33 protein-coding genes are annotated in these 42,403 nt (G+C 59.5%); 17 read left to right on the top strand and 16 right to left on the bottom strand.

What is annotated here, in order from left to right; genetic code table 11:
- Positions 1-55: 55 nt before the first annotated feature.
- On the top strand, positions 56-526 hold the full coding sequence (locus tag FVQ81_10595) for an IS110 family transposase (protein MBW7996994.1): 471 nt from the start codon (positions 56-58) through the stop codon (positions 524-526).
- A 107-nt stretch (positions 527-633) separates the two neighbouring features.
- On the opposite strand, the gene FVQ81_10590 is transcribed toward FVQ81_10595, so the two are convergent.
- A complete protein-coding gene (locus tag FVQ81_10590; protein ID MBW7996993.1) occupies positions 634-3,216 on the bottom strand; it encodes a DUF4962 domain-containing protein in 2,583 nt (860 codons plus the stop codon).
- Between the two features lie 336 nt (positions 3,217-3,552).
- Here FVQ81_10590 and FVQ81_10585 point away from each other — a divergent pair, with 336 nt between their 5' ends.
- From FVQ81_10585 to FVQ81_10560, 6 genes are all read left to right on the top strand, one after another.
- Positions 3,553-4,212: a cyclase family protein gene (locus FVQ81_10585; GenBank protein MBW7996992.1), complete on the top strand. Its 660-nt coding sequence runs from the start codon at positions 3,553-3,555 to the stop codon at positions 4,210-4,212.
- A gap of 302 nt (positions 4,213-4,514) precedes the next feature.
- A complete protein-coding gene (locus FVQ81_10580; protein MBW7996991.1) occupies positions 4,515-6,173 on the top strand; it encodes a hypothetical protein in 1,659 nt (552 codons plus the stop codon).
- A 1,019-nt stretch (positions 6,174-7,192) separates the two neighbouring features.
- Positions 7,193-8,824 carry a hypothetical protein gene (locus FVQ81_10575; protein MBW7996990.1) on the top strand — a complete coding sequence of 544 codons (1,632 nt, stop codon included), beginning with the start codon at positions 7,193-7,195 and terminating at the stop codon, positions 8,822-8,824.
- Between the two features lie 781 nt (positions 8,825-9,605).
- Entirely contained in the window at positions 9,606-11,237 is a 1,632-nt protein-coding gene (locus tag FVQ81_10570; GenBank protein ID MBW7996989.1) for a hypothetical protein, read from the top strand.
- Between the two features lie 1,588 nt (positions 11,238-12,825).
- Positions 12,826-14,436, top strand: a complete 1,611-nt coding sequence (locus FVQ81_10565; GenBank protein MBW7996988.1) for a hypothetical protein — start codon at positions 12,826-12,828, stop codon at positions 14,434-14,436.
- Between the two features lie 128 nt (positions 14,437-14,564).
- On the top strand, positions 14,565-14,966 hold the full coding sequence (locus FVQ81_10560) for a flagellar protein FlaG (GenBank protein MBW7996987.1): 402 nt from the start codon (positions 14,565-14,567) through the stop codon (positions 14,964-14,966).
- An 80-nt stretch (positions 14,967-15,046) separates the two neighbouring features.
- Here FVQ81_10560 and yidC read toward each other — a convergent pair whose 3' ends face one another.
- Genes yidC through FVQ81_10540 form a run of 4 tightly spaced genes read right to left on the bottom strand, consistent with a single transcriptional unit; the run spans position 15,047 to position 17,639 of the window.
- Complete coding sequence (yidC, locus tag FVQ81_10555) at positions 15,047-16,801, bottom strand: membrane protein insertase YidC (GenBank protein ID MBW7996986.1); 1,755 nt, start codon at positions 16,799-16,801, stop codon at positions 15,047-15,049.
- Between the two features lie 43 nt (positions 16,802-16,844).
- Positions 16,845-17,063, bottom strand: a complete 219-nt coding sequence (gene yidD / locus FVQ81_10550; protein ID MBW7996985.1) for a membrane protein insertion efficiency factor YidD — start codon at positions 17,061-17,063, stop codon at positions 16,845-16,847.
- Between the two features lie 54 nt (positions 17,064-17,117).
- Positions 17,118-17,462 carry a ribonuclease P protein component gene (locus FVQ81_10545; GenBank protein ID MBW7996984.1) on the bottom strand — a complete coding sequence of 115 codons (345 nt, stop codon included), beginning with the start codon at positions 17,460-17,462 and terminating at the stop codon, positions 17,118-17,120.
- A gap of 42 nt (positions 17,463-17,504) precedes the next feature.
- Positions 17,505-17,639: a 50S ribosomal protein L34 gene (locus tag FVQ81_10540; GenBank protein ID MBW7996983.1), complete on the bottom strand. Its 135-nt coding sequence runs from the start codon at positions 17,637-17,639 to the stop codon at positions 17,505-17,507.
- Between the two features lie 259 nt (positions 17,640-17,898).
- Here FVQ81_10540 and FVQ81_10535 point away from each other — a divergent pair, with 259 nt between their 5' ends.
- From FVQ81_10535 to FVQ81_10520, 4 genes are read left to right on the top strand one after another with little or no spacing between them, the layout of a single operon-like run.
- Complete coding sequence (locus FVQ81_10535) at positions 17,899-19,605, top strand: arginine--tRNA ligase (GenBank protein ID MBW7996982.1); 1,707 nt, start codon at positions 17,899-17,901, stop codon at positions 19,603-19,605.
- Between the two features lie 17 nt (positions 19,606-19,622).
- Positions 19,623-20,537 (top strand): sugar kinase, encoded by a 915-nt coding sequence (locus tag FVQ81_10530; protein MBW7996981.1) that lies wholly within the window; start codon positions 19,623-19,625, stop codon positions 20,535-20,537.
- A 20-nt stretch (positions 20,538-20,557) separates the two neighbouring features.
- Entirely contained in the window at positions 20,558-21,604 is a 1,047-nt protein-coding gene (locus FVQ81_10525) for a phosphoribosylformylglycinamidine cyclo-ligase (protein MBW7996980.1), read from the top strand.
- Positions 21,605-21,629: 25 nt separating this feature from the next.
- The gene (locus FVQ81_10520) at positions 21,630-22,388 is read left to right on the top strand and encodes a hypothetical protein (GenBank protein MBW7996979.1); all 759 of its coding nucleotides are present in this window, start codon (positions 21,630-21,632) and stop codon (positions 22,386-22,388) included.
- A gap of 93 nt (positions 22,389-22,481) precedes the next feature.
- On the opposite strand, the gene FVQ81_10515 is transcribed toward FVQ81_10520, so the two are convergent.
- Positions 22,482-23,108, bottom strand: coding sequence for a dephospho-CoA kinase (locus FVQ81_10515; protein MBW7996978.1), 627 nt, complete (start codon positions 23,106-23,108; stop codon positions 22,482-22,484).
- Positions 23,099-25,807, bottom strand: coding sequence for a DNA polymerase I (gene polA / locus FVQ81_10510; GenBank protein ID MBW7996977.1), 2,709 nt, complete (start codon positions 25,805-25,807; stop codon positions 23,099-23,101). The genes FVQ81_10515 and polA overlap by 10 nt, the downstream gene beginning before the upstream one ends.
- A gap of 211 nt (positions 25,808-26,018) precedes the next feature.
- Here polA and FVQ81_10505 point away from each other — a divergent pair, with 211 nt between their 5' ends.
- The 4 genes from FVQ81_10505 to FVQ81_10490 all read left to right on the top strand — a co-directional run bounded on the left by FVQ81_10505 (position 26,019) and on the right by FVQ81_10490 (position 29,440).
- Positions 26,019-26,972 (top strand): hypothetical protein, encoded by a 954-nt coding sequence (locus FVQ81_10505; protein ID MBW7996976.1) that lies wholly within the window; start codon positions 26,019-26,021, stop codon positions 26,970-26,972.
- A gap of 467 nt (positions 26,973-27,439) precedes the next feature.
- The gene (locus tag FVQ81_10500) at positions 27,440-28,357 is read left to right on the top strand and encodes a hypothetical protein (protein MBW7996975.1); all 918 of its coding nucleotides are present in this window, start codon (positions 27,440-27,442) and stop codon (positions 28,355-28,357) included.
- 25 nt (positions 28,358-28,382) lie between these two features.
- Entirely contained in the window at positions 28,383-29,030 is a 648-nt protein-coding gene (locus FVQ81_10495) for a MotA/TolQ/ExbB proton channel family protein (GenBank protein MBW7996974.1), read from the top strand.
- Positions 29,030-29,440 (top strand): biopolymer transporter ExbD, encoded by a 411-nt coding sequence (locus FVQ81_10490; GenBank protein ID MBW7996973.1) that lies wholly within the window; start codon positions 29,030-29,032, stop codon positions 29,438-29,440. Before FVQ81_10495 ends, FVQ81_10490 begins: the two co-directional genes overlap by 1 nt.
- A gap of 526 nt (positions 29,441-29,966) precedes the next feature.
- On the opposite strand, the gene FVQ81_10485 is transcribed toward FVQ81_10490, so the two are convergent.
- From FVQ81_10485 to FVQ81_10445, 9 genes are all read right to left on the bottom strand, one after another.
- The gene (locus FVQ81_10485) at positions 29,967-30,335 is read right to left on the bottom strand and encodes an endonuclease domain-containing protein (GenBank protein ID MBW7996972.1); all 369 of its coding nucleotides are present in this window, start codon (positions 30,333-30,335) and stop codon (positions 29,967-29,969) included.
- 239 nt (positions 30,336-30,574) lie between these two features.
- Positions 30,575-31,003, bottom strand: a complete 429-nt coding sequence (rsfS, locus tag FVQ81_10480) for a ribosome silencing factor (protein MBW7996971.1) — start codon at positions 31,001-31,003, stop codon at positions 30,575-30,577.
- Between the two features lie 85 nt (positions 31,004-31,088).
- Entirely contained in the window at positions 31,089-31,481 is a 393-nt protein-coding gene (gene folK / locus FVQ81_10475) for a 2-amino-4-hydroxy-6-hydroxymethyldihydropteridine diphosphokinase (GenBank protein ID MBW7996970.1), read from the bottom strand.
- Positions 31,482-31,484: 3 nt separating this feature from the next.
- A complete protein-coding gene (locus FVQ81_10470; protein ID MBW7996969.1) occupies positions 31,485-31,835 on the bottom strand; it encodes a FolB domain-containing protein in 351 nt (116 codons plus the stop codon).
- A gap of 2 nt (positions 31,836-31,837) precedes the next feature.
- Complete coding sequence (locus FVQ81_10465; GenBank protein ID MBW7996968.1) at positions 31,838-32,551, bottom strand: SDR family oxidoreductase; 714 nt, start codon at positions 32,549-32,551, stop codon at positions 31,838-31,840.
- Positions 32,552-33,306: 755 nt separating this feature from the next.
- A complete protein-coding gene (locus FVQ81_10460) occupies positions 33,307-33,930 on the bottom strand; it encodes a UbiX family flavin prenyltransferase (protein ID MBW7996967.1) in 624 nt (207 codons plus the stop codon).
- A 245-nt stretch (positions 33,931-34,175) separates the two neighbouring features.
- Positions 34,176-35,075 (bottom strand): 4-hydroxybenzoate octaprenyltransferase, encoded by a 900-nt coding sequence (locus FVQ81_10455; protein ID MBW7996966.1) that lies wholly within the window; start codon positions 35,073-35,075, stop codon positions 34,176-34,178.
- The gene (locus FVQ81_10450) at positions 35,044-36,495 is read right to left on the bottom strand and encodes a menaquinone biosynthesis decarboxylase (protein MBW7996965.1); all 1,452 of its coding nucleotides are present in this window, start codon (positions 36,493-36,495) and stop codon (positions 35,044-35,046) included. The genes FVQ81_10455 and FVQ81_10450 overlap by 32 nt, the downstream gene beginning before the upstream one ends.
- Before the next feature lie 3 nt (positions 36,496-36,498).
- Positions 36,499-37,554 (bottom strand): hypothetical protein, encoded by a 1,056-nt coding sequence (locus FVQ81_10445; GenBank protein ID MBW7996964.1) that lies wholly within the window; start codon positions 37,552-37,554, stop codon positions 36,499-36,501.
- Between the two features lie 207 nt (positions 37,555-37,761).
- Between FVQ81_10445 and FVQ81_10440 the strand changes: the two genes are divergently transcribed.
- On the top strand, positions 37,762-38,286 hold the full coding sequence (locus tag FVQ81_10440) for a ferritin family protein (GenBank protein MBW7996963.1): 525 nt from the start codon (positions 37,762-37,764) through the stop codon (positions 38,284-38,286).
- A gap of 382 nt (positions 38,287-38,668) precedes the next feature.
- Positions 38,669-42,352, top strand: coding sequence for an indolepyruvate ferredoxin oxidoreductase (locus FVQ81_10435; GenBank protein ID MBW7996962.1), 3,684 nt, complete (start codon positions 38,669-38,671; stop codon positions 42,350-42,352).
- The last annotated feature ends 51 nt before the right edge of the window (positions 42,353-42,403 follow it).

Here is a 42,403-nt window from a genome sequence, read left to right as displayed (position 1 = left end):
TGCAGCAGAGCACAATCGTCTCCAACAGGCCAGAGACCCTTGGGTAAGCTCAAGCTTGAAAAGAATTATCAGGGCTTTGGATCGAGAAATCAATAACCTCGATCTTCAAATCCAGCAAACCATCAAGCAAAACCCTCTCTGGTACGAGAAGGCTAAATGCCTGAAACAAGTCAAGGGCGTCGGCGATACCACCGCCTGCTCGCTGCTGGCTACCTTGCCTGAACTAGGTACCCTCAGCCGCCGGAAAATCGCCGCCCTCGCCGGGCTGGCGCCCATCAACCGCGACAGTGGCAAGTTCCGCGGAAAACGGATGATCTCCGGAGGCAGAGCCGATGTTCGAAAAGCTCTCTACATGCCGGCTCTGGTCGCTTCACAATACAATCCCACTATCCGTGATTTCTATCAAAATCTCATCAAGGCTGGTAAACCTAAAAAACTCGCCCTTACTGCCTGTATGCGAAAACTCCTTATTATCCTTAACGCTACCTTGAAAAATTATCAAAATAATATCTGTCTCAACTCTTGATTCTCAAGACAGTCGCTACGGGTAATCTTCTGAACGAGACTGTAAAATTCCCCTCTCGAGAGGGGTGCCTGCGCCAGCAGGCGGGGTGTGTAATTCGATACAACCGCTCATTTGCAATCGTAGCGACGGTATTGTGCCTGGACGTCCTCGCCCAGATCGACCTGAATCCTCGCTGGCGCTGCTTTGGCCGTAGCCGGGAGGTCCGTGCCCGTTTCCCCCTCGCCCCACCAGGCTGTCACTTTTTCGCCGTTGACCTCGAACCCGCGCCAGCTCCCGTCCTCAACCAGCTCGATCCGTGGCGCCGGCTCGGTGCTCCTGAACGGCACCATGATCGCCAGGAATTTTGCCTCGAGTGCTTTGCCGGCAGTACTTACCGTTAAATGCCATTGGTTGGCAGCGCCTTCGTAGCGTTCGCCCGGCGGGACGTTGAACTTGTCGGTCTGGCTGAATTCCAGCGGCTGGCTGGCAATGATCCGCACCACGCAGCGCACCGGCCCGTTGTCCACGAACACCGTGCCCTGCTTGCTGTCGTACTCCATCCGCTCCAGGGCGTGGAGCATGAACTGGAAAGTGGTCGGTTCGGCGGCGGCCAGGTAGTCGTGAACCGCCAGCCAGGGCCGGCCCGGTTCGCCGCGAAGTTCCAGGTTGCGCTCCTGGGCTTCTCCGCGAAAAGCCAGCGTACGTCGTGCGGCTCTCACCTCGGGTCCAGCGGGTGGAAGCGGCTCGTCCAGCAGTTCCTGCCACTGCTCGACCGTAAAATCGTTCATCGGAGCGTTATAGGCGGCGGTGGCGTCGCCGGTGACAAATGTCACGAGTCCATTCGGCTGGTACTGTGTAATTGTCCCCGCGGCGGCCATGTCGCTGGAGGCCTGTCCGCGGCCGTTGACCAGCACGGCGTTGTGAGCCTTTGTCTGGCGGGTCCAGAGGTTGTGGTGCGGGCTGCCGAACCAGGGATAGTAACCGGAATCGATCAGCAACGCCCGGCCCCAGGCGTTGAACTGGAAGCTGTTCTGGTCGGCGTGGCTGTGGCTGAACGACCCGTAGCGGCTGGACTTGAACAGCGCCCATACATCGCGCTCCGCCTCGCCCAGCGCCGAGTGCATGGCCACCCAGCCGATATCCTTCAACCATCGTGAGTCCTCGAGTCCGGTCGGCGCTTGCGGCTGGAAGCCCGCAGGCGGGGGGCAGAGCACCGCGAAAACGTCCTCGACAAACCATTCGTACCAGCTCCAGTCCTCGTCCCTCACCTGCAGCTTCGACTCGATCCCGCCCGGCACCTCGATATTTTCCGCCTGCCAGAGCAGCACGGGGTCTTCGAGCGCGGCGGCGAACTTGTAGAGCATCAGCTTCTCGGGCAGGTTCGGCGCCGCCTCGCCGTGGTCGCCGAAACCGCCGCGGGTTGCGTAGGGAGGGTGAAAATAGACCGCGAAATAACCGTTGTTACGGAAAAATGGTTTCCTGTAGAGATTGATCCCGGTGGCGCTGCGCAGACCATCGAGGAAATTCGTGTGCCAGCCCACGTATGCCGACCAGTAGCTGAGACCCTGCGCCCAGCCCCCGTCGTCCGAACCCCAGGTGGGAAAGGTGGACAGGTAAGAGCGCAAGACATAGTCCAGCCACTGTTCGGCCTCGGGGAACTCGCCCAGGCAGCTTACCGCGGCCATGCCCAGAAACGCCAGCACGCGGACATCGTGGTTGGACCAGGGGGCCGAGAGAAAGTCGACCTCGCGGTAATGCTCCAGTACCTGCTGACCCCTGCGTCGCAGTGAGGCCAGCACCTGCACCTTATCTTCGTGGCTCAACTCATCGGCTATCCAGTCATAAGCCAGCGCCATCCGCTCCAGAATCGGCATCCCGGCTTCGTCATTGCCCTCCGACCCATCGGGCAGCGTCAGGTTGTAGCTGGTGGTTCCGTCCGGGTCCCAGCCGGCAAGGTGCAGCAGCCATTTCCGCGCGCCGTCGAGGTACTTACGCTCGCCGGTCACTTTCCAGGCCAGCGCCAGGCGAAGGACATGGGCGCTGCCCCGTTTGCCGGGCGTGTAGATTCTGCGCCACTCACCCACCTCGAACACTCCGTCCTTGTAGGGTGCCGGTTCAGGGTAGAGCGGTTCGGTCAGCGCGGCATCGGCCAGGGTCCGGCTGCGCTCCCAGAGCGGGATGCGTTCCTGCTCCACCTGCCTGCGCACTTCGCTCACAAACCCACCGTCGGGCCGGAAAAACAGGCGCGGCCGCCGTCCGTCCAGCAGGCGGGTAAGCTGCTCCAGGTCGGGCATCGGCAGCTCCGGCGCCTCCCGGCCCACGCTGAACCAGCGGACTTCCGAGCGGGCGAACGGCGTTCCGGAGGAATCCAGGTAGGCTACGTACCACTTGTAATCACCGGTCTGCAGCGGATCGTTCAGCACCGTGGCGGTCGATCTCAGGCTGTCGTGGACCGCCAGCGGCGTGCCGCTGCCGTCGCGAAAGAGCAGAAACCTGTAGCCCAGCGCGTCCGGATGAGCGCGCCAGTAAAATCCGGGCGGGTTGACCCCGGCCGGATAACCCTCGGGCGGATAGTGCAGGAGCTGACGGGGAGCGGGCGGCTGCTCGTCGGCCGGAAGCGTGAGCTTTATCTCCCTGCTCGCCGGTGAACAAGCCAGCAGAAAAGCGGAGACTAAGATTGCAACGGGAATGCAGCGGAACAGTAATCTCATCGCCGGACTCCGATCTGGGGTAGTGGCGGGGCAAGTTGTGATAAGAAAATATTACCTTCGACGGCTCAAAGTCAATTCTTGCACCTGGCGGCGATGATTTGTTTCTTGTTCCTCACCTGTGCAGGCGATTACATTCAGGTTAGTTACCCATCGGTTTTCAGTTGCCGGAACTTCGTAGATCCTCTCTGACGAGGAACCGTAAAAATGTTCAGGGTGTCTTTATCCTGGCATTGAAGCAATTGATAGCTGGCGAGGAAATCGAACTGCCGATGATGGGAATCGAGAACGAGCGGATCGGCGAGGCGGTGGACTGGCCGGCAAAGCTGATCTGAACTGATGCGGAGAGGCGATGCGGTGAAAAATTTTACGCGAGTCCATGATATCAGCATCACGGTCAAACCGGGCATGGCTGTCTACCCCGGCGACCCGCCGTTCGGGCGCAGGAGCGTTTATTCGCTCTCACGGGGCGATAGCGCGGAGGTCAGCGCCTTCGATATCTGCGCCCACGCTGGCACCCATCTCGACCTCCCGGCCCATTTTCTTGCCGGAGAACCGACAATGGAAAGCCTCCCGCCCGAGCGGTTTTTCCTGCCGGCGGTTGTGGCCGATAACGGTCCGGGAGAGTGCGTTGAGGCTCACACGGTCGAATCCTCGGGCGCGTGCCGGGGCGAAGCCCTGCTGCTGCGCACCGTCAACTCCTCGCGCGGAATCCTGACCGGCAGCCGTTTCGTGGAGGATTACGTCTACCTGACCCCGGAAGCCGCGACAGTCTGCGCAGACCTGGAACTGTCGCTGGTGGGGCTGGACTGTCATTCGATCGACCGTTTTGGGGCGGAAGGCTACCCGGCTCATCGTATCATACTCGGAGCCGGGATGCTGATCCTGGAGGGTATCGACCTGGCGGCGGTGCAGCCGGGACGGTATCTGCTGGCGGCGATTCCGCTCAAAATACAGCACGCCGAGGCCTCGCCCGTGCGGGCGGTGCTGCTTGAATAGCCCGGTTCCCGCCACTGGACTGACCGTTCAACCAAGCGTACCCTGCCGATTTTCTAAAGTCTACCGTCCAGATGACGATAACTGAGCATGAGGGCGACGACCTTCCGCGCCGGAATCCCCCAGGGGAAAAGGGGGATTCGGGCACGTGGAGCAATTACGCCCTTTAACAGGAGTAAAACAGAAAAAAACTGGAATAATCCCCCAAGATTATTTATCCAGCCGGGTCCGGTGGCCTTCCCTTGCGACACAAAGGCCGCCTATTAAGCAAGGATGCTTAATATACCATCAAGGAGGATGGAACGATGGCTTTGTCGCTGAACACAAATATTTCCGCTGTCACTGCACACCGCAACCTGCTGCGGGTGACCGACGCGCTGAGCACGAGCATGGAACGGCTCTCCAGCGGGCTTCGGATCAACCGCAGCGCCGACGATGCCGCAGGGCTCACAATTGCCGAAAACCTTCGATCCCAGATAATCGGCCTCAACCGGGCCGTGACCAACGCGTTAGAAGGGATCAGCCTGATCCAGACCGGTGAGGGCGCAATGAAGGAAGGCAGTTCGCTCCTGCAGCGGATCAGACAGCTTTCGATCCAGGCGGCCAATGGCACGCTTACCAGCAAGGACCGGCAGGCGATCCAGAACGAAGTGTCCCTTCTGATCGACGAGATCAACAGGATCGCCAAGACCACCACCTACAACAGCATCAACCTGCTCAACGGGAACAGCTCCGCCCTGGTCAGCACCAGCAATCCCCAGGACGTCAACGGGATCGTGGTGGGCGATGTGGGCGACGGCGGGATCTTTAGCGTGGCGATCAATGTCGCCCGGTCCAGCAGCGGAGTGTATCTGCTGGGCAACAACCAGATCCAGGGCACGGGGATCCTGACCACGGTAAACTCGCGGGGCCAGATATTCGACGCCACGCGCAACACCACCCTGGCCTCGATCTCCAGCTTCCAGAGCTTCAAGGTGTTCGACGGCGGTGTGCGCAGCGTTACGCTCACCCTGAGCAGCGACGCCGACAGCAAGCTCACCGAGATCGAGCTGTTCGCCACCGATACGCTGGATATCACGGCCAAGCGGATATCCCTGGCGATCAACGACCCCTCGCGGACCACCGATCTCAACCTGGGCGGTGAAATCAGCCGGGGCGCGACTCTGATAAGCATCTCCTCGGTCGGCGAATCGCCGGCCGGAGGCCAGCCCGGCAGCACGGTGATGACGATTATGAATCCCGAGCCGGGCCGCAGGCTGGTGTGGGGCGGCGATGACAAGATGTTGAGTGCATTCGGGTTCAATATGATTCAGGACGGCGAGCCGCCTGTGTTCTCGGTAACCATTAACAATGTTTCAAGCCCGTTCCAGAAATTTCTGCCGCGTACGCTTAAAGTGTTCGGCGAGCGGGCAAAAGGGCTGATCCAGGGCGTTGATATCAAGTTCAGGCCCACGCTGAATATCAGCCTGTCGGGCACCAACGTGGAAAGGGTCGGCGCGTTCAACGTGCCGGTGCTGGTTGTCAGCCAGTCAGGGCAGAATAACACGTTTCTGCTGGAAATAATTCCCCGTCCGCTGGTGTTCCAGATCGGCGCAAACCAGGGAGATGTGCTTAAAACACGGATCAGCGATATCAGCGCGAACAGTCTGGGAATCAGCGGGATTAATATTGTCGACCAGACCCTGGCCGGCGAATCGATCCGTACTGTCGACGAGGCGCTCAAACGGCTCAACTCCGAGCGCGCCAATCTCGGTGCGGTGCAGAACAGGCTGGAAAGCACGATCAACAGCCTGCGGGTGGCCTCAGAGAACCTGACCGGCAGCGAATCGCAGATCCGCGACCTGGATTTCAGCGATGAGATCGTCAATTTCACCTCGCTGCAGGTGCTCTCCCAGTCGGCCACGATTTTCCTGGCCCAGGCCAACGCCTTGAGCGGTACGGTGCTGACGCTGATCGGAGGATAATTCCGGCCGACGGCGCATAGACAAAGATGAAGTAATTGCCTGAAAAGCACGCTAACAAGGGCCCTGGCAGAAAACGCAGGGGCCTCGTATAAGTAAAGTGCGCAGTGTCTCATACCGGCCCCTGGCCGGTAGTGGTACCGGCGCGGTAAGACCGATCCAGGTCCGTGGATCGGATTTCCAGGGCCGGAGTGCGCCCGGAAAGATGATTGGCGGGCATTGAAGATAAAGATACTCGAACCATATGCCGACTGCGAAAGCGAAACATAATATGGTAATATCAGCCAGGGATGCCGGAGCCCCGGCAGGACCCGGCTTTCCGGAAGCTGATTTGCGGAGGACGCTGCCATCCAACAACCGCGTGGTCCCTGGATATACTCTGGGGCAGACGGACTCCGCTTTCGATTCTCAGTTAACCCCTAACGCGACCGGGCCACGGATGGCCCGCCCCGGACAAGGAGGTCCGCTTATGCCTGCCGGCTGATAAAAAAAGCCACATAACCCGGGTCAGCTGACCCGGGCGCGACGCCGCTTGATGGCAGGAGCGGAATATTCCGCCATATATCGTGCGCGATGGTACGGCACGGCTGTTGACCGCAGCCGTCCGCAGGCCGCTGTGCGCCTGATCCCCTAACCGCGCGTACCGGCAGTCCGCTCCGCCGTCAAAAAACGGCAGGGATCGAGTCAGCTCCCTGCCGCTGGGGGGTAAAGTACGCCCTGGAGCGATAAGCGAGAGATCGCCCTGAATTGAAACGGCAAAATACTTCGGATAACGAACCGTAACTTCGATATTCCGTGGAGTTTAAATTCAGTCAAAGGAGGGTGATGAGACGATCCGGACTCTTTTTCTCAGGAGACTGTGAAAACTCAATTCAGCAACCGGCAGGTTGCGCCAGCACAGGCATCTGAAGCCTGACTGCGCGCGGCAGGCCGTTGCATTGCGCGGAAAGCGCCATTTTTCCGCGAGAATCACAAATGGCGGGTATGGATGCCCGCCTGTAACAATCATGGAGGATTAAACTATGGCTGGACTTACCCTTAACACCAACATTCCGGCGTTGAATACCCGCCGTAACCTGGTGGAGCAGAACCAACGCGTAGGCAAAAGCATGGAAAAACTGGCCAGCGGCCTGCGGATCAACCGGGCCGCCGATGATGCGGCCGGCATGACTATCGCCGAGAACCTGCGTGCCCAGGTAATCGGACTCAGCCGGGCGGTGGCCAACAGCCAGGATGCTATCTCGCTGATCCAGACTGCCGAGGGAGCGCTTGGTGAACAGCACAATGTCCTGCAGCGGATGCGCTCGCTGGCGATCCAGTCTGCCAACGGCACGCTGACCAGCAGTGACCGCAAGGCCCTGCAGGAGGAGATATTCCAGTTGATCGACGAGCTGGACAGGATCGCCCTGACCACTTCGTTCAACAGCATCAACCTGCTCAACGGCAACGTTGGCGCGCTGGTCAGCTCCGATGACCCCGGTAACGTCAAGGGTATCATCGTCGGCAACGTCGGCCGGGGCGGTACGTTCTCGGTGGCGATCAGCGCCGTGGAGTTGGGACAGCTGCAGGTCCAGAACTCGCAGACTTTCGTGCGGATCACCGAGGCCGGCGTTCCGCGGGACGCAACTGCAAATACCCAGTTGCAGTCGATTAGCCGTCTGCAGGAGTTCTCAGTGTTTGCCGGCGGGCAGGATTCGGTGACCCTGACCCTGAGCAGCAACGCCGACAACAAGATCTCCCGCGTGCAGGTGTTCGCCACCGATACGCTGGGCGAGCTGGCGAACAAGATCTCGCTGGCGATCAACAATCCCGATACCACAACCGATCTCGGCCTGGCCGCCAACAAGTCCGAGGGTGCTTCGCTGGTGAGTATCGGCAGTATCGGCCTGGCTCCGGCCGGCGGGGCCCCAGGGGCCACCAGCATGGTTATCACCACTCCGGAATCCGGCGTGACGCTGGTGTTCGGTGGTGAGAGTTCGCTGCTGACCGCGCTGGGATTCAACGAAATCCAGCGTCCGGTGCAGCCGGTGTTCTCGCTGACCGTGAAGGATATAGGCGAGGGCCTGATCTCGACCAAAACCTCGCGCGTATTCGGCAACCGGGCCAGCAACCTGATCGAGGGTGTGGATATCAATTTCCGCACCACGCTCGATATCAGTCTCAGCGCCACCGAAGTGACTCAGGTCGGAGCCTACCGGATTGTCAAGAATGTGAACAACGCAACTCCGGGCCCGGACGGCTTCGTGGTCCAGGTTTCGCCCCGTCCGCTGAGTTTCCAGATCGGTCCTAACCACGGCAACTTCATCAATACCCAGATCGGAGACATGACTGCCAAGAGCCTCGGAGTCAACGGGCTGAACATCAGCGATCAAATCCTGGCCCAGGAAGCGATCAAGCCGATCGACCGGGCCCTGGGTCTGGTAAGCTCCCAGCGTTCCACTTTGGGTGCGGTCCAGAACAGGCTGGAAAACACGATATCCAACCTGCGTGTTGCCGAGGAAAACCTGATGGCCTCCGAGTCTCAGATCAGGGACCTGGATTTCTCGAGCGAGGTGATCGAATTCACCTCGGCTCAGATTCTCACCGCGTCGGGCACCAGTTTCCTGGCGCAGGCCAATGCTTTGAGCAACAACGTACTGACCCTGCTTCAGTAGCCGGGACAGTATCCATAAATCGCCCCCCTCCTGGCAAGCAGCCCCGGCCCGCGTTTATGCGGGCCGGGGCCCCACTTTTGCCGGTTCCGGCGGGTTCCCGAGGGGTGAAAAGTCTGCCCCCTGGCAGGGAATCGTTTTCCCCTTGATAAAAAGTCAGGGAAATTTTCTAAACTTTCCCAAGTCGGTGCCGATATACGAGTATAGCCGATAATTTCTATGGGCTAATGATATTGTACGGCGGCGATCAGATAACTCAACCGGTGCACTCTCGCCTTCCGGGGTAAAGTGCGTCCCGAGAGCCAGTACATCCAGTAAATTCTTTGGTTTGACCCGATCATAGGGCTGCAATAAAAAAGGCTTTTGGAGCCCCCCTCCAAAAGCCTTGGCAGCACAACATGATCATGGACCGTGTTAGGGTAAAGGAACGCCGGGTGGCAGTGTCCTTTTTTGCATGAAGCATATTGTGCGCTTTTTTGCATGCTATTGAAAGGCAATTTGCATGCCAGTTGCGTTGCCGGGCTGCGGAGGACCTGAATATTAAAGAAAAACAGTTTCGAGACAGTCAATTTTGATTCTGAACATAAGAGAAAACTTTCAGCTTATGAACAATTCGATACCGAGAACAAAAATAACCATGGAGGCTTTTATGCTGAGAATAGACTGACCGATTTCAATTTCCTTGCAACAGGGTCGTCGCCAGCAACTTGAAACCGAGAGAGGATTCAAATAAAGAACGTTCTGTTGGGTAAGGAAACCTTACAGACGATCATGGAGGATAGAGATGAGCTTAACCCTCAACACAAATGTTCCGGGCATCAATGCACGAAGGAACCTGTTGATCAACAACAGGATGATGAGCAAATCCCTCGAGAAACTCGCCTCAGGACGGCGCATCAACCGTGCGGCTGATGACGCCGCCGGTCTGAGTATCGCGGAGAACTTGAGGGCTCAGGTCATCGGCCTTGGTCGTGCGGTGGCCAACAGTCAGGACGCTATCTCGCTGATTCAGACGGCTGAGGGCGGCCTGAATGAAACTCACAACGTTGTTCAGCGTATCCGGTTTCTGGCAGTCCAGTCGGCCAACGGTGTGCTGACTTCTCGCGACCGCCGGGCACTGCAGGACGAAGTGACCCAGCTGATCAGCGAAGTGAATCGTATCAGCGCCACCACGTCGTTCAACAGCATCAACCTGCTCAACGGCAACGTCGGTGCGCTGGTCAGCACGGACGATCCGGTCAACAGCATCCAGGGCCTGGTTGTCGGCGATGTCGGCAGTGGCGGCACGTTCAGTATCGCCGTCAACGCTATCGACGTCGGCAAACTCCAGGTGCAGAACTCCGAGCTGTTCGTTACTATTAAGGAAAACGGCGACCCGATCGATGCGAACGCCGCCACGCAGTTGCAGTCGATCAGCCGCTTCATGGACTTCGGCGTGTTTACCGGCGGCGTCGATTCGGTCACGATGACGATGAGTACCGACGCCAGCAACCGGATCGCCGATGTACAGATATTCGCAACCGACACCCTGGGCGAGCTGGCCGGCAAGATGTCGCTGGCGATCAACGACCCGGGTTCCGTGCTGGATCTGGGTATGGCCGCCACGATTTCCGACGGCGCCACCCTGGTCTCGATCGGCAAAGTCGGTCTGGCTCCATCCGGCGGCGGAATCGGCGCCACTTCGATCGTGGTCACCACTCCCGAACCCGGCCGCGGGCTGGTGTTCGGTGGCGAACCCTCGATCCTCTCGGCGCTGGGCTTCAACGAAATCCAGACCGCTGTTTTCCCGATCTTCTCGATCAGTGTACAGGATATCGGCGAGGGCACGATCCCCGATCGCTCCTCCAAGGTGTACGGCGACAGGGCCGCGGGCCTGATCCAGGGCGTGGACCTCCAGTTCCGCACAACCCTGGATATCAGTATCAGCGCTACGGCCAAGACCACGATCCAGGCTTACGATGTGGCCCAGGTAGTGAATAACGCCTTGGCAGGTCCGGATGGTTTCGTGATCCAGGTTACACCGCGTCCGCTGTCGTTCCAGATCGGACCGAACCACGGGAACTTCCTTAACACTCAGATCGGTGACATGAGTGCCAGCAGCCTCGGTATCCAGAATCTGAACGTCAGTGACCAGTTCATCGCTCAGGAGTCGATCAAGACTATCGACGCGTCGATCCAGCAGGTCTCGAAACAGCGGGCCGCGCTGGGTGCTATCCAGAACCGCCTGGAAAGCACGATCGCCAACCTGAACGTGGCCACCGAGAACCTGGCAGCCAGTGAAAGCCAGATCAGGGACCTGGACTTCTCCGATGAAATAATCAAGTTCACATCGGCCCAGATCCTGTCAACTTCAGCCACGAACTTCCTGGCCCAGGCCAATGCCCTCGGGCAGAATGTCCTGACACTGCTCAGGTAAGCAGTCGGCGGGAAGTAGCGTGAATTTTGCGGTAACGTTAACCTGGAACCCTTAGTACTGGAATGACAGAGTAAACAACATGTCGATGAGTAGCGCAGCAACCATGACAGGGTACAGGCAATGAGCGAAAGGCCGGTTTCCGGGGGCGGTGTTATAGCCCCGCCCGGAGCCGGCCTTTTCTCGTTTACGCTGCTTCTCGCGGAATAAAAAAAGGGCTTTTGAAGCTGCAACTTCAAAAGCCCCGCACCACAAACTTCCGCGAAGAAGCGTTCTTAGAGCGTATATGCTCCAAGATTTGGGTGCAGCGACTGTTTGTGCAATAAGCGTTCCAAAACCACTCCGGATTCGTACCGGAGTGGTTTTTTTATCTGGACACATTTCGCGGACCGAGTGCCGGCTTATGCGGCATATCATTGATTGTCATCAAGTTAGCTCATCAATACAGCGGGCATTATACCTTCCCGCACCTACTCTCAACTTGATTTCAAACTTCGTAATATCCGGTCTGCTCGGCACATATATCGATCCTGGACCACTACAACGAACTAGAGAAAAAATTTCCCCGGCGGGTGCAACTATTGCCTGTGGCAGGCCGCATTACGGTGAAGAAGGGAAAAACGCTAAAGGTTAAAGCTTTAGTGCCGATAATAAAAGCAGATTTGTTCGAGGTTCGGTCTGCAAGCCGCCTCGAAACTCTCCTTGAGTTCTGGCATAAAAGACTTGGGGAGCAGAAGTTATAGAGGTTTCCGCGAAGAAGCAGGTTGGTACGGGGTGTCGGGCGATGCTGTTTGTGTCTGTTTTTGTGGCGCTTGACAGTGTCTCCTTTCAAGATTTCTCTCCCCTCGAGCTTTCCAGAGCTTCCAATCCGCTGTTCTTCGCAGCAAATCTCTACCAAAATCAGCAGTTAAGCTTTATCCTGCCACGGTAATTATCCGTTGGCGGGGAAAAAATTTCCGGCCAGTTGTTTTTTCCGGCCGGAGTAAAGCCTACCGGGTACACCGTGGCAGCTGCAACTGTCGTATCCGGGAGGGGGGAATTCCGCGAAGAAGCGTACCGGGGGTGTATTTCCTCACCGGCTGCGGCCGGGCCGCGGACAAGGGGCCATCCGTGCTTTCCTGTCCGTGGCTCGCGCCGCAGCCCATTCTCCCTCGCAAACGAAGCTCTTCGCAGCGTTCCCGGCCAAATATACGGAAAACAATGCGCACAATGCCCGTGCGCTTGTGTTGAGGGCAGTACCTCCTTTCCGCACCCGCCGAATGTATCTGGTCGCCGCCGGAGGCTTTCAGCAGCGGGCAGGAGACGCTAATCAGGACCAGGCCGCCTCGATCGGGAATCGGCCCGTACCCGCCTTTCTTATCTGGTCGCCGCCGGATTGCAAGGCAAATCGCGGGTTCGTTCCCGATCGAGGCGGCCGGCCGGATCGGGGGACAGGCCGGTGGTCAACCCCCAGTGCTGCCGGTCTGTCTTCCGGCGGGTCCTGAATCAAGAATCCTGCAATGGAGCAGGATTCTTGAGATTGCGACGGTTGAAAACGGAGCCTGGCACAGGACCAGAATGGATTCTATAATCCGCTACTAAGGAGGAATGGATGCCCGGACTGTCAATAAACACCAACATCCCGGCAAGCCTGGCGCGCCGCCAGTTAGGTATCGCGAGCAAGCGGATCAACAATTCGCTCGAGGGTCTGGCCAGCGGATTGCGGATCAATCGCGCGGCCGATGACGCCGCCGGTCTGACGATTGCCGAAAACCTCCGGGCCCAGGTCGTGGGTCTGGGCAGGGCGGTTTCCAACGCCCAGGACGGTATTTCGCTGATCCAGAGCGCCGAAGGAGCCCTGGCCGAAGACACCTCTATTCTCCAGCGTATCCGCGAACTGGCGGTTCAGGCGGCCAACGGTACGCTGACCAGCCTGGACCGCCTGGCGATCCAGAACGAAGTCAACCAGTTGATCGACGAGGTGGACAGGATAGCGGAAACCACCGAATTCAACTCGATCAAGCTGCTCAACGGCAATGTCGGAGCCCTGGTCAGCACCAGCGATCCAAATGCGCTCACTGGCATCGTGGTGGGTGATGTGGGCTCGGGCGGCGTGTTCAGTATCACTGTCAGCGCCCAGGACCTGGGCCGTCTGCAGGTGCAGACCTCCGAGGTGTTCGTCACGATCGATTCGGACGGGAACGTGGCCAACGCACAGGCCACCACCCAGCTCCAGTCGATCAGCCGCTTCCAGGACTTCGGCGTGTTCGGCAGTGGTGTGGACAGCGTGACAATCAAGCTGGGCTCGGACGCCTCGACCGAGGTGTCGGACGTGACCCTGTTCCGCACAGATACTCTGAGCGATGTGACCCGGAGGATATCGCTGGCGATCAACGATCCCGACTCCGCCAACGACCTCGGCCTGGGCGGCAGCAGGGCCGTGGGCGACACACTTGTCGACGTGGCCACAAACGTTGGAACCGAAAACGCCACTGAAATCTATGTGCTCACCCCCGAGCCGGGGCGGCAGATAACCTTCGGCGGCGACGCCGCCGCGCTGTCGGCATTCGGCTTCAGCGAGATCCAGGACTCCAAGAGCCCGATCTTTTCGCTGACCGTGACCAATATCGGAGCCGACGGCGGAGCATCGACTCAGAAGAGCCTGAAAGTCAGCGGAAACAGGGCCAGCGGGATGATCGACGGAGTGGACCTGGCGTTCCGCACCAGCCTGGATATCTCTATCGGCGGCAGCGCCACCATCGCCGGCTTCAGTATTGTCAAACCGCTGTCCGTAGCCGGCAGCAGCGCGTTCGTGCTGCAGATCGCCCCCCGCCCGCTGACCTTCCATATCGGCGCGGGCGCGGGCCAGACCCTGTCGACCCAGATCAATACGATGAGCAGCAAGGCCCTGCAGGTAGATAAGATCAACGTCACCGATCAGGGGCTGGCCAACCAGGCGATCCGCGTGGTGGACAAAGCGCTGAACAGGGTAAGCGCCCAGCGCAGCACGCTCGGAGCGGTTCAAAACAGGCTGGAGAGCACGATCGCCAACCTGGAAGTAGCGAAACAGAACCTGCAGGCCAGCGAATCGCAGATCAGGGATCTGGATTACAGCGAGGAGATAATCGAGTTCGTCACGGCACAGATACTCAACGCCAGCGCCACCAGTTTCCTGCGCCAGGCCAACGAGTTGTCGAACAACGTGCTGATCCTGCTTTCGTAAGCAGAACCACAGCGCATCGATTCAGAGGGTGGCTCCGGCGCGCGATCACCGGGGCTGCCCTTGCTCCGTTCTACCGATTCCGTAAGGCGGATTGACCCCATCAAGACCGAAAATCTTGGGAGAACACGATGAGTTCCAGGATTAATACCAGCGGTGGGGATGTTCAAAGGCCGACTTACCATTACAACCGCCAGGCCAGAAAGTCGGCGGCTATCAGTACAAGTTCGCCGAAAGTAAACCGGAACATTGCCGATGGACTCAAGGCGGGGGCAAAAGCCGCTCTCGGAGGCTCAACCGAATTGAAAAATATTCTGGATTCGAGGAAGCTCTCAAAGCCTGTCGACGAGCTTACCGGCATTCAGGACCTCAATGCGCGGTACTACATCCACGGCGGCGCTGACCGGCGGGTAGTGCAATTGAGGGAAGCGAAAACCGAAAAGCTTGTGCGTCAGGTGCCGAGTCAGGCTGCTCTTGAGCGCCTGGCAAGCATGCGGAGGTATGTCGGCAGGATCATCGATTTCAAGGGATAGCAATTCTCTGGCAGTTTTATTATTGAAAAAGGCCGGTTGCCATCAGCAACCGGCCTTTTCTAGTCCGTCATACCGCAAGACTACTTCTTTTTCTTTCGTTGCCGCGCCGGCTTTTTCGCTGCATCCCCGGCGTTTTTCTTAGCCACGGCGACCTTGTTCCTGTCCTCGCCGTGGAACTGCCGGTTGATATAAATCTGCTGGACCATCTGAAAGATATTCACCCAGGTATAGTAAAACACCAGTCCAACCGAGAACCGCAGGAAAATGAACACCATCACGGCCGGCATCATGTACAGCATCGGTTTCATCTTGGGGTCCATGCTGGTGGGCATCATTTTCTGGGTTACGAACTGGGTCAGCCCCATCACAATCGGCAGGATGTAGTACGGGTCGGGCTGGCTGAGATCGTTGATCCAGCCGAAAGCTTCCGCCCCGCGGAACTCGATCGTCATCCGGAAAACATAGAACAGGGCGATCAGCACCGGCATCTGCACCAGGATCGGCAGGCACCCGCCAAGCGGATTGACTTTGTGCTCCTTGTAGAGCCGCATGGTTTCCTGCTGCACTTTCTGCGGGTCGTCCTTGTACTTGTCCTTCACCTGCTGCACCAGCGGCTGGATCTGCTGCATCTTGATCTGGCTTTTCGTACTCTTGATCGTCAGCGGCCAGAATACCACCTTGACCGCCAGTGCGAAGAAGATCAGCACCAGCGCGTAATTCGAGATATACTGGTGCATCCAGAGCATCACCTGCAGGCTGTACTTGCAGAAGGGCTTGATGATCCACCAGCCGTACTCCACCAGTTTGCCCATGCCGTAGTTGAGCTTGGTCAGTTCCTCGTAAGCCTGCGGTCCCACATAGAACGAGAACTCGATCGGTCCGGGCCGGGGCGGCACCTTGAAGAACCCGCTGTAGGCCATCGCACGGGCCTCCTCGTCTCCGCTGCCCCGCATCCCGACCATCAGCGATTCCGGCACGAAAAAGGCGGCGATAAAGTACTTGCTTTTCAGTCCGCCCCACAGAATCCTGCGCTCCCCGCTCGGCGACCAGTCGCTTTCTTCCAGGTCCCCCAGGTCCTTGTCGGTCAGCTCGCCATCCTCGAAATAGACCACTTCGTACTCTGCGTAGTCCTCATCGGGATTCTTCTCATTGGAAACCAGCGACGGCCCGAGCCGGACTTCCACCCGGTTCTCCTCGGGGCCATGCAGCCGATCGGGCAGGTAGAGTTTCGCTCCCACGAGGTAGGTATCATTATCGAAGGAATAGACTATCCTTACCCGGTTCCCGCCGGCCAACTCGTGCACGAACTCCAGGTCGGCTTCGGTCCTTGATCCACTCAACACGATCTTTTTTGAACTGGGTACGAAATGGCGCTCGCCGAGTTCTATCGGCTGCGTCAGATTTTTCAGGTGCAGGCTGGTGCGCAGAAACTCGCTCTCTCCCGGCGGGATGAGCTGTACCGGCCCGGCCTCGCCGCGGCTGTCGGAACCTTTCGGCCTGAAAGCCGGGTATTTCTTAAGCAGAGCCCGGGAGAGCACTCCCCCGCGAGTGATAAAGTGGTACTCGTAGATATTCGAACTTACGACCACTGTATCGACCGGCATCGTGTCCGCGGGTTGGCTGTCAGTAATCTTTTCAGCCAGACCGGGAGCTCGAGCGCCGAGGGCGGAATCCAGGTCCGGCGGCACATACCGGCTCTCGACAGTCCGGGCTGCCGAATCAACCGGAACCAGCGGCTGTTCGCTTAGCGGCTGAGGCCGGGGCGCCATCACCAGAATGTAAAACATCCACAGGCCGAAAATCAGGGCCATGGCCAGGGCTGCGTTCTTCTCCATTATCTCCTCACCTGAATCATCAACTTAAAATTTGTTCGTCTGCTCAAGGGTGATCAACTCCGCCCGGATGGAAGGGATGGCACTTGCTCAGACGGACGACGCTGCGCCACAACCCTTTGAGGGGTCCGTACTTGAGCAGGCTCAGCCGGGCATATTCGGAGCATGACGGGTAAAACCGGCAGGAGGACGGAAAGAGCCTGCTGACTGTAAGCTGGTAAAGCCCCACTGTCCCCGCCATCGCTTTTTGTACTGCTCCTGTCATTGCTGCGAACATGACTCGCCACCTCAAAAAAAAACGGCTCGTGCTCCGGACCGATCACCGCTTGTCCGCGGATATCCGGTTAACCAGCCGGTCATAACCAGTTTTCAGTTCGCTGTACTCGAGCTCATAGGCCCGGGGACCGCATCTCAGCACAGCCAGTTGTCCATCCTCCGCTAAAGGAAGCTGGCGGACAAGTTCCTGCAGCCTGCGCCTGAGCCGGTTGCGCTCGACAATACTGTGGCCGTACCTGGGGATTGCGAAAGCGAACAGGTTGCGCTCACCAACTCCGGTTGCCATCACGTGCAGTTTCAGCGGGCCGCTGGTAATGCATTTTCCGTTTCTGATCACCTTGCCGATCGTCTCACTTGACCGGAGGGACGACTTTCGGGGAAAACCCATCGCGGCAGGCTCCGGGGCTTAAGGTCCCACTTTTCCGGCGAATCAGGCAGACAGGCGCTTGCGGCCGCGGGCGCGGCGGCGGCGGATAACCTTGCGGCCGCCCTTGGTAGCCATCCGCGCACGGAATCCGTGCTTGTTCTTTTTCTTGCGGTTGCTGGGCTGAAACGTCCTCTTCATCTGATAAAACTCCCCTAGAAGCGAGACCGGTAACTGTTTTCCTCATTCCGATAGCGGTAAAGCGGTAAATATAAACGTCTTATCGGCTACCTGTCAAGATTGCCACGCAACTCCGGCAGCCGTCCCAACCTTTGCGAAATCCACTGTTTTGCTGTATATTTCTTGCTTTGCGGAACGGGTGATTGTGTTGGGGTAAAGCCCCCCCCTGCGGGCTGGCCCCTCTGGTACGAACGCACAAAATAACCAATCAGCGGTAAAGATGAAAGATATTATCAAACAGGCTGTGGACAGAGCCCTGGAAGAGATGCAGCTCCCGGAAACTCCGGATTACGTAATCGAAAAACCGAAAGACCCCGCCCACGGAGACCTGGCTGTCAACGCCGCCTTTCTGCTGGCGCGCGTGCTGCGCAGGAAACCAGCGCTGATCGCCGAAGATATCGCCGGCAGGCTGAAGTTCGACAAGGATTTCGTGGACTGTGTCGAGGTTGCCCCCAACGGCTTTCTCAACTTCCGTATCTCCCCGGTCTGGAGTTTCGGCCAACTGAGTGCGATTCAGCGTGAGGGAGACAAATACGGGCGGGGTAACGAGCTGGAAGGGCATAAGGTTGTAGTTGAGTTCGTCAGCTCCAACCCCACCGGTCCGCTCACGATCGGCCACGGCAGGCAGGCGGCCCTGGGCGATGTGCTCTGCTCCCTGCTGGCCGCCCGCGGCGCGGATGTGACCCGGGAGTATTACTACAACGACGCCGGCAACCAGATGAACATCCTGGGCCACAGCCTGCGCGCCCGATATATACAGCGCCACGATCCGGCTTTCCCCTTTCCCGAAAACGGCTACCAGGGCGAATACCTGCTGGAAATCGCCGCAGAGTTCGACAACGAACACGGACCTAAATACCTCCCCGCCAATGCAGCGGAGGCGGTCGACGAGGAAAGCCTGCGTATTTTCCGCGAGTACGCCGCCGAACGGATACGGCGGATGATCGACGAGGATCTGCAAAATTTCAAACTCACATTCGACGTCTGGTCGCTCGAAAGCGATCTCTACCGCAAGGACCAACACGAAGGCCCGGAGGACAAGCCCAAAAGCCGGATCGACAAGCTGCTGGGGCTGCTGCATGACAAAGGACTCAGCTACGAAAAAGAAGGTGCCGTGTGGTGCAAAACCAGTGAATACGGCGACGACGAGGACCGGGTGATTGTCAAAAGCACCGGCGAGCCCACTTACTTCCTGCCCGATCTGGCCTATCACCTCAACAAACACGAGCGCGGGTTCGACGAGGCAATCAATATCCACGGCGCCGACCACCACGGCTATGTGCCCCGCATGACCGCCGGGATAAGGATGCTGGGTTATCCGGATCACTGGCTGCGTTATGTGATCCACCAGATGGTGAGTTTTACCGAGGGCGGCGAACAGATTAAAATGAGCACCCGCGCCGGCAAGTTTATCACCCTGGCCGAGCTGTGCAGGGAAGTGGGCGTGGATGTGGCCCGCTATTTCTTCGTGATGCGCAAGGCCGACAGCCACCTCGTATTCGACCTGGACCTGGCGCGCAAACATTCCAACGAGAACCCGGTCTACTATTGCCAGTACGTGCATGCCAGAACCTGCAACCTCACGCCCACGGCGCGGGAAGCCGGTGTCTGGGACGGTAACCGTCAAAGCTGGCGCGGCCACGAGCCGTCTCTGCTCAAGGAGCGGGAAGAGGTTGAACTGGCTGTCCATCTGGCCGCATACCCGGCGCTGGTGGAGCGGGTGGCCCATGCGCTCTCGCCCCACCTGCTGACCGAACACCTCGAGGAGCTGGCCGGATTGTTCCATGCCTGGTATCAGAAACACCGGATTGTCGACTCTGCCGCGCCGGAACTATCGCGCGACCGGCTTTACCTGGCCGACTGCGTGCGCAGGGTGATGGCCAACGGACTTGAATTGCTGGGGATAACCGCCCCTGAAAAAATGTAACCGGGAGAGCTGAGGATATGGCAGTTGCTAAAAGTGACGGGATAGTGGCTGTCGGCACGATCGGCATAGACACTGTTGAAACTCCTTACGGCAAGGCCGAGGAGGCCATGGGCGGCAGCGGAACATTTTTCGCGATTGCCGGCAGCCTGTTAGCGCCCGTGAACCTGGTGAGCCTGGTGGGCACTGATTTCGACCGCTGGGCCGAGTTCGACCGCCCCGGGCTGGACACCGAGGGCGTGAAAGTGGTCGAGGGCGATACTTTCCGCTGGGGCGGCAAGTACCACGATGATATCAACAAGCGGGACACCACCTTCACCGATCTGGGCGTGATCGCCGACAACCTGCCCGACGTGCCCGAGAGCTACCGGGCCTGCCGGACTGTCTGCCTGGCCAATGTCGATCCGCCGCAGCAGTTGATGGTGCTCGATGCGCTGGACAACCCGGACCTGGTGGTGGCCGACACGATGAATTTCTGGATCTCCAGCGACAGGGAGAACCTGGAAAAAGTGATCGCCCGCTCCAACGTGCTGATCCTCAACGACGATGAGGGCCGTCAGCTGACCGGCAAACTGAACGTTACCGATATCCTGTTGGATATCCAGCGGATGGGACCGGAATACGTGGTGCTTAAAAAGGGTGAGCACGGCGCGCTGCTGGCCCTGGGCGATGAGTATTTCGCGGTGCCGGGCTACCCGCTGCTGCGCGTGGTCGATCCCACCGGCGCGGGCGATACGTTCGCCGCCGGGTTCACGGCCTGGCTGCATCGCACCGGCGACAAGTCCGCCGAGTCGATGAAAACCGCCGCGGTCTACGGCAGCGCGATGGCAAGCTTCTGTTGCGAGGATTTCAGCACCAGGCGACTGCAGGAAATCACCATCGATGATATCGAAAACCGGGTGGAAAAATTCCGCCGGCTGGTCAGGTTCAACTGAAACCGCGGAGCTTAAAAAAAGTGAGCGCCGACAAAAAGCAGGACGCCTACAAGCGAGCCGGGGTCGATATCGACGCCGCCAGCGACGCGCTCAGCCGGTTCAAGGCACGGGTCAAGGAGACATTTACCGAGGGCGTCCTCAGTGATGTGGGCAATTTCGGCGGGATGTTCTCCCTGGCCGGTCTGGAGATGGAAGAGCCCGTGCTGATCAGCAGCGCCGACGGGGTCGGGACCAAGCTGATTGTGGCGCAGAAAGCCGGCCGTCACGACACGGTGGGCCGCTGCCTGGTCAATCACTGCGTGGACGATATCATGGTCCAGGGCGCGCGGCCGCTGTTTTTCATGGACTATATCAGCACCGGCAAGCTGGAACCTGCTCATATCGACGAAGTGATGACGGGGTTTATCGATGGCTGCAAGGAAAACGGCGTGGCCCTGCTGGGCGGCGAAACTGCCGAGATGCCCGACCTTTACGCTCCCGGCGATTACGACCTGGCCGGGTTTATCGTCGGGGTGGCCGAGCGCAAGCGCCTGCTCACCGGCGAGCGCGTGAAACCGGGGCACATCCTGGTGGGCATGCCGTCCTCCGGACTGCACACCAACGGCTATTCGCTGGCGCGCAAAGTGCTGTTCCAACAGATGGGTCTGGACGTTCACGATCCCCTGCCGGGCGGCAAGGGCGAGACTGTCGGCGAGGCGCTGCTGGCGGTGCACAAGAGCTACAAGAAGCCGCTGGAAATCCTGCTGGCGCGTGAGTTGATTGACGCTGCCGCGCATATAACCGGCGGCGGCCTGACCGACAACCTGCCGCGCGTGTTCGGCACCGGCATGCACGCAGAGATCGAAACCGCGAGCTGGGATGTCCCCCGGCTGTTCGAGGTGCTGGTCGATGAGGGCGGGGTCGACGAGATGGAGGCCTGCCGCGTGTTCAACATGGGCATCGGCATGGTGGTTTTCGTGGCCGAGGATAACCTGGACGAGGTGGCGGGTGCTATCGGCATGCAGGGCGAGGAAGCCAGGATTATCGGCCGCATTGCCGCTGGCGACGGAAGGGTTGTCTATCTTTAGCGCTAATATCCGGTGGAGGCTGGAAATGAGAACTTTTGGAAAATTGGTGTTAACCCTGCTGGTCTTTCTTTCTGCCGAAGGCGTACGCGCCCAGACCAAGTACGAGGGGTCATCGGGCTGGTTCGGCGCTCTCTCGGCCGGCGGCAATATCGTCTCGGCCAGCGCCAACACACTGGGCGGGCTGGGCCATTTCTCGCTCGGTGTCGACGGGACCTATCTCCGCCCCGACGTGGACAGCGACGAGTTCAACGCCGGCAGCTACAGCGCGGTCCTGCGGCTGGGAATTCTCGAAGGCACCACGCTGGGACCGGGAATCCACGGGGTCGGCTCGCTGGACGTCTATTTCAAGGCCGGCCAGATGTTCCTCAACGGCGAGGTCCCGACCGACGTCGCCCATGTGGGCGGCGGAGTCCGGCTGGGTATCCTGCGCAACTCGATCAACGCCCCGGCTATTTCAGTGACCGCCGGCTACCATAAAACCGGCGGCCTTAAAATAATCGCCCTGCCGACCGACCTGCTGGCACCCGATATCGAGTTCTCTACCTGGGCGTTGCGCGCCGATATCAGTAAGAACCTGTTCGTGGTCACACCCTACGCCGGTATCGGCGTAAATATCAGCGCTATCGAGGTCAGCGATACAGGGGCCAACTGGAGCAGGGATGAGTCCGAGGGCGTGTTCTACGGCGGGCTGGAGTGGAACCTGCTGGTATTGCACCTGGGGATCGAGATCGGCAAAAGCGGCGGGGAAGTATACGGGAAGCTGGGCGGCAGGCTAACGCTGTAAAATCAGCTATATTAATTTTAGTATTGCAGGAACACGGCATGCTGCGCTTCTTTACGGGGGAAACACAAGGTTCTCTCTACACAAAGATATATATTAAACTTTGGGTACCAGCCGGTCGTAAAGCTCCAGCGCTGCGGTTTCCAGGGTGTCCAGGCTGCCCTCGTTCAGCAGCACATAGTCGGCTTTCTTGCGCATCTCCTCCGGCGGCATCTGGACCTCCATCACCCGCTCCACGGTTTCCCGGTCCATTTTCCCTTTGGCCAGCATCCGCTCGATCCTGATCTCCCGCGGCGCATCCACCACCACCAGCAAGTCGACATGGTTATCGAACCCGAACTCGAAAATCAGCGCCGCGTCAACCACCACCGCTTTTACCCGGGCTTTACGCGCCGCCGCCATCTCCAGCCCGATCCGGCGGATTATCTCCGGGTGGACGACCGAATTCAGCACCTGACGGTCGGTGTCATTACGGAACGCGAGTTCGGCTGTGCGGCGGCGGTTGAGAGTCCCGTCGCTCAGCAGCACCTGGTCGCCGAAATGGGCGGCCAGCCTGCCCAGCGCCTCGCTGCCCGGGACCACCGCCTCGCTGCCGATCCGGTCGGCGTCGATCACCATCGCGCCCCGCTTTTCCTTCCAGATCCCGGCCACAGTGCTCTTGCCCGAGCCGATATTTCCCGTCAGTCCGATCGCCGGCATCTCGCCTCCGCCGTTTACTTGCATTCCAGCCAGTTACGACCCGTGCCCAAGTCGACTTTCACCGGCACGTCCAGCGTGTACGCGTTCTCCATCAGGTCCACCACCAGTTCCGCCACGCTGTCCACCTGGCCCTCCGGCACGTCGAATACCAGCTCGTCATGCACCTGGAGGATCATTTTCGCCTCGGGGAATTTTTTTGCCAATTCCCGGTCCACCTCAATCATCGCCACCTTGATCAGGTCGGCCGCCGAGCCCTGGATCGGTGTGTTGAGCGCCATCCTCTCCGCGCTCTGCCGCTGAACCCGGTTGCCGCTGTTGATATCGGGCAGCTTGCGCCTGCGGCCCATGATTGTCGAGACCCAGCCCTGCTCGCGGGCCTGCGCCACCTGAGAGTCGAGATATTCGCGGATCTTGGGGAACCGCGCGAAATAGTCGTCGATAAACTGCCTGGCTTCCTTGTAGGGGATTTTCAGCTCGTTGCTCAGCCGGTGGGGTCCCATGCCGTAAAGTACCCCGAAATTGATCGTCTTGGCCCGTGCACGGTGCTGCGGAGTTACAGCGGAGGGGTCCAGCCCGAACAGCCTGGCGCTGGTTTCGGTGTGGATATCCACTCCGCGGGTAAACGCCTCGATCATCGACTCATCGCCAGAGAGGTGGGCCAGTATCCTCAGCTCGATCTGGCTGTAGTCGCAGCACAGCAGCAGACGGTTCGGCGCGGAGGGTACGAAAGCTTTGCGGATCGCCCGGCCCTCCTCGGTGCGGATCGGGATATTCTGCAGGTTCGGGTTATTGCTCGAAAGCCTGCCCGTGGCGGCCACCATCTGGTTGAACGACGTGTGCACCTTGCCGGTGCGCCTGTTAACCTGCTGGGGCAGCGAGTCCACGTAGGTGCTCTTGAGCTTGGCCACCTCGCGCAGTTCGAGCATGATCCCCGGCAGCGGGTACTCGTTCCACAACTGCTCCAGCACGGCGCTGTCGGTGCTGAATCCGGTTTTAGTTTTCCTGACCGGCTTGATCCCGAGTTCATCGAACAGGATCGTTGCCAGCTGCTGGGTGCTGTTGACATTGAACTCGTGGCCGGCCAGTTCCCAGGCCTTTTGCTTCAGCGCATTCAGCCGCAGCTCCATCTGGCCGCTCATGCTTTCCAGGCAGGGCACGTCCAGGGCCACGCCCTCCATCTCCATCCGGGCCAGCACAGGGATCAGCGGCAGTTCCACCTCGCGGTACAGCTTTTCCAGTCCCTCGTCTTTCATCCTCCTGTCGAGCAAATTTTCGATAATCAGCGTGATATCCGCATCCTCGGCGGAATAGAATGTCGCTTCGTCCAGACCCACCATGTCGAAAGTCACCTGTTCCTTGCCCTCGCCCGCCACCTCGGTGTAACTCTTCATCCGGTAACCGAGCAGGTTCTCGGCCAGGGCGTCGAGCTTGCGGGAGCGCAGACCGGGGTCAAGCAGGTAGCTGGCAATCATCGGGTCGCCGACGATTCCCCGCACGGGCAGCCCGGCGCGCTCGAGCACCACGAAATCGTATTTGATATTCTGCCCCACGCAGCCGACAGACTCATCGGCCAGCACGGGCCCCAGCACCTCGCGGACCGTTGCCAGCTCGACATTCACTCCCTGGGAATGGGCCACCGGGATGTACCATCCGCTGTGCTCCCGGCAGCTGAGACTGATCCCCACCAGTTCTACGGAGATCGGGTCGAGCCCGGTGGTTTCGACATCCACCGCGAACTTTTTTGCCCTTACCAGCTCTGCGACAACCTGCTCCAACTCCCTGCGGTCCTTGACCAGCCGGTAATCTTTTTCAACCATCTCCGTTTTCTTCACGACCGGCTCAAGCCCGAAGCGTCCGCGAAGAGTGCGGAATTCGAGTTTTTCGAACAGTTCGGACAGCTTTTCCCTGTCCGGCTCGCAGACCTTGAGGTCATCCCAGTCCAGATCGATATCCAGGTCGGTGATGATCGTGACCAGTTGACGGCTGAGCAGGGCGCTCTCGCGTCCCTCCTCCAGCTTGTTTCTCAGCCCCTTCTGCGGGATCTCGCCGAGGTGGTCGTAGATGTCGTCCAGGGAGTCGTATTGGGCCAGCAGCCTGGCGGCGGCCACCTTGCCCACGCCCTTGACTCCGGGCACGTTGTCGGAGCTGTCGCCGGTCAGGGCCAGGAAATCGACAGTTTTCTCCGGCGGTACGCCCAGGCGTTCGCCGGCGTTGTCAGGTCCCACCCACTCGCTTTCCTCTCCGCGACCCTTCCGGTTATAGAGCAGCACCTTGTCAGTAATCAACTGGTGGAAATCCTTGTCACCGGAGACAATCACGCACTCCACGCCCTCAGCCTCGGCCCGGCGGGACAGCGTGCCGATCACATCGTCCGCCTCGTAGCCGTCCAGCTCGATAATCGGCACCCGCAGCCCCTCGGTCATCAGCTCGCGCGCCCAGGGGATCTGCTCGCGCATCTCCTCGGGCATTTTCTCGCGGGTGGCCTTGTAGTCGGGGTAGAGCTTGTCGCGGAAAGTGGGCTTGGATGTATCCATCACCAGGGCCAGGTAGGTCGGCTCGCAGTCCTCCATCAGCTTGCCCAATTGCAGCAGCATGCCGAACACGGCGCTGGTGTTCTCGCCGCGCGAGGTGCGGCGCGGATTGTTGATGAACGCGAAATACGCCCGGTAGAGCATCGCATATCCATCCAGCAGTACCAGCCTTTCGGCCACGGGGCCTCCCATCCGCGGTTAAAACGTCTCTCGTTTTGCAGGACTGGAATGATTGCCCGACCCGGTGCGGCAAGTCAAGTTTTTTTCGCATCTATCCATCTCACAGTGACCGCGCAGTGCTTGACACGTAACGTAAGCGGCTATAGAATAGGAATCTACAAAATCCGCAAACAATGAGTAACCCGAGAGTCGACGAGGTTGTCTGACAAAGGAGAACCAACCGATGGGAAAGATCTGGAGCCGGGGCGGGAAGTCCGCGTTTTTGCTGGTCAGCATGGGTGTATTGTTTTCGTGTCAGTTCAAAATCAAAGCCCGTCCGAACGAGGACAGCGGTTTCACTTTCCTGGTTAGCTGTGACATGCGCCAGTTCGCGAAACCGGAATATCGCGACGGCCGGCATTTCGCCCAGGTGGTCCAGGCTATCGTCGATGCCGGCGCGGGGGAATTCATGGTCAGCCCCGGCGATATCGACCCACCGTGGCATATTCGCGAGGTGCTGGATTCGCTGATCGGAGCCGATTACGCCTGGTACCCGGTGATCGGCAACCACGAAGCGGAAACATCTGAGGACATGGCCTGGCTGCGGGAGTACAACGCCGGCGGCGACAAGCTGCCGGGTATCATTCGCACCGGCCCCGAGGGCAGCGTGGAAACGACTTTCTCGTTTGACTACGGCCCGGCCCACTTCTCGGTGATCAACCAGTACTACGACGGCAGCAGCGATATCGGGACAAACGGCGACGTGGTTGACGAGCTTTACGAGTGGCTGGCCGCCGACCTGGCCGCCTCGACGAAGCCGTACAAGATAGTCGCCGGCCACGAACCGGTGGTGCCCGTGCCCGATGAGAGCAGCGGCCGGGTGCGTCACGCCGACGACAGCCTCAACGAGCACGAAGAGAACAACGCCCGGTTCATGGCCCTGCTGCGCGAGCACGACGCCGTCTACCTCTGCGGGCACACCCACAACGCCTCAGTCAGCTATCTCAACGGCGTCTGGCAGCTGGACTCGGGCCATAGCCGCGGCGTGGGCGACATGGGCGCGCCCAGCACGTTCATGCGCGTAACCGTGGGTGACGGCACGCCGGAAGTGGAACTGTGGCGGGACGACGGCAGCGGGAGCAACTACACCCTGCGCTCAACCTGGACACTCCACGGAGCCGGGCCGGCGGGCGAGTAGATTTGGCGGCTGCGGGACGGAGAACTATCCGCGCGCCGGGGGTGTAGTAAGGGCATGAGTCATGAGACAGAGGTCGGGAGAAAAACGAAAGACAGAATACAAGAGACAGAATCAAAAAACGAAATACTGGAAAAGCCGATCGGACGTACAGGGACAACTGTTTCATTCTGACTCCTGAATACCGGCTTTTTGCATGTTGACATTTACCACCAACCATATCCTGTCCAGCTAAAAGAGTTGTGAAAAACCATGAAGGTAAGGGGAACAAGCTGTCAAGGGCCGTTCAGAGCATATTCGAAAGGGAGCAGTTCATAAAGCTAGCAAGGCTAATAACATTTAATATCTCGATACGTCACAATTGGAACGGCTTGTCTTGCCCTTGACAGCGATCAAAGCAATACATTTCTATACGGGCGGGTGAAAAGATTTTTTCACCGCCCTCCTAAATAACATTCCCGGGTAGAACCGTGTCAGACGAAATAAGCCTGAAAAAAACTTTCCTGATTTCGATTCTGCTGCATGTCCTGCTGCTGCTCGTCCCATTGCGCGTGTTCATGGAATCCACGGACGAGGCCCGCGCCGCACAGGCCGCGGCTGATGCCCAGCAGGACAGGATGACTTTCATTTTCGTGGATACGCCCGAGGATGCTGTTGAAAGCCCGGTGGAACAGGTGACCCCGTTTATCTCGGACAAGAACCTGGCCGCCAGCAACCCCGATGCCCCGCAAGAGCTGGCCGAGGGACTGCCCTACCAGGAAGGGCGCTCGGAGATCGCCGCGATGACTCCGGAACCGGAGCCATCCACGGCCGCGCCCGGCACGCCGGAAAGCCCTCAGCACGAACAGCAGGAACGCGAACTGGTGGAGCCGGAACGCACCGAAACCGGCACGGCCGCCGACCCGATGCGCCAGCTCGAGGCGCTCAGCAGGCTGACTCCCAAGGAGAAGGAGCAGCAGCCACAACCACCCCAGCCTCAGCAGCAACCACAAGGCCGGCAGGGCCGTCCCTACATACCCCGCGCCCCCCGTTTCGATAACCGGCAGAGCCGCGCGCCGGTGGGCAGCGATTTCAGCTTGTCCACCTATAACTGGAACTGGGCGCCCTATCTGAAAGAGTTGAAAAAAAAGATCGAGCGTAATATATATCCCCCGCCCGCGTTCTACATGGGCCTGATCCGCGGGCGTACGTATCTGCGGTTCAGGATTCAACAGGACGGTTCGCTGACCGATTTCGTACTGATAACCTACACCGGGCACGAGACCCTGAAAAACACCAGCGTGCATTCGATAAAAGCCACGTTCCCGTTCATTCCCCTGCCGAGCGATTTCCCGGACGAGTACCTGGAGATCACGGCGGGATTTTTCTACAACGAATTTATCCGGTAAATTTGACTTGAAGGCAGGTTAAGAGATGATCGAGCTTTTTCAGCAGGGCGGTGTGCTGATGTACCCGCTGGCGGTCTGCTCCGTGGTGGCGCTGGCGATAATCGTGGAAAGATCGCTGAACCTGCGGCGCTCGAAAGTGATCCGCCCGGATATCACCCAGGTGATCGAAAATATCAAGGGACCCGAGGACCTGGGTCTGGCCTATTCGATCTGCGAAAAAAACAAGGGACCGTTCAGCTCAGTGGTGCTGACCGCCCTGGAGATGAAAAAACTGCCGAAAGAAGAGATCAAGGAAGCGATTCTCGACACCGGCCGTCAGCAGACAAGGCAGCTGGAGCGCGGACTGGCGATCCTGGAAACGGTGGCCGGGATCAGCCCGCTGCTGGGTATCCTGGGGACCGTGATGGGCATGATCCAGATCTTCCGCGATATCACCCAGTTCGGGATCGGCCAGGCCAGCGCGCTGGCCGGCGGGATCATGGTGGCGCTGGTCACCACCGCCACGGGCCTGTGTATCGGGATCCCCGCGCTGGTGGCGTATAACTATTTCACCAACAAAGTGGACGGGCTGGTGATGGACCTCGAGTACTGGGCCGGCTGCCTGCTGAACAAGCTCTCCGGCTTCGGCCTGGCCAGGGCAGTCAAACCCGGGACCCAGAGGGCTGGCCGCTGATGCAGTTCTCCCAGCGCCACAGGCGCAAGGCCGCAATCAACATCATCTCGCTGGTGGACGTGGTGTTCCTGCTGCTGATCTTCTTCATGGTCAGCGCCACGTTCATGGACCAGCCTGCGCTCAAGATCAACCTGCCGGAATCCGGAGCCGAGCCGCCCGATTCCGACGCCCCCGAGCCGATGACCGTTTACCTGACCAGCCAGGGCGAGTTGTATTTCGGCGACCAGATGGTGCGGGTCGACGAACTGCCGGAGATGTTCAAGCAGTCGCTGGGCGAGGGCAAGCCGCCGGTGCTGAACTTGAAGGCGGACAAGGAAGTGACCCACGGGAAAGTGATCGAGGTGATGGACCTGGCGCGCCAGAGCGGGATCGAGATGGTAACCGTGGCCACCGAGAGGAAGCAGCAGTAAACTTTTTTAAGAAAATTCAGTATAACACACCCCGCCTGCTGGCGCAGGCACCCCTCTCAAGAGGGGATTTTTTACTGATAGCTATCTTGCACAGAACCGGGGCAACCGAGGTTTTATTCCCCTCTAACAAGAGGGGAATTTTACGCTGATGTCTCCATCTACACAGGCCCGGTGTAACCGGTGTTTTTATTCCCCTCTAACAAGAGGGGATTTTTTACGCTGATCTCTCCATCTACACAGGCCCGGGGTAACCGGTGTTTTTATTCCCCTCTAACAAGAGGGGATTTTTTACGCTGATCTCTCCATCTACACAGGCCCGGGGCAACCGGTGTTTTTATTCCCCTCTAACAAGAGGGGAATTTTTACTGATAGCTATCCTGCACAGAACCGGGGCAACCGAGGTTTTATTCCCCTCTAACAAGAGGGGATTTTTTACGCTGATCTCTCCATCTACACAGGCCCGGGGCAACCACTGTTTTTATTCCCCTCTAAAAAGAGGGGACACAGGGGTGTGTAAAAGGCCGCGTCAGCGGCCTGCTTTCCTAGCCAACTCAAACTTTTTTTCCAGAGCCTTGAGAACTCCATCCAGATTGGTTTTTACATCGGAATCCAGCAGCCTGACCACCATAAAACCTAGCGCTTCAAGTCTTGACTGCCTCTTTTCGTCTTCTGCCTGTTTTAAGTCGTGGCTGTGCCCGTCAACCTCTATAACCAGTTTCAGTTTTGGGCAGAAGAAATCTACTACGTATTCGTCGATCGGTTTCTGACGGTGAAAATCCAGACCGTGGAACTGCTTATTTCGCAAACGCTGCCAGAGCAAAACCTCCGCCAGAGTGCTGTTTTTCCGAAGTTCCCGAGCGAACTGCTTCAACTTGGGGTTGTAGTGTATTTTCATGTTGGAACTATTGCTCCTGACACACCCCGACCCCGATTTATCGGGGTCACCCCTCTCAAGAGGGGAATTTTTCCGCTGGTGACTCATCGACACAGACCCGGAGCAACCGGTGTTTTTATTCCCCTCTAAAAAGAGGGGACACAGGGGTGTGTATTGGATTACACTCACAAATTGGACGCAGGCTGGCAGGATTTAAGTAGAAAACCGGGAGATCATGTTATCGCTTCGGACAGAGCTCCTTAACCCGCTTCACTGCCCTGCGCCGCCGCTCCCTCCTCCTCGCCGCTGCCGATCTCGTGCCGCACGGCGTCGATCCACAGCTTCTCCAACTGGTAGAACGCCCGCGCCTCGGGCTGAAAAATGTGGATCACGAAATCGACATAGTCGAGCAGCACCCAGCGCCCGTTCTCAAGTCCCTCGATATGCCAGGGCTTGATCCCGTGACGTTCGCGCAGCTGCTCTTCCACGTGCTCGCTCACCGAGCGGACGTGAATGTCTGTATATCCGCTGGTAATCAGGAAGTAATCGGTCATCTGGGAAATCTTGCGCAGATCGAGCAAGACCACGTCAAGCGCTTTCTTCTCCAGGCACAGCTCTCCGGCCTCGAAAATCATTTCCCTGATTTTCTTCTCACTCATCGTGGTCTTGAGTTTTTTCCTCCGGGCCATTCGGCTCCTTTCTGACTTTTTTTGCGCGGCAATGATGATGGCGTCCGGATTCCGCCGAGGAAAATAATTCGCGCCGCCGCCAGGCTCAACCCTGACCGTTCTCCAGGTCGGGGAGAAGCTGCCGGCAGGCGCTGCGCACGAAATCGCGCGTATAGTAGTCCCGGTCAACAATCCGGCCGTTCCAGACTACGATATCCAGGTCGATCCGGCGGGCGGCGTACTTGTCCGGCCTCCTGAGCCGTCCCAGCCGGTTTTCGATCTCCTTGAGGCTGGCTCGGAAATCCCGACGGTTCAGGCCGGTGCGCACCAGGAACGCCCCGTTCAGAAAATCAGGCTGTTCCGGGTGGCCGATCGGTTCGGTACGTACGAACTCCGAGCAGCTCACCAGCTCGTGGCCCGCGGCCAGCAGGTCTTTCGCGGCCCGCACGTTTCGCTCCGGCTCGATATTCGATCCGACCGAGACAACCGCGGTGTTCATCGCTTACCTTTCGGCTGAGAATGTTACCGATACCGATTCAGCGAATCTCAGGCTGTGGGGCTTGTCCACCTCCACGGTCGCGCGCAGAACGCCCTCGCTTTCCATCACGAGCCGCAGAACAAGGTCCGCCAGCGATTCAAGCAGCTTGAAGCTGCTGCCTTCCACGCCGGCGATCACCCGTTTGGTGATTGTCTTGTAATCCACGGTCAGCTCGCCGTCGTCGGCGGCCACGGCCCGCTCCGCGTCGAAATCGAACTCGATATTGATTACCACGTCCTGTTTGTCCTTGCGCTCCCAGTCGTTCAAACCGATCACGCAGCGCAGACACAGGTCCTTGATGGTTACGGTTGCCAGTTTCACAGCAGGTGCTCCCCTCCATCGACGTAAATCACCTGGCCGGTGATAAATTCGCTGTCCACCAGAAACATCACCGCATCGGCGATCTGATCCGGGTTCCCGGTAGCTTTCAGCGGTACCTTGCGGGCCATCCCTGCAAACTGCTCCCCGCTTCCAGCGGGCGGCGGCAGGATCAGGCCCGGGGCCACGGCGTTGACACGCAGCTCCGGTGCGAATTCACGGGCGGCCATGCGGGTCAGTTCGGCCAGTGCTTTCTTGCTCAGGGTGTATGCCGCGTAGGACGATTCATCGCGTCCGATCCGGGTGTCCACCAGATTGATTACCTGCCCCGGGGCGCATTTGTTCGCAAAATCGCGCAACAGGAAAAACGGAGCCCGCAGGTTGATCGCCATCTGAGAATCGTACAGGGCGGAATCGGTGGCGGCAATCTCCGAGCGCTCGAAAACCGATGCGTTATTTACCAGCAGCTCCAGGTTTTCCGCAACTTCCGCTGCCCTCGGCACCAGGTCCAGCACCTGTTCCATTTCCGTCAGATCGCAGCGCAGGGTGTGGCAAGCCGCTCCGAGCCGACGGATATCATTGGCGGTCCGCTCCGCATCGTCTGCCGATGACCTGTAGTGCAGCACGATATCCCAGCCCTGCCCGGCCAGGCGAAGTGCTATCACGCGACCCATCCTTTTCGCTCCGCCGGTGACCAAAGCGGCTTTTTTCATGCAATACCCCTTAATGGATAAATCCGCATAACTCACGCGGCTGTCTCAATCGATACCTAGTCAAGTTTACTACTCTGAGCTGAAAATTCAACCCTGTTTCATCCATTTGCCGCAGGCCGGCAGGCTGATCCGGGCAATCTTGCCAAGCAACCAACAGTATGATTTACAAAGAAATACTAAAGTTTGCCCTCAAAAATATCGAAATAAATAACAGGGACCATGCCCTGAATTTGTTACAAGGAGGTAACAAATGACAGGGAATGTATCGATGGCCTCTGCGGTTGCGAACCCGCTGCAGCTTCAGGTCATAATACGGAACATCAAGCGGGCCGGCATCGAAAACGCGGTCAAAATGCTTAGTGCTCCCAAACCTCGGCTCTCGCATCCCCTGCCGGGAAGTAACTATGGTGCGGGAGTAGACCTGTATGCCTGAGCGTGATTTCGTCCGGCTCTTAAGCAGGCCGGATGAACACCGCAGGTTCACCTGACACAGGACCAGCCCGCCGGATCACTCCGGCGGGTTTTTTATATCAGGCAATCCCAACTATCTGTGCATCAACAAAAAACCAGCCGCCCATCAGGCAAGCCGGTTCGATACTTATCGATTATAAACAATTATCAGGCTGTGAGATACACATGCACGCCACGGATGCCGTCGGATGGCCGCCGGTCAGTCTCACCGGTTCCGGTGACACTTTCGACCAACTGAAACACGTTGGACTGCCGGTCCGTAACTTTTATTTTCGCGGGAGTGTTTACGAATTATCTCCGTCCCAGCGAACAGTCAGGTCATGGGCGATACCGAACCGGTCCAAGATCCGGGCGACAACGAAATCCACCAGGTCGCCGATCGAGGAAGGGTTGTGGTAAAACGCCGGGCTGGCCGGCAGCACGACGCCTCCGGCCAGGGTTACCGCGCGCATGTTCTCGATCTGAGTCAGGCTGTATGGCGCCTCGCGAAGGACCAGCACAACCGGTCGGCCTTCCTTGAGGTTGACCTCGGCCGCGCGCTCCAGCAGGGTCCGGCAGGCTCCGGCCGCCACCGCGCTGAGAGTTTTGACGCTGCATGGGCAGACCACCATCCCGCGTACCGGATGGCTACCGCTTGCCGGTGGAGCACTGAGATTGTCCTCGCTGTATACTTCCAGAGCGGTAACGTCGATACCCTTGCTCTTCAGATGTTCGGCCAGTTTGCCGCCGGCCGGAATGCCGGCCTCGCGCTGGAGAAGGTCTCTGCCCATGCGGCTGACCACCAGCTCCACTCCAACCCCAAGCTTACCCAGCACCTGGAGCAGACGAACCGCGTAGGGCGCTCCGCTGGCTCCGGTAATCGCCACGACCAGTTTTTTACTCCCAACGTCGGTCACTTGATTCTCCAATTTACTTGTTACGGGTGGACACAGGGGTCCGCTCCTGCGAAACCGATATCAATAATTCTGTTGTTTCCCGTAGGGGCGAGGCATGCGTCGTACGAAAACGACACAACCCCCGCCTGCCTGCAGCAAGCGCTCCCATTGCTCGGGGGAATTTTGCAATCTCCGGGATTTCCGCTTAACCACCAGGTTTCCGAGGTTTCTATTCCCCCTTAGAAAAGGGGGAAACAGGGGGTTGTGCTTTTTATTTTTCAAATCACCCGGTCCAATAAATTCAACGCGAAAAACAGGACACTCACCATCCCGTTGACCTTGAAAAAAGCCGCATCGACCCGGCTGATATCCTCCGGGGACACCAGCCGGTGCTCGTAGACCAGCATCGAGGCCACCGCGGCCCAGGCGAGCCAGTAAAACGCGCCCACAGGAAAAAACGCTCCAACCCAGGCCAGCAGCGCCGCAGCCGCCACATGGAGCGCACGGCTGACCCATAGCGCTCCCTTACAGCCCAGCCGGGCAGGAATCGAGTGCAATCCCTCCGCACGGTCGAACCGCTCGTCCTGCAGGGAGTAGATGACATCGAAACCGGCTACCCAGCAAACCACCGCTCCGGCGAGCACCACCACTCCGGCTCCCAACGAGCCCGTCACCGCGATCCAGGCGCCCAGCGGAGCAATCGAAAGCGCCAGGCCCAGCACCAGATGGCTGGCCGCGGTAAAAAACTTGGTGACGCTGTAGAGCAGCACCACCGCCAGCGCTAGCGGGCTGAGCAGGAACGGCAGAGGACCCAGCAGCCAGGCCGCAAGCTCGAACACAGTTATCGAACCGGCCACGAACAGCCAGGCTTCTGTCCGGGAGAGGCGGCCAGCGGGCAGGGGGCGTCCCTGCGTGCGCGGGTTGCGCGCGTCGACCCGGTGGTCGATCAGCCGGTTGAACCCCAGCGCCGCGCTGCGCGCACCCGTAAAGGCGGCCACGATCAGCAGGATTTCGGTGACCGTTACACTGTTCTCGTAGCTCGCCAGCACCACCGCTGTCAGGGCGAACGGCAGGGCGAACACCGTGTGCGGCAGCATCACCAGCGAACTGTACAGGCCCGCCTTTCCGCCCGGGGGTTCCGGCCACTCAGTCAAGCCCAAGCTCCTTCCACATCCCATCCACCTTACGCTTAATCTCCTCGCTCATCTCGATCTTGTCCGGCCACGGCCTGCGGAAACCTTCCCCGGGCAGCTTGCGGGTGCCGTCGATCCCCATCTTGGTCCCATAGTGGGGCAGGCTCGATGCGTGGTCCAGCGCGTCGACCGGGCCGGGGGTGAATATCGTGTCGCGCCGGGGGTCGATATTGTTCAGCGCGGCCCACCAGGCTTCCCGGGGGTTGGTCACGTCGACATCCTCGTCGAGCACCACCAGCACCTTGGCCAGCATCATCAGCCCCTGGCCCCACAGACTGTGCATCACCTTGAACGCCTGCCCCGGGTAGCGCTTGCGGATAGAGACGAACACCAGGTTGTGGAACACACCCTCAGGCGGCATGTGGTAATCGACCAGCTCGGGGACAACCAGCTTGAGCAGAGGCCGGAAAATCCGCTCGGTGGCGTGGCCCATCCAGTAGTCCTCCATCGGCGGCGGCCCCACCACCGTGGCCGGATAAATCGCATCGCGGCGCATGGTTATCGCCTGGACATGGAACACAGGGTAGTCGTCCTCGAGGCTGTAATAACCGGTGTGGTCGCCGAACGGACCCTCTTTGCGCAAGGGTTCATCCGGATCGACATAACCCTCCAGGACCATGTCCGCGTGGGCCGGGACTTCCAGATCGACTGTTCTGGCGGGTATCAGCTCAACCGGCGCGCGGCGCAGGAACCCGGCGAACAGGTACTCCTCGATCGTGTCCGGCAGCGGCGCGGTGGAGGCGTATGTCAGCGCGGGGTCGCCGCCCAGGGCGACCGCCACCTCCAGCTTCCGCCCCAGCCGCCGCGCTTTCTCGAAATGCTGCGCCCCGTGCTTGTGGATATGCCAGTGCATGCCGGTTGTGTTGCGGTCGAACACCTGCATGCGGTACATGCCCACGTTACGCATGCCGTTTTCAGGGTCTTTGGTGATTACCTGCGGCAGGGTAAAATACGGGCCGCCGTCCCGGGGCCAGCAGGTGAGCACCGGCAGTTGGCCCAGATCGACATCATCGCCCTCGAGCACCACCTCCTGCACCGGTCCCTTGCCCACTGATTTGGGCGGGTATCTGGTCAGCTCAACCAGCCTGGGCAGCATCGCCAGCTTGCCCATCAGCGATTCCGGCACCTTGGTGTCCAGCAGATCGTCGATCCGCCCGGCCACCTCCTCCACGTCATCCACGCCCAGGGCCAGCGCCATCCTGCGTTTGCTGCCCAACAGGTTGATCGAGACCGGCAGGCTGCTGCCGGTGACATTCTCGAACAGCAGGGCCGGACCTGTGCCGTGCATCACGCGGGTGGCTATTTCGGTTATCTCCAGATCGGGACTGACCGGATGGGATATCCGGCGCAGCTCGCCCTCTTTTTCCAGCAGCCCGATAAACTCTTGTTGGTCTCGATATGCCATTAATCAGCTCCAGAGCAATTCAATTGTAAGTCCGCCGTGGGCTTCGGTGTCCAGGTAGGCGAACCGTCCCTCCACGTCCGTTCTGCCCCACGCCCCGTCCTGGCTGATCTCCACCCCGCGGGCTTGCATCTCCGCCACGGCCTTGTCCATGTCATCCACGGCAAACGCGAGATGGTGGAACCCGTCGCCGTGGCGCTCCAGGAACTCGTCGTAGATACTGTACTCGCGTGTCGGCTGGAGGATTTCGAGCTGCGTATCGCCGAACTTGCTCCAGCCCATGTGCATCCGTAAATCCATCTCTTTACCGCGATAACGGCGCAGCAGACCCTTGTTGTCGCGATTTATCCCGCCGTCATGGAATCCCAGCCGATGGTAAAAACCGCACACCCGGTCCACATCGAACGTGCAGATCGCGTACTGGATAATCTCGCCGAACGGGTAAAGCTGGCCCGGCGGCGGCGCGGGCGCGGGCTTGCCGAGGTTTTTGACGTAGTTCGGGTCGTAGACCAGCTCGAAAGTCACGCCGCCAACCGGCTCGGTGTCCATGTAGACGAAAATACCCTCCCCGTTCCGGAACGTGCCGCGCTCCTGCACGGGAACGCCGAGCTGCTCCAGCGCGGCCACCCTGGTTTCGAGCTGCTTCGGGCTGGTCTGGGCGAATGCGACATGGTGAATACCCTCGCCGTGTTTTTCCAGGAACTCATCGTAGGCGCTGTAGCCTTTCCACGGCTGGAAAATCTCGATTCCCACCCTCCCCAACTGAGCCCAGCCCCAGCGCACGGTGACATCCACCGGCTTGCCCCGGAAGACCGCATTTTCCAGCGTGTGCTCCGGGTCGATATCCACTTTGCCCAAGCCGATTTTTTGCCAGTAGGCCATCGTTTTTTCGATATCCCCGACCACCCATCCCAGGTGGGCAACTTCTCCGAACGGTCCGGGCAGACCTGTTTCGGCTGCGGCCTCCAGCGGCCGGGCGCCCATCCTTCCGGCGGCTGCCAGCGCTCCACCTGTCGCGGCCAGGAACCGCCTGCGGTCGATCGATTCTCCGGATGCACTCATATCGGTCAACTCCTGAACTTTCAATTTTGGCGATCTCAGCTTCACTCTTTGCTTCACCAGGGCTACTTATCATATCGACTTTAACTATCCAAATCAATCACTTTCTCTCCAAGCCCCGGCGCGGCACCCGGTTGCGCCCGTCCCGAGCGTGCGGAAGATTGACATGCAGGCGGGTAGAGCTTATCTTTCTAACGAGTTACAGCGCAGATGAAGACGACTTCGGCTAGCGACATTTGTGGGGAGGATGAGATGGATATTTTTGACTACGCAATGCAAATGGAAAAAGATGGAGAGGATTACTACCGCGAGATCGCCGGCAGTATCGACGATCCGGGTATCAAGAAGATTTTAGGCATGCTGGCCGACGAGGAAGTTAAACACTACGAGATCCTGCATGAAATGAAAAGCCGTACGCCGCATATCGGGCAGACCGAGAGTCTGCAGAACACGAAAAATATCTTCGCCGAGATGAAAGAATCAGGCGCCGATATCAGCGCCAACCGCGGCCAGGTGGAGCTCTACAAGAAAGCCCAGGATCTGGAGAAAAAGAGCCGGGAATTTTACGAAGCTAAATGCGCGGAAGTCGATTCGGACGCGCAGAAAGATCTGCTGCTGAAAATAGCCGAAGAAGAGAAGCGGCATTTCGTGATCCTGGAAAACATCATCCAGTTCGTCACCCGGCCGGACAGCTATCTCGATAACGCCGAGTTCGAAAACATCGAGCCGTATTAAGCGAAAACCGCATGGCGATTTACCGCTTTCACGCCCCCGTCGCATTTCACGTGCTGGGGGCGTTTACACTTTAGGCCCTGCCGGCTGCGATGAGATTCCTTGTTCTGCTGATCTTGACCCTGATCGCCGTTTACTGCGGACCCCGCCGGCACCGGGCACCAAGCGGGTGGCGGACAACCCGCGCGCCACCTTCCCGCGCCGGGGACGCGAGCCGGATTGAGCGGAGCGTTGTCCCGGACGTAAACCTGTCACATTTGCTTTGATACCCACTCTCAATTATATTCCCACAGCGGTTTTCTTTCAGCAGCCAGTTCAATTTCAGCCTGCCCGTGCCGGACTTGAGTCCGCGACTGCGGGCCGGCTGATTTTCACCAGGAGCACCATGCAGAAGAAAGTCGATCCGCGGTTTACCCAGAGCGATGGGGTCAACGTTTATACCGGTAACGAGCTGCTGGTCAAGGGAGCGCTCGAGGCCGGTGTGTCGTTGTACTCCAGCTACCCCGGCTCTCCGGTGGCGGAAACGCTGGACGTGATCCGGGCCAACGCCGGCCTGTTTCTGGAACACGGGATCGAGGCCGCTATCGCCAACAACGAGGCCCTAGCCGCGGCGCGGATCAACGGCTCGCAGGCGCTTCCCCTGCGCGCGGCGGCGATCATGAAGTGCGTCGGCTACAACGTGGCGCTCGACGTGCTGGAGACCAGCAACATGGCCGGAGCCAACCCCGGCGGCGGAGCGGTGGTGATTGTCGGAGACGATCCCACCTGCTCCAGCACCCAGGCTCCGGCCGACACGCGCTATAAGTCGCGCTCTATTTTCATGCCTGTCGTGATGCCCGCCACCTGGCAGGAAATCAAGGACTGGGTGGATAAATCGTTCGAACTCTCGGCGGCCAGCGAGTTGTATATCACCTATCTGGTCACTACCGCCCAGGCCGACGGCGGCGGGACGGTGACTCTCCGTCCCAACCGCTATCCCGAAATCTCCAGCCGCCGCAAAATCAACCTGGACACGTCGCAACTCGATCTCCAGCGCCGGGTGATGATCCCGCCGGCCTCCAGCCGCAGCGAGGAGCACATGCTCAAGCACCGTCTGCCCAAAATCACCGAGACCGCGCGGAAGCTCGGCCTGGACAGGATGATCGCCCTGGAGGAGGACAAGCGCCGCCCCGTGGGCTTTATCGCCGCGGGACCCGGCTACCTGTATGTCGAGGACATGCTGGCCGAGCTGGACCTGAGCGGGAAAGCGCCCGTGTTCAAACCGGGGGTGGTCTGGCCGCTGGACAGCGCGGAAGTGCTCCGCTTCGCCAGGGCCGTGGACAATATCGTGGTGGTGGAGGAGAAGGGGCCGTTTATCGAGGACCAGGTCAAAGTGATCCTCCAGGATGCGCTGGCCAGTGGATCGCTGGACCCTGGCTCCCTGCCCGTGGTAATCGGCAAGAAATTCTCCGACGGGACAGAGTGCCTGCCCGCCGGCCGCGGTCTCTCGCCCAGCCTGATGATTACGCGCCTGGGCGGCTGGCTGGCAGAGCTGTTCGACGAGCAGGCGGCTAAAATCAACTCGGAGGTGCGCCTGACACGCGAAGTTGCTGAATACAAGGTCACCAGCCCCGCGCGCAGCGCAACGTTCTGCGCCGGCTGCCCCCACCGGGACACCGGCAACGTCCTGATGGACGTGATTTCCGATATCAGCCGCGAGGACTACATGCGGGCCAGCCACGGCGGCCCCAGGCAGGACCTGGTGGTCCACGGAGACATCGGCTGCTACTCGATGTTCAACGCGATCTGGGACAGCCGCCTGATGCACGATATGAGCGCGATGGGCCAGGGGCTGGGAGCCGCGGCCGGGCTGGCGCCGTTCGTGGTCAACAAGCGCGCGGTGATGATCGGCGATTCGACGTTTTTCCACACCGGCCTGGCCGGGATCAGCGACCTGGCGCGCCACCGCAAGGACGTGCTGGTGTTCGTTCTCGATAACGACACTACCGCCATGACCGGTCAGCACCCCACGCCGGGCAACGAGGTCGATCTGCTGGGCCGTCCCGCCACGGCCCAGAAGCTGGAGCGCGTGATCCGGGGGATTGTCGGACCCGATGTGCCTGTGGTGGTGGTGGACCCGGAGGACGAGTACGCGTACCGTAAAACCGTCGAGGATCTGCTGATGCGCGACGGGCTGAAAGTGATTATCGCCCGTAAGCCGTGCGCGATCAAGCAGGGCCGGATCGACAAGCAGAAACTGCTCCAGGTGATCCGTAATCGAGGTTTTTTGCCTACAGAACAGCGAATCAACATAACTGAGGAAGTTTGCGAGGACTGCCTCGAGTGCACCCGCAAAACCGGCTGCCTGGGGCTGGAACGCACCGAAACCCGGCTGGGCCGCAAGGTGCAGATCGACCCTAACAGCTGTGTCACCGATGGAGCCTGCTACCGCGTGGAGGCCTGCCCCAGTTTCGAGGAAGTGATAATCCGCCGCCGTCAGCCGCCGCCGCACAGGGTGGAGACAATCGAACTGGGCGAACTGCCCGAACCATCGGCGCCCAAACTCGACTACCGCTGGCGGAGTTATATCTGCGGGTTCGGCGGGCAGGGCACCAACACTGTCACAGCCGTGCTGGCCCGCGCCGGGATGAACCAGCGCTACGGGGTGACCCTGCACAACCGCAAGGGCATGGCGATCCGCAACGGCTCGGTGAAATCGGTGGTCGTGTTCTCTTCGCCGGACGAGGTTACCAGTCCGCTGATCCCCGAGGGCAAGACCGACCTGGTGATCGGGCTCGACATCCTGGAGGTGGCCCGCGCGCTGGACGGCAGTCACCACGTCAGTATCGGTTCACCGGGCTACACCAGCGCCGTGGTGTCCAGCGCCAAGAACCAGACCCTGGAGACGATCCAGGGGGTCGGCGATTTCGAGCCGGACGCACTGCGCGGGGAGATCGCCCGCTACCTGAGGCCCGACGGCCTGGTGTACGAGGACGTGGAGCAGGTGGCGGAGCGGTTCTGCGGGCACAGCCGCTATCTTAACGTGCTGATGCTGGGGCTGGCGTGGCAGAAAGGCTGGGTCCCGCTGAGCCGGGCCAACCTGATGAACGCCCTGGAAGCGACCGTGCCCAACGGGGAAGAAGACACCAACCGGCTGGCCTTCGAGCTGGGCCGTCAACTGGCAGTGGACCGCTCGGTGCTGATCAAGCCCGAACCGGAGCCGTCGCTCGACGAGGAACTGGCCGATATCGCCCGCTGGATGGAGCAGGACCCGGGCGGGAAAAAGCTGGCCCGCGAGTTCTGCAACCTGTTCGAGAAAGCGCGGGGCGCCCTGGACCTTGAGGAAGCGGAGATGATCGGGCTGGCCTACCGGCTGGAGGATGTCTTGGCCTGGGGCGGACCCGACTACGGGGCGAAATACCTCGACCTGGTTATCCGCGCCCACGCCGCCGAGAACGCCGAGGAGGGTTTCCGGGCCACGGTGGCGCTGATCCACAACCTGCACAGAGTGATGGCGGTCAAGGACGAGGTTCATGTATCGCATCTGCTGACATGCTCGCGCAAGCTGGAACGCGACCGCGCACGCTACGATATCGATCCCGGGCGCGGGGACAGGATATCCTACCGTCATTTCACCACGCCGCAGTTCAACCTGTTCGGCCGCGAGTTCCGGATCAAGTTAACCACCCGCCAGTGGATGTTGCGGATCGTGCGTCACCTCAAGTTCCTGCGCCGGGCGATGCCCGGCTGGCACGAGCTCGAGCTGGAATTCACCGGCTGGTATATCGACAACGTGGCGGTGCCGTTTATCGGCCGCAGCGGAGACAAACCCGGCTACAAGGCGTGGGTGGAGGCGATCAACGCGCCCGAGACAGCCAAGGGCTACCGCGAGGTGCGCTATCCCGGCATGGAGGCGGCAAAGCAGGGAGTGGCGCTGCTGCTGAAACAGGCACCCGATGGTGACCCGGCAAAAATTTTCAGCCGGGACGGCGCGGGTGACCGCCGCCTGCCGTTCGAATGGAAAAATCCCGGTAAGCCGGGCCGGCGGATCGGCAGCCACGACAAGAGCAGAGTGGGGCTGAAGGAGTGATGAACCCATCGGTTGTACCTGCCGACATGCGCTCCTTCTCGACACCGCATG

It is taken from the genome of Candidatus Glassbacteria bacterium, assembly GCA_019456185.1.
Taxonomy (GTDB): Bacteria; Gemmatimonadota; Glassbacteria; order GWA2-58-10; family GWA2-58-10; genus JAJRTS01.
The sequence above is the reverse complement of the archived record's forward strand: the minus strand, read 5'-3'. Positions and strand labels throughout refer to the sequence as shown.

Bases quoted from the DNA above. Each gene is read 5' to 3' on its own strand.
- FVQ81_10505 (MBW7996976.1), top strand. From the start codon at position 26,019: ATGGGAAAGATCTGGAGCCGGGGCGGGAAGTCCGCGTTTTTGCTGGTC.
- FVQ81_10520 (MBW7996979.1), top strand. From the start codon at position 21,630: ATGAGAACTTTTGGAAAATTGGTGTTAACCCTGCTGGTCTTTCTTTCT.
- FVQ81_10490 (MBW7996973.1), top strand. From the start codon at position 29,030: ATGCAGTTCTCCCAGCGCCACAGGCGCAAGGCCGCAATCAACATCATC.
- FVQ81_10590 (MBW7996993.1), bottom strand. From the start codon at position 3,216: ATGAGATTACTGTTCCGCTGCATTCCCGTTGCAATCTTAGTCTCCGCT.
- FVQ81_10485 (MBW7996972.1), bottom strand. From the start codon at position 30,335: ATGAAAATACACTACAACCCCAAGTTGAAGCAGTTCGCTCGGGAACTT.
- yidD (MBW7996985.1), bottom strand. From the start codon at position 17,063: ATGACAGGAGCAGTACAAAAAGCGATGGCGGGGACAGTGGGGCTTTAC.
- FVQ81_10570 (MBW7996989.1), top strand. From the start codon at position 9,606: ATGAGCTTAACCCTCAACACAAATGTTCCGGGCATCAATGCACGAAGG.
- FVQ81_10455 (MBW7996966.1), bottom strand. From the start codon at position 35,075: ATGGGATGTGGAAGGAGCTTGGGCTTGACTGAGTGGCCGGAACCCCCG.
- FVQ81_10530 (MBW7996981.1), top strand. From the start codon at position 19,623: ATGGCAGTTGCTAAAAGTGACGGGATAGTGGCTGTCGGCACGATCGGC.
- FVQ81_10495 (MBW7996974.1), top strand. From the start codon at position 28,383: ATGATCGAGCTTTTTCAGCAGGGCGGTGTGCTGATGTACCCGCTGGCG.
- FVQ81_10585 (MBW7996992.1), top strand. From the start codon at position 3,553: ATGCGGAGAGGCGATGCGGTGAAAAATTTTACGCGAGTCCATGATATC.
- FVQ81_10540 (MBW7996983.1), bottom strand. From the start codon at position 17,639: ATGAAGAGGACGTTTCAGCCCAGCAACCGCAAGAAAAAGAACAAGCAC.
- rsfS (MBW7996971.1), bottom strand. From the start codon at position 31,003: ATGGCCCGGAGGAAAAAACTCAAGACCACGATGAGTGAGAAGAAAATC.
- yidC (MBW7996986.1), bottom strand. From the start codon at position 16,801: ATGGAGAAGAACGCAGCCCTGGCCATGGCCCTGATTTTCGGCCTGTGG.
- FVQ81_10435 (MBW7996962.1), top strand. From the start codon at position 38,669: ATGCAGAAGAAAGTCGATCCGCGGTTTACCCAGAGCGATGGGGTCAAC.
- FVQ81_10445 (MBW7996964.1), bottom strand. From the start codon at position 37,554: ATGAGTGCATCCGGAGAATCGATCGACCGCAGGCGGTTCCTGGCCGCG.
- FVQ81_10545 (MBW7996984.1), bottom strand. From the start codon at position 17,462: ATGGGTTTTCCCCGAAAGTCGTCCCTCCGGTCAAGTGAGACGATCGGC.
- FVQ81_10560 (MBW7996987.1), top strand. From the start codon at position 14,565: ATGAGTTCCAGGATTAATACCAGCGGTGGGGATGTTCAAAGGCCGACT.
- polA (MBW7996977.1), bottom strand. From the start codon at position 25,807: ATGGGAGGCCCCGTGGCCGAAAGGCTGGTACTGCTGGATGGATATGCG.
- FVQ81_10450 (MBW7996965.1), bottom strand. From the start codon at position 36,495: ATGGCATATCGAGACCAACAAGAGTTTATCGGGCTGCTGGAAAAAGAG.
- FVQ81_10440 (MBW7996963.1), top strand. From the start codon at position 37,762: ATGAAGACGACTTCGGCTAGCGACATTTGTGGGGAGGATGAGATGGAT.
- folK (MBW7996970.1), bottom strand. From the start codon at position 31,481: ATGAACACCGCGGTTGTCTCGGTCGGATCGAATATCGAGCCGGAGCGA.
- FVQ81_10515 (MBW7996978.1), bottom strand. From the start codon at position 23,108: ATGCAAGTAAACGGCGGAGGCGAGATGCCGGCGATCGGACTGACGGGA.
- FVQ81_10575 (MBW7996990.1), top strand. From the start codon at position 7,193: ATGGCTGGACTTACCCTTAACACCAACATTCCGGCGTTGAATACCCGC.
- FVQ81_10565 (MBW7996988.1), top strand. From the start codon at position 12,826: ATGCCCGGACTGTCAATAAACACCAACATCCCGGCAAGCCTGGCGCGC.
- FVQ81_10535 (MBW7996982.1), top strand. From the start codon at position 17,899: ATGAAAGATATTATCAAACAGGCTGTGGACAGAGCCCTGGAAGAGATG.
- FVQ81_10465 (MBW7996968.1), bottom strand. From the start codon at position 32,551: ATGAAAAAAGCCGCTTTGGTCACCGGCGGAGCGAAAAGGATGGGTCGC.
- FVQ81_10580 (MBW7996991.1), top strand. From the start codon at position 4,515: ATGGCTTTGTCGCTGAACACAAATATTTCCGCTGTCACTGCACACCGC.